Origin of the sequence: Methylophaga sp. UBA2513 (assembly GCF_002341285.1) — a bacterium.
In the GTDB taxonomy this organism is placed as follows: domain Bacteria; phylum Pseudomonadota; class Gammaproteobacteria; order Nitrosococcales; family Methylophagaceae; genus Methylophaga; species Methylophaga marina.
Genome location: NZ_DDNT01000014.1, coordinates 158,988 through 216,658 on the forward strand (window position 1 = coordinate 158,988; position 57,671 = coordinate 216,658).

Genomic DNA, 57,671 nt, shown 5'->3' on the forward strand with positions numbered 1-57,671 from the left:
GTGTCTACCAATTCCACCACGTCGGCAAGGGTAATCAAGGTTGCGTATTCTACGGTAATTCAGGCAAATCTGCAGGTGTTTTATCGACTTTTTGTTCTGTTGTTGGCACAGACTCTGTCACACTTTTCGCTTTTCCTGGTGTATCGACTGAAAAATAGGCTAATGTCAGGCTGGTGATAAAGAAGATTGTTGCCAGCACAGCACTCGCACGACTTAAAAATGAAGCCGAACCTTGGCTGCCAAACAAGCTGCCTGAGGCACCACCGCCACCACCACCGAATGCAGCGCCTGCATCAGCACCTTTACCGTGCTGAATCAGAACAAATCCAATCAGCATAAGACAGGCAATAATATGAACTGTGAGAATAATCGCGTGCATGTGTTGTTAACCTAATTTTAAAACTGCGGCCTGACATATTTTAACAAACTCATCGGCATCAAGCGATCCACCGCCGACGAGCCCACCGTCAATGTCAGGTTGTAGAAACAATGGCGCAGCATTATTACCTTTTATGCTGCCTCCGTAAAGTATTCTTATATTTTCTGCTATTTCTTTATCGTGTTTTGCTACACGTTGACGCATAAAGCTATGTACGTCTTGCGCCCATTCTGGCGTGGCTGAGCGTCCTGTACCAATAGCCCATACAGGTTCATAGGCTAAGACGGTATGCGCTAAACCTTCAACGCCTTGATGCGCAATCACGGTGTCGAGTAATCGCAATACAACCTCTTCTGTGCGACCGACCGCATGCTCGTCTGGACTTTCACCAATACATATGATGGGGGTGATACCAGCCCTGACTGCCATTTCATATTTCTCAGCGATAATACGATCTAACAGACATTGGTCTAAATCTAACTCAGCATATAAACAACGTCTCTCTGAGTGCCCTATCAGCACATACTGGCAACCAAAATCAGCCAGCATACTTGCCGAAATTTCTCCGGTGTAAGCCCCTTTTTCAAATTGAGATAGATTTTGTGTACCCCACGCCAGGTCAGTTCCTGAAAGAGCTGACTGCACCTGGCCCAGATAAACGGCTGGAGGAAATAATGCGACTTCTATATCGGAGAATGTATCGGCTTTTGAAAGTATTCCCTCAAGTAGTGCTTTGTTACTCTCACTAGAGCCGTTCATTTTCCAGTTGCCAGCGACTAGTGGTTTTCGCACCTAAGACTCTCTCTGAATATAAAATGAAACATCAGACTACATACCCACCATGAATAATGCAATGTATGAAATATGACAAGGATTGTACTCGTTGATCCATCAGAGCCAACAGACATGGAAATTAATTTTTCAGTACCTGTTCAATTACCGATGCCAGTTCTTCTGCTAGTTGTTTAGTCAATGTCGCATCAATGCCTTCCACCATCACTCTGATCACAGGCTCCGTTCCCGATGCTCTGAGTAACACGCGTCCCTCATCACCCAACCTTTTCTCTACAGAAGTAATGGCATTGTTGATATCCGCATTACTGCTGATATCGATCATTTTATCTATCCTGACATTGATTAAATGCTGTGGATATTTTGTGACGACTGAGCGTAGATCATGCAGGCTATTATTGGTTTGCTGAATTTCGGCGACAACTTGAAGCGCTGCCACAATACCATCACCTGTCGAGGTTTTATCTAAACAAATAATATGGCCTGATGCTTCACCACCAAGCAGGCCGCCTACCTGTTGTAGTTTTTCCATCACATAGCGATCACCCACTTTGGCTCGGTGAAGTGACATATCAAATTTTGCCAAAGCATGTTCTAAGCCCAGGTTAGACATCTGCGTACCGACCACATCAGGCATACTCGCACCCATGCGTTGTCTTGCTCTGGCAATGATAAATAGGAGCTCATCACCATCAACAATTTCACCACGATGATCAACCATGATAATGCGATCACCATCGCCATCTAGTGCCAGCCCCAAATCTGCTTTGTTTTCCAGTACCGCTTGTTGTAATAGCCGAGGTTCAGTTGAGCCACAATTTAAATTGATATTAAAGCCATCAGGTTCAGCGCCCATAACAATGACATCAGCACCTAACTCTTTAAAGACATCTGGTGCAACGTGATAAGTAGCTCCATGAGCACAATCAACTACGATTTTGAGTCCATGCAGATCCACGCCACTTGGTATGGTGCTCTTACAAAACTCAATATATCGACCCGCTGCGTCACCAATCCGATGCGCTTTACCTAAGCGAGTCGAGTCAACTGTTTTTAACGGTTGCTCCAGCATGGCTTCAATTTCCAGCTCTATTGCATCAGGGAGTTTTGTACCTTGGGCAGAGAAAAACTTAATGCCGTTATCATGATAAGGATTATGGGAGGCGCTGATGACGATACCTGCTTGCGCATGGAAAGTACGCGTCAGGTAAGCGACGGCTGGTGTCGGCATAGGTCCTAATAAATATATATCAACACCAGCAGCCGATAAACCGGCTTGCAGGGCTGACTCAAACATATAACCTGAAATGCGGGTATCTTTACCAATAATGACGCGGCTATTACGATCTTTGGCCAGAACACGGCCAACCGCCCAACCTAGCTTTAATACAAAGTCTGGCGTAACAGCTCCAACACCGACACGACCACGGATTCCATCCGTACCAAAATAACGTCTTTGTTTAGTCAAAATCATCTACCTGCATTACAGCCTGACTTAGCTTTACGGCTTGATAGGTTTCTTTTACATCATGAGTTCTAATGAGCTTTGCCCCTAGCCATGTGGCAATCGAGGCCAGCGACAAACTTCCTGCCAATCGCTCATCAACCGATACTTTCAACATGTCCCCGATAATAGATTTACGGGAAACCCCGACGAGCACTGGATATGGTAAATCCGTCAGTACAGACAAGTGCTTCATTAATCGAAGATTGTGACGGGCACGTTTACCAAAACCAAACCCAGGATCAAGCATGATATGTTGTGCTTTGATACCTGCTTTTAGACAAGTATCTACACGTTCCAGTAAGAATGTTTTTACTTCTGTCACCACATCATCATAGTGTGGTTCTTGCTGCATAGTTTGAGGAGTACCCTGCATATGCATCAGGCAGACGGGGACTTTTAACTCAACTGCAGCTTCAAGTGCACCTTCCATGCGTAAGGCATTAACATCATTGATAAGACCTGCACCCGCTTTGACTGCTGCTGTCATCACGCCAGGCTTCATAGTATCAATGGAAATTGGGATATCGAATTCAGCACTTATCATTTCGATGACAGGCGCAACGCGTTCGATTTCTTCCTGCTCAGCCACGATATCTGAACCAGGTCGCGTGGACTCACCACCAATGTCCAAGATATCAGCACCGTCTGAAATTAACTTTTCAGCTTGTTTTAAAGCAGCATCACGATCAAAAAATTTGCCACCGTCAGAAAATGAATCTGGGGTGACATTAATGATGCCCATAATACGAGGAACGGACAAGTCCAAGGACTTGCCCGCACAGTCAAAAATCACGTGATAACTTCCTGATATTTAGTGTAACTGATCAGCTGGTTTGCCAGATGGTGTTTCAGACGAATCAGATTCAGTATCACCTGATGCTGGTGGCGGTGAAGAACGGTCAGTCCAGTCTTTAGGTTCACCCGGTTCACGGCCTTCCATGATGGCATCAATCTGATCACTATCGATGGTTTCATACTTCATCAATAGTTTTGACATGGTATGTAATTTATCCATGTTATCAATCAACAATTGTTTTGCACGCTCATAGTTACGATTGATGACACGTCTGACGTCTTCATCAATCTGTTTAGCTGTCAGATCAGACACGGCTTTATGTTGAGTAACACTTCGGCCCAAGAAGACTTCGCCTTCATCTTCACCATAAGACAAAGGCCCCATATTGTCAGACAAGCCCCATTTGGTAACCATGTTGTGAGCCAACTCTGTAGCCCGTTGAATATCGTTCGATGCACCAGTAGTTACTGCTTCTTCACCAAAAATAAGTTCTTCGGCTAAACGACCACCATACAGACTTGAGATTTGGCTTTCCAAAGTCTGCTTACTGTAACTGTACTTATCTTCCGTCGGTAAGAACATAGTCACACCAAGAGCCCTACCTCTCGGAATGATGCTGACTTTATAAACAGGATCATGTCCAGGCACTAAACGACCAATAATGGCATGGCCGGCTTCATGATAAGCCGTCAATTCTTTCTCTTTCTCGTTCATGACCATGGAGCGACGTTCTGCACCCATCATGATTTTATCTTTGGCGAGTTCGAGCTGTTCCATGCCAACCAGACGTTTGTTACCACGAGCAGCGAACAATGCCGCTTCGTTTACAAGGTTAGCTAAGTCAGCACCTGAAAAGCCGGGTGTACCACGAGCAATCACTCTTGCATCCACATCATCTGATGCTGGGACTTTTCGCAGGTGGACGTTAAGAATTTGCTCACGACCACGGATATCAGGGAGTGGTACGACAACTTGACGATCAAAACGACCTGGGCGTAATAGTGCAGGGTCAAGTACGTCAGGACGGTTCGTTGCAGCAATAACAATGACGCCTTCATTACCTTCAAAACCATCCATCTCGACCAATAACTGATTAAGCGTTTGTTCACGCTCATCATTACCACCGCCCATGCCCGCACCACGGTGACGACCAACAGCATCAATCTCATCAATAAAGATGATGCATGGGGCATGTTTTTTAGCTTGTTCGAACATATCACGAACACGCGAAGCACCAACACCAACAAACATTTCAACGAAGTCAGAGCCAGAGATAGAAAAGAATGGCACTTTGGCTTCACCAGCAATTGCTTTAGCCAGTAATGTTTTACCCGTACCAGGTGAACCCGCCATCAAAATACCGCGTGGGATCCGACCACCTAATTTTTGGAATTTGCTTGGGTCACGAAGAAAGTCGACAAGCTCGGCGACTTCTTCTTTGGCTTCTTCTACACCAGCCACATCTTTGAAGGTCACTTTGACTTGGTCTTCATTAAGCATGCGTGCTTTGCTTTTACCAAATGACATGGGGTTTTTACCACCACCACCTTGCATTTGTCGCATAAAGAATATCCAGACACCAATCAGCAACAGCATTGGGAACCAAGAAATAAAAATCTGCATAAGAAGACTGGTTTTTTCAGCAGGCTCTGCTTTTATCGTCACACCATTGTCTAGCAGATCACCAATCAAGCCTGGATCGTAGTCAGGACTGTAAGTTGTAAACTTACTGCCGTCAGTCAGTTCACCTGAAATGGTTCTGCCCTGTATATCGACTCTGGAGACTGCACCGTTTTTAACATTGCTGATAAAGCTGGAGTAGTCCATGCTGCCTGAATCGTTATTTTGCGGACCAAAATTATTAAAGACAGACATCAGCACTACGGCGATGACGACCCACAAAATAATATTTTTCATCATGTCATTCAATGTAAGGTACCTCTGGTTACCATTAAATGTTACTTGAGACCACGTCCCAATAAATAAACTTCACGACTTCTTGCTCTGGAAGCCCCCGGTTTACGGGTCACTACTTTCGTGAAATTGTCTCTCATTTCTTTCAAAAAAGCGTCAAATCCTTCGCCCTGAAATACTTTGACAAGAAAGCAACCGCTTTTACTTAAGTTGTTCAATGCAAAATCTAAAGCCAACTCAACCAAGTGCATACTTGAAGGCTGATCAATCGACCCTACTCCTGTCATATTGGGGGCCATATCTGATAATACAAGGTCTATTTGTCGGCCATCCAATACTTTATTCAGTTCATCCAGTACATCGTCCTCACGAAAGTCACCTTGAATAAAATGTACACCCGTCAGTGGCGTCATTTCTAAAATATCCAATGCGATGACTTTACCATTGTCGCCGACTTTACCTAAAGCATAATCAGACCAGCCACCTGGGGCTGAGCCCAAATCAACAACACTCATGCCAGGACGGATGAGCTTATCTTTATCATCAATTTCTTTTAGCTTAAACGTGGCGCGCGAACGATGACCTTCTTTCTGTGCCTGTTTGACATATTGATCATCAAAATGTTCTTTTAACCAGCTTTGACTTGATTTACTTCTTGCCATATCAGGACACTTGCTCTGCTTCTGCACGTTTATCGGTGGTTAACACTAACATTAAACCAAGCAAGCTCATCAGCATATACAGGCTTTCACTGAATTGATGTAATGTGTTAAATCGTTCACTAAGAACAGCATCTGCACGCCAGTCTAATAACTTTATTGATGTCATCTCTGGCTGAATAAATGCCAAAAAGATAAAACTCATAATAAGCATGGCTAAAATAAGCCAGCTGCGCCAATAACGATGAAATGTCTTCAGACCGAAAATAAACAGTCTACTCACTAATAATATACAAGCACTAATGAGGCTGATTATATTAACGGCATAAAACAATTTGCCGGCATAGTCACCGGCAATTGTTACATCTAAGTTGGCAAAGGCCATTGGAACAGCTAAATAACCTATTGACCATAACGCCCCTATCCATAGAGTCAGAAGTAGCCGTTCACCTGTATAGCCAGACAGCATGCTTATGCCTCGTAGCCTATCTCAACGATTTCATATTCAATGTTACCGCCGGGCGCTTGCACTGTCGCTACATCATCAATTTCTTTACCGATGAGAGCTCGAGCAATGGGTGACGAGACTGAAATACGATTTAACTTAATATCAGACTCATAATCACCCACGATTTGGTATTTCACTTCTTGGTCTGTATCGATATTCAATAACGTAACGGTAACGCCAAACACCACCCGACCTTCTTGGGGCAATGTTGCCGGGTCAATAATCTGTGCATTCGATAATACAGACTCAAGCTCTTGAATACGGCCTTCGATAAAACTTTGCTGTTCTTTTGCTGCATGGTATTCGGCATTTTCTTTTAAATCACCATGTGCACGGGCTTCTGATATGGCAGCAACGACTTCAGGTCTTGCTACCGTTTTCAGATGTTTCAATTCTTCTTTAAGTGCTTCAGCACCACGTGAAGTAATAGGTACAGCCATTAATTTAACTCTCCATGCAAAGATTGCAGTCTGTTAACAGAACCAACATCTTCACTATTTAATGCTTGAACAGTGGCCCTTGCCGCTGCCAATGTGGTTGTATAATTGACTTGATGCTGTAAGGCCGCGCGACGGATTTCTCTTGAATCCGCGACAGACTGACGACCTTCTGTGGTATTCACAATCAAGTCGATTTCATCATTTTTAATCATATCAACGATATGCGGTTGACCTTCTGCGACCTTGTTTACGGGTTCACATGACACACCAGCTTCTTCCAGCACACGCTGTGTACCTCTGGTGGCTAGTAAAGCAAAACCAAGTGACGACAGGTCTTTTGCAATTTGAATAACTGCTACCTTATCAGCCTCACGAACGCTGATAAAGGCTTTACCACCTGTCGGTAACACGACAGAGGCAGCTAACTGTGATTTTGCAAAGGCTTCACCAAACGTTCTGCCAACCCCCATGACTTCGCCTGTTGATTTCATCTCAGGCCCAAGGATCGGATCAACACCTTGGAATTTGATAAATGGGAATACCGCTTCTTTAACTGAATAGTAAGATGGAATCACTTCTTTAGTGACACCTTGATCAACTAGTGATCGGCCAGCCATTGCCCTAGCAGCAATTTTAGCGAGCGGTTCACCAATTGATTTCGATACATAAGGAACCGTTCTGGACGCACGTGGGTTGACCTCAAGAATGTATATTTGCTCACCCTTGATAGCAAACTGCGTGTTCATTAAGCCTTTTACACCCAGCTCTAAAGCCATTTGGCGTACTTGTTCACGAAGTTGATCTTGTGTTGCCTGACTTAAACTGTATGGAGGTAATGCACAAGCAGAGTCACCAGAGTGAACACCGGCCTGCTCAATATGTTCCATAATGCCACCAATCAGCACATCTTTACCGTCACAGATGGCATCCACATCAACTTCAATAGCGTCGTCAAGGAAACGGTCTAATAATACTGGTGATTCGTTCGATACTTTGACAGCATTTAACATGTAACGCTGTAACTCATCTTCGTTGTAAACAATTTCCATCGCACGTCCACCCAGAACATAAGACGGACGAACAACTAATGGATAACCAATTTCAGAAGCGAGTGACACTGCAGTATCAACAGAGTGTGCCAGTCTATTAGGTGGTTGCAGCAAGTTCAGTTTTTCAACCATTTGCTGAAAACGCTCGCGGTCTTCAGCATGATCAATAGCATCTGGCGAAGTACCAATAATAGGCACACCTGCCGCTTCAAGTGCACGCGCTAATTTTAGAGGTGTTTGACCACCGAACTGAACGATGACGCCTTTTGGCTTTTCTAACTCGACGATTTCTAAAACGTCTTCTAAGGTCAATGACTCAAAATATAAACGATCGGATGTGTCGTAATCAGTGGAAACCGTTTCGGGGTTACAGTTGACCATAATGGTTTCATAACCGTCTTCACGTAAGGCTAATGCAGCATGAACACAGCAATAGTCAAACTCAATCCCTTGACCGATACGGTTTGGACCACCACCCAAAATCATGATCTTGTCACGGTCACTTGGGTTGGCTTCACATTCCATATCATAGGTTGAATACATATACGCTGTGCCAGTGGCAAACTCAGCACCACAGGTATCAACACGTTTGTAGACAGGACGGACCTGCATCGCCTGACGGTATTCACGTACTTGTTTTTCAGTCTTCAGTAACAGTTTAGCCAGACGTGAATCAGAGAAACCTTTACGTTTCAGAACATACATTTCTTGCTGATCAATATCATTCAGCGAACGCTCTTTGAGTTGGTTTTCTAATGTCACCAATTCTTCGATCTGGATCAAGAACCATGGATCGATATGCGTTAGCTTTTGAATTTCGTCAAAACTAAAGCCATAACGGAAAGCATCTGCCACAAACCATAAACGGTCAGAACCTGGCAGACTCAACTCACGGCGTAATGTTTCCGCTGTGTTTTCTTCTGTCAGTTCAATGATTTCTGTCAAACCATCACGATCAATTTCCAGTCCACGTAGCGCTTTTTGTAATGATTCCTGGAAGTTACGGCCAATCGCCATCACCTCACCGACAGACTTCATCTGTGTGCTCAGACGGTTGTCGGCTTGAGGGAATTTTTCAAAGGTAAAACGCGGTACTTTTGTTACCACATAGTCAATTGTTGGCTCAAACGAGGCCGGCGTTGCATTACCTGTAATTTCGTTTTGCAATTCATCCAGCGTGTAACCCACTGCCAGTTTTGCAGCAACTTTTGCAATAGGGAAACCTGTTGCTTTAGAGGCCAGCGCAGAAGAACGTGATACACGAGGGTTCATCTCAATAATAATGAGGCGTCCTGTCTCGGGATTAACGGCAAACTGCACATTTGAACCACCGGTATCGACACCGATCTCACGCAGTACTGCCAGAGAGGCATTACGCATGATTTGATATTCTTTATCTGTCAGAGTTTGTGCTGGCGCAACCGTGATTGAGTCACCCGTATGCACGCCCATTGGATCCAGGTTTTCAATGGAGCAGATAATGATGGCGTTATCTTTACGATCACGCACCACTTCCATTTCATACTCTTTCCAACCAATGATGGATTCTTCAATCAGTAGCTCAGATGTAGGGCTGAGGTATAAACCGCGCTGACAGATTTCAATGAAATCTTGTTTATTGTATGCGATACCACCGCCACTGCCACCCATTGTAAAAGATGGACGAATAATCACTGGGAAGCCAAATTTTTCTTGAACTTTTATTGCTTCATCTAATGTGTGAGCAATATCAGACTGCGGCATATCCAGACCGATTTTACGCATCGCTTCACGGAATAAATCACGGTCTTCAGCTTTGTTAATCGCTTCACTGTCAGCGCCGATCATTTCAACACCAAATTGTTCTAAGATGCCGTGTTTTTCCAGATCTAATGCACAGTTCAATGCCGTCTGACCACCCATAGTAGGCAAGATAGCATCGGGGCGTTCCGCTTCAATGACTTTACTTACTGCTTGCCAGGTAACAGGCTCAATATAGGTTGCATCGGCCATATTGGGATCGGTCATTATCGTGGCTGGATTCGAGTTCACCAGAATCACACGGTAACCTTCTTCTCTCAGCGCTTTACACGCTTGTGCACCAGAATAATCGAACTCACAGGCTTGACCGATAACAATCGGTCCTGCACCCAGAATCAGAATACTTTGAATATCAGTACGTTTAGCCATCGTGTGTTATTTACCCGTTGCTTGTTCAAGTAGATCGATGAAGTGATCAAAAAGAGGAGCTGCGTCTTGCGGACCAGGACTTGCTTCTGGATGTCCCTGAAAGCTAAATGCAGGCTTGCTGACATGATGGATGCCTTGCAAGGTGCCGTCAAATAGGGACCTGTGCGTTGCTCTTAAGGTCTCTGGCAGCGTTTCTTCATCAACAGCAAAACCATGGTTCTGACTGGTAATCATCACCAATCCAGCCAGTGATTCTTGTACTGGATGGTTAGCACCATGATGACCAAATTTCATTTTGACTGTTTTGGCACCACAGGCCAGCCCAAGTAGTTGGTGACCAAGACAGATACCAAAGGTAGGGATATTTTTTTCCAGTAAGGTTTGAATAGCGCTGATGGCATAATCACAAGGTTCTGGATCGCCAGGTCCATTAGACAAAAACACGCCATCTGGATTCATCGCCAGAACGTCTTCTACAGGTGTCTGTGCAGGAACAACTGTCAGTTTGCAGCCACGTTCCACCAGCATTCTAAGAATATTCTTTTTCGCGCCATAGTCATAAGCGACCACATGGTATTTCGCTTCAACTGCTTTTGCTTGCCCATCAATATGCCAGCATCCCTCATCCCAAACATAGCTTTGTTTGGTGCTGACTTCTTTAGCCAGGTCTAGTCCTTTTAAGCCTTGAAAGTCTTTAGCCGCAGCAATAGCTGCTTCGACATCAATATCATCACCAGCAACGATGCAGCCTTTCATGGCACCTTTTTCACGAATCAAACGTGTGAGCGAGCGAGTATCAATACCTGCCAGGCCGACGATATTGTGTTTGACCAAGTACTCATCTAGTGCTTGTTCACTTCTCCAGCTACTAACAACCGGGGACAGCTCTCGAATAATGAGTCCACTTGCGTAAACATTGTCAGACTCTTCATCCTCCACATTCACACCCGTGTTGCCAATATGAGGATAAGTTAATGTGACTATTTGTCGACAATAAGAAGGATCAGTCAGGATTTCCTGATAGCCAGTCATTGACGTGTTAAACACCACTTCACCGACTGACTGGCCAATGGCTCCAATCGACTCGCCGTGATAAACCGTGCCGTCTTCAAGAGCAAGTAACGCACTCGTTCGCAAGGGAAACCTCCACCAGATAAAAATAATGGGGCTAACATGACGTTCTCCCCAGACAAAATCTTTGCAATTTTATCGCAAAACAGCAGGTCGAGTCCACGCTAAAAACGATTATCCCTCAGTGCTTGTGATAACTGTTTCAATTTGCTGAAAAGTAGTCTGCCTGTCAGACGTAGAGTTCTGGTCTGCGATGCGTATGCAGCGGCATATTCGAACGAACTTGTCGAAGGTACTCAATATCAATTCGACTCAATGTTAATCCCACTCTTTCAGGTGCACAGCAGAGGATGCTTCCCCATGGATCAATAATGACACTGCTGCCGTATGAAGTTCGATCACCATAATGATGTCCCCATTGATTCGGCGCAACGATATACACCTGATTTTCAATAGCCCGTGCAATTAATAGCGGTAACCAATGGTGTTTACCGGTATGAAGAAAAAAGGCGGCAGGCACGAAAATGATTTCAGCCCCTTTGTCAGAAAGTGAACGAAAGAGATCGGGGAAACGAAGATCATAACAAACGCTGAATCCGAGCCGACCTAGTTCGTGATCAATCACTACGGTTTTGTCCCCAGGTTTAATACCCGCAGATTCCATGTACCCCAAAGGCACTGCATCACACATATGGATTTTTCGATAACGAGCCTTTTCTTTGCCATCACGATCAATGAAAATGGAGGTATTGAATAACCGCCCACTATCTTCATCTGTCAGCTCGTAGACACTGCCCAGTAACAAGGCACAATGACTCTGTTTTGCAAGTTGGCTAAAGTGCGGCAATATCTCTGTTTCCAGTTTTTCTGCCACTTTATGCTTAGCTGAGTGATCCTTGCCGACATAGAGAAAGGTTTCAGGAAAGGCTAAAAGATTAAGCTTGCGTTCCGATGCCTCTGCGATCATGTTCTCAGAAAAAGCCAGGTTATATTCATAGCTTTCCGATGAATTCATTTGCACGATACCGACGTCTATTACCATCACATCACCTTACATTTTTTGTGCCTATTCCTATTTGACGAAAAATATAACAAAAAATCGTTCAATACAAACTCATACGCAACACATCAGAAAATCACTGGTGACATTAGCTTTGCTTAGGTATATTGGGGTGTTTACTCTGTAATCAATGAGGTCAGGCATGACGCAATCAATTATCACTAGTGGTTTCCCTAATCAGCGCCCAAGAAGAATGCGTAAAGATGATTTTTCCCGACGCTTGATGCAAGAAAATGTCCTGACAGTCAACGATTTAATTTACCCCTGTTTTGTGCTTGAAGGAAGCAATCAACGTCAACAGGTTAGCTCTATGCCTGGCGTAGAGAGATTGAGTATCGACCTGCTTCTTAAAGAAGCTGAAATTATTCATCGTTTAGGTGTACCCGTGATGGCTTTATTTCCAGTGACGCCTGTCGAGAAAAAAACAGAAGATGCCAGTGAGGCTTATAATCCAGAGGGTCTTGTTCAACAAGCTGTTCGAGCGCTACGACAGGAGTTTCCTGAGCTAGGCATTATGACCGATGTGGCGTTAGACCCTTTCACGACGCATGGGCAGGACGGTCTTCTCGATGACAATGGATACATCGTCAATGATCACACCGTTGATGTATTAATTAAACAAGCCTTATCGCATGCCGAAGCTGGGGCCCAAATTGTGGCACCATCCGATATGATGGATGGCCGAATCGGTGCTATTCGTGATGCACTGGAGTTCAACAGCCATATACACACCCGCATCATGGCGTATTCAGCCAAATATGCTTCCAGTTTTTATGGCCCATTCCGGGATGCTGTTGGTAGCTCAGGAAATCTAGGCAGCGGTAACAAATTTACTTACCAGATGGACCCCGCTAACAGTGATGAAGCTCTTCATGAAGTCGCATTAGATATTCAGGAAGGCGCGGATATGGTGATGGTGAAGCCAGGCATGCCTTATCTTGATGTTTTATATCGTGTGAAAGACACTTTCAAAAAACCCACTTATGTCTACCAAGTCAGCGGTGAATATGCCATGTTAAAAGCGGCTATCGACAATGGCTGGTTGACTGAATCGGTTATTTTGGAAAGTCTTCTGGCTTTCAAACGTGCTGGGGCTGATGGCATTTTGACTTACTTTGCTAAGGAAGTCGCTCAGCAATTAAAAGCTGGCATCTAATTTTAAAAATACGTTTGCAATGACTCTATGACTGATAAATACGCCGTAATAGGCCACCCAATTAAACACAGTAAATCCCCCTTCATTCATGCCGAATTTGCCAAGCAGAGCCAGCAAGATATTGAATACACAGCTATTGAAGTGCCATTGGAATCACTGGCTTCAAGTCTTCAACAGCTGCGAGATATTCTCAAGCTTAAAGGGATTAACATCACTGTTCCTTTTAAAGAACAAGCCTGGGCCTTGGCAGATAGTCTGTCAGATCGTGCTCAACGTGCTGGTGCCATCAACACAGTCATTTTTGAGAGTGACGGTACTATTTATGGTGACAATACTGATGGTATTGGCTTATGCCGAGATTTGGAAAACCACCATATCAGCCTTAAAGATAAGCGGATTTTGTTAATAGGTGCAGGTGGTGCGGCGCGAGGCGTCATCGCCCCGTTGATGACTTATCAACCAGCCGAATTATTTATTGCCAACAGAACAGCTAGTAAAGCCACTCAACTGGCTGATTTGTTTTCCGACTTAGGTGCTATTAAAGGCGGTGGATTTACTGACGTATCCGGTCATTTCGACATCATCATCAATGCGACGGCAGCAAGCCTACAAGACGAAGTACCTGACCTACCAGAAAGTATATTTACTGAAAAATCATGTTGCTATGACATGATGTATGCCGATAGGGATACCGCATTTATCAAGTGGGCAAAACAACACAAAGTCAGTCAAACCATTGATGGCCTGGGAATGTTAGTCGAGCAAGCTGCTGAAGCCTTTTATCTTTGGCGACAGATCAGGCCCGATACCCAAGCTGTTTTGCAGCAACTTCGTGAGAACATGAAATCAGACTAGCTTAGCCTAATAAAAAAGCCTGCTAAAAAGCAGGCTTTTTTGTGAACATACAGACCTTATTTATGTTCCTGAGCTAATTCAGGATGTGTGTTTTGCACATGATGTTTTTCTCTAACTGGACGAATAGACAAATTCGCCAGGAATGCCACAAGAAGTAATCCAGCCATGGCATACATAGTTGAATTATAAAGGCTTGGAGTAGGATCTAAAGTCCCTGCCGGTGCAATCTCCATCAGCTGTGAAATGGACACTGTTTTCGCGGCAATCAACTCATCGAGATTATCAATACTCGCCCCAAACTTTTGCAGGAATGCAGCTGGATCAACTTTAGCTGCTAATTCATGTAAAACCTTATTCATCGAGTGCTCACGCAGATGCGTAATCACATATGGTCCTAAAATGCCAGCGGTACTCCAGGCTGTTAACAGTCGCCCATGAATACCACCCACATGCATCGTACCGAAAATATCAGCCAGATAAGCTGGAATAGTGGCAAAACCACCGCCATACATAGTGAATATAATCATGGTAACGGCATAGAACATGACTAATGCTGTCACACTCGGACTCACACTAGCTTGTGTTGCTATAAAGGGAATAGATAAATACAGTAATGCTCCCAACAAGAAGAAGCAATGATAGGTATTTTTACGCCCGATGTAATCAGATGCTGTAGACCATAAAAAACGCCCTGACATATTAAACACGCTAATCATCAATACATAGGTAGCAGCAAAGCTGGCATCAACAATTCCTGGCAGGCTCGGACTAAAAATATCAGTAATCATGGTTTTTGCCACCCCGATCACCCCAATACCTGCCGTCACGTTAAAACACAATACAATCCATAGTTGATAGAACTGCGGTGTTTTTATCGCTTGATCAATATGAACATGGTTGTCAGAAATCAGACGGTTTTTTGTAGATTGATCTTTGGCTGGAGGCGTCCAGTTGTCTGGTTTCCAGTCTTTAGCTGGGACTCGAAAACTAAACGCTGCGATGGTCATCACAATAAAATACACAATACCAAGCGTGATGAAGACACTGGTCGCTCCGGTATCACCTGTGCCCACGACATAGACGCCTTCTGGCCCAGGCACGGGTGTTTTTAGCATATCGGCTGCGGAAGCAATGACAACTTCAACTTGTTGACCTGCCACTTCAGCATAGCGTCTACCCGATTCAGTAATCAGATTAACGTCGGTGACTTTGCCTAAATATTCAGGCATTCGATAATACAAACTCAGTAGGTAAGTGATTAATGGCGCCCCTATCATCGCACCACCACCAAACCCCATGATGGCGATACCTGTCGCCATACCACGTCTATCAGGGAACCAGCGAATCAAGGTACTGACTGGTGTGACGTAGGCAAGCCCTAAACCACAACCACCAATAGCACCATACCCCAAATAAATGAGCCAAAGCTCGTGTGTGGCAATGCCGATACTGCCAACGAGAAAGCCACCACCCCATAAACAAGCAGCGAGAAATCCGGTCGCTCTTGGCCCTACTTCTTCAAGCCATTTACCTCCAATGGCTGCTGCTAATCCCAGAAACACAATCGCGGTAGAAAAAATCCAGACAACAGATGAAAAACTCCAGTCATCAGCAGCACTGGCCACCACACCAAACTGTTTCGTCAGGGCTGGATTAAAAATACTCCAGGCATAGACCGAACCGATACACAAATGAATAGCGACAGAAGCAGGGGCAATTAGCCAGCGATTAAACCCAGGTTTGGCGATGATATGTTTCTTGGATAGCCGACTGGCCAAGTTATCAAACCATGACATCAGTAATATTCCTCTCTTTATATAGTTTTTATGTTTTTCAGCAACATATCACAACTATTGATCAAGACGGAACCGCCACAGAAAAAAAGCCTAAAAAAGCAAACCATGGGAAATGGTGGTGAAGGTGAAAACCAACAAAGAAAAACATCCCCACCGAAGAGATCGGCTTCTTTTTATGATTAAGATCGAGGTGAGGATGAAGGGGGAAATTGAGCCCCACAGTGTCGGTGCGACGGGGGTTCTTGAACCATGAGATTCAAGAGGGAAACTTCATGAAGATGGCAAACTTCCCGTCAAGCGGGCCTGTTTTTCAACTTCGGATTGTCAGTTTCCTTAAGCATTTGCTTATCGGCTCAAGACACACATGTCGCTATCGAGCACCGCAGGGACATGATCTATGATACGCAAATTCCCTATGCTTAGCTCAAGTTTTTTCAGAGCTCCAATTGTCTATCTTCTTCCAGAAAAGCGCTAACACGCTCTTTCAACTGCATAATTTTGTTGTTTACTTTTTCCATGTCATGACCTTCGTCATGTTTGAAAATAAGCAACTCGTGCGCTAAGTTGAGTGCTGCCATTACCGCGATACGATCGACACCTACCACTTTGCCACTTTGACGAATCTTTTCCATATTGTCATGGACCATCTTGGCAGACGCAATCAGCGCCTCTTTTTCTTCTTCCGGACAAGCAATTTGATATTCCTTGCCCAAAATTGTCACAGTTACCGGTGAACTCATAATTCGCTATCCAATTCTCTTAAACGACTCACCATCTTCTCAATCCGGCTTCGAGCCACATCGGTTTTTTCGATCAGTTGAGAACGTTCTGAGAGCCACGCTGTTTGTTGTGAGCGCAACAGCATGTTCTCTTCCCGCAATCGACGACTGGTACGAAGTAGCTCATCCACTTGTTGCTCCAATTGTTGTATCGCGTTCTTATCCATTAATATGAGTTCTTTCGCTGTGCGAGAATAAAGCCTAACTATAGACGTGCGCTGCCGACTCGGTCAACAACTGTCATAATAGGAACAATTTATGTTCCAATGCATAACATTGAACAAGATATCTTTTTTGCCATTATTCAGGTTTTAAGTTTATGTCACAACTCTACTTTCCATCTCTATCGCCCGATAATCAAAACGGTGATGGGCCTGCCAGTCTCGCTGAACTCCAGGGCGCTTTATGTGGTTTGCTTTGTATGGACGCTCTCGCCGATCGTAAAAGCTGGTACACACGATTATTTGAAGATTTCTCGCCTGCCGAAGAAGAGAAACAAGATTTAACACACCTGTTTGATGACACGATTCAGTCTCTAAATAGCCTGGATTTTGACTTTCAGATGGAACTCCCGGATGACAATGCACCGATTGTCTCACGTTTATCGGCGATGGCAGACTGGTGTCAAGGGCTTGTATTCGGCCTCGGTACATCAGGCATGACCAATGAAACAGAACTCTCTGATGATTGTCAGGAATACGTGACTGATGTCATCAAAATCAGTCAGGTTAATTTTGACAATGTAGAAGACACAGAAGAAGAACGTGCCAATTTTGAAGAACTCGTAGAATACATTCGTATGGGTCTTTTTTTACTTTACGGAGAATTGCAACCTACCGACCCAACTGAGGAAGCGACTGAACACTAATGCAAAAGAAAGAATTCACCAAACGCCGTCAACATCTGATGGATATTATGGGACCAGATACGATCGCTGTATTACCCAACGCGCCAGTGGCTAACCGTAACCGTGATGTCGACTATCCCTACCGAAGTGATAGTAGTTTCCACTACCTGACAGGGTTTGATGAGCCTGAATCCGTACTGGTGCTGATTCCAGGAAGAGAACATGGCGAGTATATTTTATTCTGCCGTGAACGGGACCTGGATAAAGAAATCTGGGATGGCTATCGTGCCGGTCAGGAAGGTGCTATCGCTGAATTTGGCGCCGATGACTCTTATCCAATAAGTGATCTTGACGATATCCTGCCTGGTCTGCTGGAAGGTAAAGAAAAAGTCTATTACACCATGGGAAATCAGCCGAGCTTTGATCAGCACATGGTGTCTTGGTTGAATCACCTACGCCAAGCAGCACGCTCTGGTAAACATTCGCCAACAGAGATTATTGAACTCGAGCATTGCCTGAATGAGCTTAGATTATTTAAAAGCAGTCAGGAAATCAAAGCCATGAAACAGGCAGCAAGCATATCGGCCCAAGCTCATATTCGTGCTATGCAATTTACCAAACCAGGTAAATGGGAGTATGAGGTCGAAGCGGAAATTATTCATGAGTTTATGAAAAATGGTTGTCGCTCCCCTGCTTACCCGTCTATTGTGGGTGGCGGTGAGAATGGCTGTATCCTGCATTACATTGAAAACAGTGCCAAGTTGAAAAGTAATGAGTTATTGCTGATTGATGCCGGTGCAGAATTCGAATGTTACGCGGGCGATATTACTCGCACTTTTCCTGTTAATGGTAAGTTCACTACCGCGCAGGCAGCTGTGTATCAAATCGTTTTAAATGCACAAAAAGCCGCCATTGCTGCAGTAAAGCCAGGCAATCATTGGAATCAACCACACGAAGCAGCGGTTGAGGTCTTAACGCAAGGCTTAGTTGAATTAGGCATTCTTAACGGCAATGTCGATCAACTCATCGAAGAAGGCGCTTACCGTGAGTTTTATATGCACCGAACTGGACATTGGCTGGGAATGGATGTACATGATGTCGGTGACTATAAAGTCGGCGGTGAGTGGCGCTTATTAGAACCCGGCATGGTATTAACGGTTGAGCCTGGTCTCTATATCCGCGATCAGGAACATGTCGATAAAAAGTGGCACTTTATCGGTATTCGGATTGAAGACGACGTACTGGTGACAAAAGATGGTTACGAAGTACTCACTGAAGCGGCCCCCAAGGAAATCGACGAGATTGAAGCATTAATGGCAGAGGCAATCTAAAACGTGAATCACAGCCTGTTTGATGTGTTGATTGTGGGAGGCGGTATGGCTGGTGCCAGCCTGGCTATCGCTTTGAAAGAGAGTCGGCTGAAGATTGGTCTTATAGAAGCGAAATCATTAGAAACAAATTCCCAGCCCAGTTACGATGATCGTGGCATTGCACTTAGCTATGGTTCGCAACGTATCTTCGAAACAATGGATGTCTGGACTGCTATCGAAAAGCACGCCAGTCCCATCCAACACATTCACGTGTCTGAGCGGGGCCGCTTTGGTGTGACACGCTTATCGGCCGAACAGGAAAAAGTGCCGGCACTCGGCCAAGTCATTACAGCCAAATATTTAGGCCACGCACTCAACCAGCAATTGCAGCAACTCGATAATTTGACATTATTCTGTCCAAGCATGGTGAGTGCAGTAGTCACCGAAGCTGAACATGTGAAAGTCACGTTAGATAACCATGACACTCTGACTGCCAAACTGCTTGTTGCCGCTGATGGACGCGAATCGACTATCCGTCACTGTTTGAACTTAAGTGCCTGGGAGCAAGATTACAGTCAGGTCGCTATCACCGCCAATATTTCTACAGATAAACCACATCATGGTTGGGCATACGAGCGTTTCACTACATCTGGTCCCTTGGCTTTATTGCCGATGACGGATAAACGAAGCAGCTTAGTATGGACAGTCAAAGCGGGTGAAGAAAGTGCATTGCTCTCCCTTCCAGAGGAAGCATTTCTAAAGCAATTACAACATCACTTCGGCTATCGTGCTGGACGGTTTATTCGTGTTGGCGAGCGTAACAGTTACCCTTTAATATTGATGCAAGCTGACATGCCAGTTCAAGCTCGAATCGTATTTATTGGAAATGCCGCTCACAGCCTGCACCCCATTGCTGGTCAGGGATTCAATCTTGGCTTACGTGATGTCGCGGTATTGGCTGAACATATTTTTGATGCCAAAGATTGCGGTCACGCTGAGTTGTTGCAACGTTATCAGCAGCAGCGTCAACAAGATCAGGATCAGGTTGTTAAATCCACAGACCAACTGGTGCGATTATTCAGTAATGATATTCCGCTATTAGGTCATCTGCGTGGGGCAGGACTTACGCTGATGGATACGATGCCTGTTATGAAACACTGGCTGGCACAGAAAAGTATGGGATTGGCACAAGCACAGCCTAAATTAGCTCGAGGTGTTCCCTTATCATGAAACAGCAATATGATATTACGATTGTCGGTGGTGGCATGGTGGGAGCCTGTCTGGCGCTGGCATTATCACGTTATGACCAATTCACCATTGCCTTAATAGAGGCTCGTCATGTTGAACCATTAACTGCTGACGATCCCTTTGACATCAGAGTCAGTGCATTGACCAAAGGTAGTGAAGCCATTCTGAAAAATCTGGGAATATGGTCAATGCTGCCACCAGCACGGCTATCTGCATTTTCTGACATGAAAGTCTGGGAAACCAGTGAGAGTCAGATACATTTCAATAGTGCTGATATGGGTACCAGCAACTTAGGTCACATCATTGAGAATCGGCAACTGCAAAAAACCAGTTTCAGCCTCTGTCAGCAACAAGCTAATATTGATGTAATTTGCCCAGCCAAACCAGTAGCTATTGATAACCAACAACTTCGTCTTGAGGATGGACGCATAGTAAAAACACAACTGATTATCGCGGCAGATGGTGCTCATTCGGCTATTAAAGAGCTGGCTAACATCCAGACAAAAGGCTGGTCATACCATCAAAAAGGCCTGGTGTGTAATGTTACCACTGAACATCCTCATCAAAACACCGCATGGCAGCGCTTCTTAGCTGATGGTCCGCTTGCGTTTTTACCTCTAAAAGATAATCATCAATGCTCAATTGTCTGGACACTTAAAAATGACGATGCTGATCGTCTGTTATCGCTCAGCGATGATGAATTTATCGATGAACTAAATGTGGCATTTGAAGAACGTTTGGGAAAAGTCACCCACATCAGCCACCGTGATGCTTTTCCGCTTCAACTACGTCATGCCGAGACATATATCAAACCAGGCATTGTTCTGGTTGGTGATGCCGCACACACCATTCATCCACTAGCAGGACAAGGCGTCAATATCGGTTTGTTGGATGCAGCAACGCTAGCCGAAGTTATTATCGATGCTGCCATGCATAATCGTGATATTAGTCAGCTACATACGTTACAAAAATACCAACGACAACGACATGCTGATAATCTGCTGATGCAAATGAGCATGGACATGTTCAAGCGTGTCTTCACTAACCGCATCGCTCCGGTGAGATGGCTACGTCAATTTGGCTTACGTCATGTCAACCAAAGTCGCTTACTGAAAAACCTGTTTATGCAGCAAGCAGCAAGCCGTTCTTTTGCCACGCCTAAACTGGCTCAGCGCCACTATGGCCGTGATTAAATTATCTCCCCTTCGTCTTTCTCAGATCAGATGACCATACTTTCATTTCACGGAGCCTAGTGTATGTTTCGATTCCTAACCCGTCAGTTTTTGACCGGCTTAATCACTATTCTGCCTATCACCATTACGCTCTATCTGATTTATTGGGTCATTTCTTCTGCAGAAAAAGCATTAAGCCAAGTCATCATGTTTCTGTTACCGGATTACATGTATTGGCCAGGGATGGGTTTTTTAGCTGCTATTGCCTTGATCTTTACTCTCGGTATTTTAATGCGCCTCTATGTTTTCAAGCGCTTGTTCAAGGGTGCAGAAAGCTTGCTTTATCACCTACCAGTCATCAAATCAATTTATGGCAGCATGCATGACTTTTTTCATTACTTCACACCGGGACGAGAAACTGAGTTTGAACAGGTTGTTTCCGTCAAACTGGATAATGGTATGGAGATGATTGGCTTTATCACATTGGACAGTGCAGAGCATCTACCAACCAAAGATGATGAAGATCGTGTGCTGGTGTATTTACCAATGAGTTATAACATCGGCGGCTATCCTGTGATCATGCCAAGACGCATGTTAAAACCGATTGATATGAGCATGGAACAAGCCATGCGTTTTGTATTAACTGCTGGAGTGGCTGGTCACACAAAACCTAAATAGGTAAGAAAACAAGCGTGGCCGCTCGAACGACAAATGTCTTAATAATACGGCCATTTTTCTGCGCGATGATTTGGGCAAGATTATCTTGGGTAGCAATCATTTTTCCAAACAGTCGTTGATAACTCAAATTACGTATCTCGCCTGATAAGCTATCGCTCAACATCAGTAGATTACCGTCACGATCACGTTTCTTTGCCAACAACCATGCCGCAATTTCTATATTACGAGCACTGTTATAGAGTTTTTGCTGATCGATTGAGGTCAGGTAAAAAAATTCGCTGTGGTTATCATAAGATGTCATCAGCATTTTTCTTAAGCCGACAATATAGGCAAGTACACGATCCCCCTGAAAACGTTCATCAAGAGAGAGTCGTATTATATCGGTTGGTCTCTTGATAATAGCCCATTCGGGGTAGATGAAATCCACCTCTCTGGAGAATGTCCGCTCCACACTCTCTTTGATGGTTCTGATATCCCTGTCATGACGAAGATTGGGATTACGTTTGTAAAGCTTCAACATTAATCTTTTTAACTGCGCCATCACCGCTTGTTGGTGAAGCTCTATCACTTCATCGATGTCACTCTTGGCTAGTCTGGAGACACCGTTATTTGACTGACTATTATTTCCGCTTGCCGCACAGCCCGTAATGAAAAAAACAAGCCATAAAACGCTAAACCATCTCATCCACTAACTGCCCTCCTGACGGCTTTGAATCATTATTCATGTCCTTGATATATAAATATTGCTGTACAGACTTTGGTAGTAGATTGTTTTGTCGTTCAGACGAAGATGAGTCACGTTCAGTGCCGATAAACTGCCTGACAAATTGCGCTTGCTGACTATCTTGTGTGGAGGCCAGTGGCACAACGACATTCGTTGTATCAGCTTGTTCTTTATCAACAATGGTAGCGGTGTATTCAGCGGCAGCATCAAAAGTAACAGGCAAACGCGCATTATTGCGTGGTTCAGTAGGAACCAGCGGGTAAAAATTCGCTTGTCTGTTATTGTTGATCTGCATCTATCATTACTTTTTTTCTTGCCTTGGACGCCTGCGTCGTGGCTTTGATGATTTATTCGCGTCGTGTCTTTTTCGTTGTGGTGCGGCTTCTTTTTCCTTTTTTACTCGTGGCTTGGGTGTGTCCAGTTGCTCATCAGAGGTTGATGCTAATGGTAATTTATGTTTGATATAAGCTTCAATATCTGGCAGTGAAAATACATATTCTTCACACGCTAAACTGATGGCAACACCGCTAGCCCCTGCTCGAGCAGTCCGTCCCGTGCGATGAACGTAGTCCTCTACATCTTGGGGTAAATCATAATTAAATACATGACTCACCTCAGGAATATGTAATCCTCGCGCAGCAACATCAGTGGCGACGAGGAAGGGAAATTCGCCATCCTGGAAGTGTTGCAATAAGCGTTCACGTTTTTTCTGGGGCACATCACCAGACAATAATGAAGCCTTGTAGCCATTCCCCTCCAAATACCCCCAGACAACATCTGCAGCTTGTTTTGTATTGACGAAAATAATGCCCCGTTCAGGATTCAAACGTTTAATCAACGCCAGCAGCAGAGGAATTTTTTCATCATTCGCCGGGTAATACACCCATTCTTCAATACGATCCCCCATCATTTTTTCAGGTTCGACCTGAACCTTTTCTGGGTTATTCATATGTTCGTAAGCTAATTCGCTAACTTTGTAGCTCAATGTCGCTGAAAACAACATCCCTAAACGTTGCTCGGGTTTAGGGATACGACGCAGGAAATAACGGACATCTTTAATAAAGCCCAGATCAAACATCCGATCGGCTTCATCAAGTACAACGACATCAATGAATTTTAAACTGAAGACACGTTGTTTCTGATAATCCAATAAGCGCCCAGGCGTACCGATTAAAATATCCAGTCCCCCCTTAATCATATCGCGCTGACGTTGGTAATCTTTGCCTCCATGTGCGATACCAATACGCAGTCCTGATTCAGCATTAAGTTTTTCTGCATCTTTCGCTATTTGAATGGCTAATTCGCGAGTCGGAGCTAAAATCAGTGCGCGTGGTTGTTTTCCGTCCCAGTTTTCAGCAGGCTTTTTTTCGAGCAGGCATTGAAAGGTGGCAAGTAAAAAAGCAATGGTTTTGCCTGTTCCTGTTTGTGCCTGACCAGCAACATCCCGGCCTGATAGTAATATTGGCAGCGCAGAAGCTTGAATCGGGGTACAGAATTCGAATCCGGCCTTCGCCAGCCCGGCTTTTAGTGAAGCGTGGAGTGGCAAGGATGAGAAGGCCTGCTCGGTTAGATGTGCACTCATAGAATACTTGCATTACCTTTTGTGATAGGAAAAAATGTTAGGCTATATCGTATGGGAGTATAGACCCACGATACTTTATATACCACTGGAGATAAAACATGAGCGAAAACGTCACCCACGTGACCGATGGCGACTTTGATAGCCAAGTACTACAGTCTGACCTGCCTGTGTTGGTCGATTACTGGGCTGAATGGTGTGGTCCATGCAAAATGATCGCCCCTGTATTGGATGAAATCGCGACCGAATACGCTGGTAAATTGAAAGTTTGCAAGCTGAATATTGACGAAAATCAGGACACTCCACCACGCTACGGTATCCGTGGTATCCCAACATTAATGTTGTTTAAAGATGGTGAAGTTGAAGCCACAAAAGTAGGTGCTTTAACAAAATCACAACTTGCTGCATTTTTAGATAGCAACATCTAAAAAATACATACTCCCCGCAAGCATTCTCGTTGCGGGGAGTTTGATTTTTACAATGAGCGTTATGCAGATACGCTATCAGTCCCCCGCCCGACTGATATGGCATAACACCAATTGACCAGTTCATATCCATCATGACCGGATAATGTGCTGGTTTATTTATTTCTGAACGATATGATCACAAAATGGATGTCTCAGAGCTTTTAAACGATCTAAACAAACCACAACGTGAAGCAGTTGCTGCACCTCTAGGCCACGCCAGGATTCTGGCGGGAGCCGGTAGTGGAAAAACACGGGTATTAGTCCACAGAATAGCCTGGCTGATACAAGCAGAAGGTTTTTCAGCGGGTAATATTTTAGCTGTGACCTTCACCAATAAAGCGGCTGCAGAAATGCGTGGTCGTATTGAAGAGATTCTGGGTTATCCACCAGGCGGCATGTGGGTAGGCACCTTTCATGGCTTAGCTCACCGCCTATTGCGCTCACATTGGAAAGAAGCCGACCTGCCTCAAAATTTCCAGATTCTGGATAGCGATGATCAACTTCGGATGCTGAAACGCATCATCCGCGCGATGGAACTGGATGAAGCACAATGGCCACCTAAACAGGCCCAGTGGTACATCAATGCACAAAAAGATGAAGGCCTGCGTGCCAAAGATATTCAGGCAGGTCATGATCCTTATTCAAAAAATATGCTGGCCATTTACCTTGCCTATGAACAGGCTTGTCAACGAGCTGGGGTTATCGATTTCGGTGAAATTTTATTAAGAAGCCATGAACTCTGGTTAAAACGCCCCGATATTCTGGCGCACTATCAGCAGCGGTTTAAACAAATTTTAGTCGACGAGTTTCAGGATACTAATACCTTGCAATACGCTTGGCTAAGATTACTCGCAGGAACTAGCGGACACCTGTTTATCGTAGGGGATGATGATCAGTCTATCTATGGCTGGCGTGGTGCACGTATAGAAAATATTCAACAGTTCGACACCGACTACCAGGGTGCCAGCACCATCCGTCTAGAACAAAACTATCGTTCTACTGGCAATATTCTCAAAGCAGCTAATGCGGTTATTGCCAATAATAGTGAACGCTTAGGCAAAGAATTATGGACAGAGGATGATGACGGCGATCCCATCCAGATTTATAACGCTTACAACGAACGTGACGAAGCCTCATACCTTGTCGAGCAAATCCGTAAATGGGTAGAAAACGGTGGGAAAAGAAGTGATGCTGCCGTGCTCTATCGTTCGAATGCGCAATCACGGGTCATTGAGGAAGCCTTACTACAAGCCGCTATGCCCTATCGGGTTTATGGTGGCTTACGCTTTTTTGAGCGGGCTGAAATCAAAGACGTTCTGTCTTATTTGCGTCTGGTGTCAAACCGTCTCGATGACGCCGCTTTTGAACGTATCGTCAACACACCCACGCGCGGTATTGGCGCTGCCACTCTCACACAAGTACGCCAATATGCTCGTGAACGCGATATTTCGATGTGGCATAGTGCCATCGAGATGCTGGATGCTAAAGCCTTTGCGGCACGAGCTGGTAATGCGCTAGCGGGTTTTATCACACTGATTGATTCGTTGACTCCTGAACAAGACACCATGATGGGCTTAAATGAACTGACACAGTTAGTCATTGATGAAAGTGGCCTAAAAGCCCACTTTGCCAAAGATAAGACCGAAAAAGGGCAAGGTCGGATTGATAACCTAGACGAATTAATCTCAGCGACCAAACAGTTTCACAAACCTGAAGAAGCAGAAGACATGTCGGATCTGGATGCATTTCTTGCCCATGCTGCACTCGAAGCCGGTGAGAATCAGGCTGACCGCTGGGAAGATTGCGTGCAATTAATGACATTACATTCCGCCAAGGGTCTCGAATTTCCAATCGTCTTTATGGTGGGCATGGAAGAAGGTCTGTTCCCCGGACAAAAGTCCAGTGATGATCCTGTCCGCCTTGCCGAAGAGAGACGGCTTTGTTATGTCGGCATGACACGCGCGAGAAAAACGCTCTATCTGATGTACACAGAATCGCGCTTTCTCTATGGGCAAGAAATGATTCAACGCCCGTCACGTTTTCTGAGTGAACTTCCGACCGAGTGTATAGAAGAAGTTCGTGCTCGCAAAAACCATATCACTCCCAGCCTGAATGGTGTTCGTGGTCGAGACACGCAGACAATGAACGAAACAGGGATTAAAACCGGACAACAGGTGCATCACCAAAAGTTTGGCCCGGGAATTGTGGTGGATACCGAAGGTTCAGGCAAAAATGCGCGAGTGCAAGTCAACTTCAAACATGCTGGTAGTAAGTGGTTAGTGCTGGCTTATGCTAAATTAGACATACTTTAATTAGGGACAAACATCTATGTTGGCATCTTGTTTTTCACGTTCTGTCATTGTGGGTCTAATGACATTCATGCTGGCCTCATGTGGACAAAGTGAGCAATCACAATCTGTCACTGATAATACAGACTATAAAAAGAGTTACCGATGGAAGATGGTCACAACTTGGCCGCCGGGTTTCCCTGTATTACAGGAAGGTGCTGAACGTTTTGCTGCCAATATCAAGGCCATGTCTAATGGTCGACTGGAAATTAAAGTCTATGCCGGCGGTGAACTTATCCCTGCTTTACAGGTGTTTGAAGCCGTATCACAGGGCACGGTAGAAATGGGGCACGGTAGTGCCTATTACTGGGCAGGCAAAGTCCCTGAAGCGCAATTCTTTTCCACCGTCCCCTTTGGCATGACAGCATTAGGTATGAACTCATGGTTATACGATGGTGGCGGCCTCGAATTATGGCGTGAAGTCTATAAGCCGTTCCATGTTATCCCCTTCCCGCTGGGTAACACTGGTGTCCAAATGGGCGGCTGGTTTAATAAAGAAATCAATTCTGTTGATGATCTCCAGGGGTTAAAAATGCGTATTCCAGGCTTAGGTGGCAAGGTATTAGCCAAAGCCGGTGGTAACCCTGTTTTATTGGCCGGCAGTGAAGTCTATAGTGCGCTTGAACGCAATACGATTGATGCGACTGAATGGATTGGGCCATATCATGACGAGCGCTTAGGTTTGTATCGCGCTGCAGAGCATTATTACTATCCAGGTTGGCATGAACCTGGCACCGTCCTGGAGTTAACGGTGAATGAGCGTGCGTGGAACAGTCTACCACCTGATCTGCAAGCTATCGTCGCGAATGCAGCTCAAGCAGAAAATCTGGCCATGCTGGCAGAGATGGAGCATAAAAACGCTGAGGCATTACAAATTCTGAAAGCACGTGATGACATTACTATAGCGCCCTTCCCAGATGATGTGTTGCAACGTTTAAAAGCCCTGTCAGATGAAACTTTAGTTGAAGAAGCCGAGAAGAATCCGAAATTTAAACGTGTCTTCGATGCATATCAGGCATTCCGTCAAAAGGATGCTGATTGGTCTCAAATTTCTGAAAGAACTTACTTAAACCTTGAACCGGCCCAATGATTTTCTTGATTTTTACAGCCGAGGGTTTAGCTGAAGCGGCTTCAGAAATACAGGCAGAGCAAGCGACTGTCTGGTTGAATCCGGATCTAAAAAACACCAATGATTATGCCAAGTTAGTCGAATCTGGCTGCGACTGTTTTTTTCTCAGCGAACAGGCTGACCCAACTAATGAAAGATCAGTCATCAATGCTTTGAGTCAGGTTGAAAAAAACAGTCACGATACTGAAATCTATGTTGAATATTTATAAATGAAAACGCTTCTTTTTTTACTCGTCTGTTTGTTGAATACAACTGCTTATGCAGACTCAGAGTGGTCTGAGTCGACTATCAATTTAGATAAACCACTTGATATCAAGGTTTACCGTAACCCGAATTGTCAGTGTTGTCATAAGTGGATCAGTCACCTTGAGCATCACGGATTCAATGTCACCGATCAATTAACACACAATCTTGATGCCGTTAAAGAAAAGTTAGGCGTCCCTCATGCTATGCACTCTTGTCACACGGCCGTGATCGAAGGTTATGTTATCGAAGGGCACGTACCAGCTGCTGATATCATGCGTTTACTGACACAAAAACCCACTATCACCGGGCTCGCTGTTCCTCAAATGCCAGTGGGTACGCCCGGCATGGAAATGGGCCCCCGCAAAGATAATTTTGCCGTTATTGAGTTTACCCCAAACCAACAATACAGCATTTTTACTACCTATCAGCTTGATGAAAATCAGCATTACCAGGCCAGCACAACTGAGGAATAACCATGGAAATCCTCGTTGTGCTGAGCAGGTTACTGTTCTCGGCATTCTCTAATGTTTTTCAAAAGCAACTGACTCACCGTGGCTTTGACTCACTGTTTATTGTTTTTAGTTCTTATCTTGTTCTAGCCGTTATCTGTCTACCACTACTTTCTTTACTTGACCTGTTTTCACTGACAAGCAATTTTTGGATAAATATTTTCTTTGCCGCCCTACTGGATATGGCGGGTACAGCCTATCTGGTCATGTCTTTATCAAAAACAGACTTATCAGTGTTTGGGCCTTTGAATGCCTACAAAGTCGTTATCTCCATGATACTGGCGATGATATTTATTGGAGAAATCCCCAGCTTTCAAGGCTTTTTTGGTGTCGCGGTCATTGTGGTGGGGAGCTATTTTTTATTTCCGCCCAAAACGACTTCGCAAAGCCGCATGTTGACCTTGTTCAAAGACAAAGGCGTTCAATACCGGTTTTTATCGATTTTGCTTTTTTCTATTGGCACTCTACCGCTGAAAACAGCAGTGATAGAAGGTGGAGCCTTAGCCACAACCGTGTTCTGGTGTTTATTGGGTTTGCCGTTGGCAGCCTTAACTCAATGGCTTTTTATCAAAAAAGATATCACCACCAATATCGCAAAAGCGCGACATAACATCCGCCCTTTTGTTTATCTGGGCTGTCTGATCTTTCTGATGCAATACATGACTATGCTGGTATTTTCACAGCTTTTGGTCGCTTATTCTCTGGCATTATTTCAACTAAGTATGGTGCTACAGGTATTCCTTGGCTACCGCATTTTTAATGAAGAACATCTCTGGCGACGCTTATCAGCTTGTCTGGTAATGGTGGCAGGCAGCTTACTGGTTCTAAACGCTTGAGCGGGATAGGGCTTGGCCTGTTATTATGCACTCAGATTGTTATTGGAGAAGATGATGAAACGGTTAACGCTATTGCTGACCGGCTTATTAATGTCAGTACAGGTCTGTGCTAACACAGTGCTGTCACCTGTATGGAGCAGCCCGGCAGAACTTAAAACACCTGAATCTGTTATCTATGATCCCATCACAAAACATTTATATGTCTCGAATGTTAATGGCAATCCCCTAGATGCAGATGGTAATGGCTTTATTAGCCAATTATCAGTCAAAGGTGAGATTGAAAAACTGCATTGGCTGGATGGCCTCAATGCCCCAAAAGGATTGGCACTCAGTGGTAACCATCTCTATGTTTCTGATATTGATGAACTGGTGGTCATTGATATTGCTGAACAACGCATCATCAAGCGTTACCCCGCGGAGAATGCCCAATTTCTGAATGATGTGGCCATTGATAAACAGGGACATGTTTACGTCAGCGACATGATGACAAACCGCATCTATCGCTTGTCTGGTGATGACTTTAATGTCTGGATGGATGACCCTGCTCTAGAATCCCCCAACGGTCTTTTGGTTGAGCATAATAATCTGATTGTCGCCAGCTGGGGCAATATGACCAAAGGGTTTGAAACCGAGACGCCGGGACATTTAAAAATCATTGATCTGATTACACAACAGATGAAAAGCCTGGGTGACCAATCGCCCGTGGGTAATCTGGATGGCATCGAAGCAGATGGTCAGGGGAATTACCTGGTCACCGATTGGATGAAAGGCCGATTATTAAAAATCACACCTGAAGGAAGAAGTGAAACTTTGATTGAATTTAATCCAGGTAGTGCTGACCATACAGTTATGCCTGAGAAAGACCTTGTTATTGTTCCAATGATGATGGATAACGTCATCACTGCATTCCGGATACACCGCTAAATGTCATTTGAAGATCTCATGTTAGAAGACAGCCTGTTGAGCGCTATCGCTGCTCACGGCTACACCACCCCTACGCCAATTCAAGAAGAAACGATCCCGCTTATTTTAGCCGGTCAGGACGTATTGGCCTGTGCGGCCACAGGGACAGGCAAGACCGCAGCATTTGTTGTGCCTTTATTACAAAAGCTCTGGGACAGAAAGCATCGTTCACATGAACCTGTCGCTCTCATTCTGGCTCCAACACGTGAGCTGGCCTTCCAGATTCAACATGTGCTTAAAACCTTCAGTAAAGAAGATCCAATCGATATTGCCATGATTACCGGTGGTCAGGCACCCACTGCCCAACAAAAGGTTTTAGATGAAGGCTGTGATGTCATCATTGCCACACCCGGCCGTTTATTGAACTTAGTTGAACAAGAGCAGGCCGATTTATCACTGATTGAGTTTGTGGTGATAGATGAAGCGGATCGTATGCTGGATATGGGACAAGGTCCTGATGTCGCGACATTATTAGCTTCAATTACAACAGCATTCCAAACCTGCTTGTTCTCCGCCACACTGGCTGGTGCCGGTGTGGAAATTTTTGCTAACACCTTACTGCCTGATGCTACCCGAGTAGATGTGAATGCTTCAAATCACTATGCCGAACAGGTCGAGCAGCGTGTCTATTTAGCTGATAATCGTGAACATAAACAAGCACTGCTCAAAGCCGTGATTCAATCGGACGAGTGCACAAGTGCTTTAGTTTTTTGCAATAAAAAAGAACGCGCAGATGAAGTAGCCGACTATTTGCAGTCACAAAATATCTCTGCGCAGGTGGTGCATGGTGAATTCTCTCAGGCAGATCGCCGAGAACGAACACGTAAATTCCGTCAAGGAAAAATCAAAGTCTTAGTTGCAACGGATGTAGCTTCACGTGGACTGGATTTACCACAAGTGAGCCACGTCATTAATTATGATGTGCCATTTCGTGGTGATATTTATATTCATCGTGTTGGCAGAACCGGGCGGGCTGGACAATCAGGTATTGCTGTCAATCTGGTGGAAAGCCATGACCAAAAAAACCTTGAGCGCATCGAACATCATATTGGCCAGTCATTACCTGTAGTAAAAATGAAGGGCTTGGCACCGAAAGGCAAAGTCAATAAACAAAAGAGTAAAAAAGCCCCCAAAGCCAGATACATTTCTAAAAAAGACCGTGCCCAAGAATAAATCCACTTATTTTCTACGCGGCTTATTGTTAATCAGCAGCGTGTTATTGATTGCCGGACTTTTCATGCCGATGTTGACCATCACGCAATTTCTGGTCATTCGTGATGATTTCTCTGTTATTTCCGGTATTACAGAACTGTGGAAAGCAGAAAAATACGTGTTATTTTTTGTTATCGGTTGTTTCAGTATCCTCATGCCTTTCGCTAAGTTAGCCTTACTGTTCCGATTGTTATTCGCTGATAACCACCCTACGCCACTCAAGATGACCTTGTTGAATCTTATGCATGATTATGGCCGCTGGGCAATGCTTGATGTCATGGTAGTGGCGATGTTGATCGTCACTGTCAAACTTGGTGCCATCGCCAGTATTCAGATTCATCCGGGCTTATATGTGTTTGGTGCTGCAGTGTTACTGATTATGCTCATTACACAGCTCACTGTCAGCACCTTGCGAACTCAGACGAGTTAACCTGTATTCCGCATACCGGCAGAAATCGCACTGATCGTTCTCAGCAACGGATCCAGCCACTTATCTCGTTCATCTTCAGATAAGGCGTTCTCTCGATATCGTTGCAATAAAAGAATCTGAATATAGTTAATGGGATCCAGATACGGTTCACGTCGGCGTAAAGAAGATCGTAATGCCGGTGTTTCTGACATTAACTTGTCCTCACCCACCACCAGCAGAACTTGTTCTACCGTGCGATGATATTCTGCTGAAATGACTTCGAATACTTGCTGTCCTTGAAACGCATTTTCACACAAAGCGGCATAGCGCCGTGCGATATTCATATCGGCTTTTGACAGGGACATTTGCGTATTACTTAAAAGCGCACTGAAAAAACGCCATTCTTTGACCATTCGACGTAACGTTTCAACTTTCTCAGGATCATTTTGATGCCACTGTTCTAACGCCGTACCAATGCCATACCATGCAGGTAAGGTGTGTCGTGACTGTGCCCAGGAAAAGACCCAGCCAATAGCACGAACCGATGCCTTGGAACGATCACCCTGTTTACGATGTGAGGGTCTGGAACCGATGTTCATCATACCGATTTCAGTCACTGGACAGACCTCATAAAAATAATCGAGGAAGCCTGCGGTGTTTTCGGTCAATTTACGGTAGCTCTGCTCGCCGTAGGCCGTGAGCTGATGCATTACATCCATAAAGGCCGGCTCATCATGATGCGTTTTAGCCACCAGACTTCGTGAAGCCTTCATTAAACCAGATACCCCCATCCCCAATTCATAGGCAGCTGTCTCGATATTGCCATATTTGAATGACAATACTTCGCCCTGCTCTGTGAATTTGATTTGTCCCTGCACCGTGCCAACCGGCTGAGACAGAATAGCATCATGAGTTGGGCCACCTCCGCGACCAATCGTACCGCCACGACCGTGGAACATTCGACATTGCACACCATGCTGTTCGGCCAGGTGACTGATTCTCTGTTGGGCTTGATACAAATTCCATACAGACGCCAGAATCCCCCCATCTTTACAAGAATCGGAGTAACCCAGCATGACTTCCTGTAAATTGCCTGAGGCACTTAATAAACGACGATAATGTTCATTCTCAAGTAATGCCGACATCACTGGTTCGATATGAGATAAATCTTCAATGGTCTCGAATAAAGGTGATACTCGGAGGTGACAGTAGGTATTACCATCTTCTGTATAACCACATAAACCAGCAAAACGCCCCAAGGTTAATACTTCCAGAATATGACTGGCCTGGTGGGTCATTGAAATCACATAACTGCCGAATGCATTGGTGCTGACTTCCTGTTGCAGTCGTGTCATTAACTGAAATACCGACAGAATTTCTTTGTTTTGCCCTTCTAATTCAGGCAAAGAGGGTAAATCATGACGTGCTAACAAATCCGTCAACACTGACTGACGTTGCGTTTCATCTAATTGCTGATAATCTTCACACAGGCCTGTTTGTCTTAGCACCTCGCTCACCGCTTCCGTGTGTAATGTCGATTCCTGGCGCACATCCAAGTGATATAAATAAAAGCCAAAGGTCTCCACCAGTCGGATCAAATCGGTCAGTTCACTGCCCGCCAACTCGGCATCCCCGTGTACGATCAGGGACTGTTGAATTAAGCGTAAGTCTTGCAGTAATTCATCTTCGTTGTCATAAGCCAGTCCCAATGCAGTGGGCTCAAGATCAGGCCGAAAATATTGCTGCAATAGTCGTAGATTATCTTCCAAACGATGCCGCATCATGTAAAGTTTTCGGCGGTAAGGTTCATTCAGAAAACGGTCTGGTTTTGCACGAAATGCCCCAGCGTAACGTTGTTCCGATTCATCAATATTGGCAGCTAATTCATCACTTATTTCACACAAAGGTTGTGAGTGTGTGAGTTGGTAGCTAAGTTTAGTCACGTCTTCCAGATAACGGCGAATCACTGTGCGCTTTTGTAACTGAATCGCCATGTCGGTGGTTTCAGCTGTTACATAAGGATTTCCATCTCGGTCACCGCCAATCCAGGAACCGAATTGAATATAGCCTGGCACTTTGAATGACGCACCTGCATCAATCTCGTCTTTATAGACGCGACGAATGGCATTTTCCATATTGCGATAACTTCTGGGCACCGCATCAAACAGGCTTACGTTAAAGTAATACAAACCATTTTTGATTTCATCGCGAACGGTGGGTTTAACAGCCCTCACTTCATCGGTGGACCACAACAACTGCACTTGTTTTTTAATTTCAGACCGTGTGCGTTCTTCTTCAAATGCCGTCAAAGGGTCATTGGTCAGCTTTTCGTCTAATAAGAAAATACGACGCAGAATTTCCATCAAAGTCCGACGCTTTGACTCAGTCGGATGAGCGGTGAATACAGGCATGTATACCATCGTATCCATCATATGCTGAAGTTGTTCGAGGGTAACGCCCTCTTGTTTAAACTGATTTAATGTATCCAGGTACGATCCATGCCATAAATCACGACCATTTCTTAACTGGATTAGACGGTTATGATAATTAAAGGCTTCTTCTGCCGTATTCAGCAGACTGAAATACAAATTAAACGCACGAATGACTTCACGTAATGTGGTGGCATCCAGCGTATTCAGGAAACTCAGTAACTCCGTGCGTAATAGAGCGTTATCGTCTTTGCGAAGATTAATAAACCCCTTACGCAAACGCTCTACCGTCTCATAGACCTCACGACCAGCACGCTCATCAATTACTTCACCAAGAATATGGCCAAGAAACCGAACATGTTGACGTAGCTCTTTATCGCCCAGCATAGATAGCTGCTCGACAGTACTCAATACAGGTTCATAATCTGTCATAGTATTAACGTTCATTTACATGGTGATAGAGATCGATATAGATATTGGCGCTGTTTTCCCAACTGAAATCCCCCTCCATTGCGGTGATCATCAGTTTTCGCCATATCCGCGGATGCTGAAACAGCGCGGTCGCCCGTTCCAGTGTTTCGTATAATGCTTCTGCTGAAGCCTCATGAAAACAAAATCCATTAGCAATACCGATTTTACGGTTTTCGTCGTTAGCATCAACAACTGTGTCAGCTAAACCGCCAGTATTACGTACAATCGGTAGCGTACCATATCGCAGGCTATACATCTGATTCAGGCCACATGGCTCAAATCGTGAGGGCATCAGAAACACATCCACCCCCGCTTCAATCTGATGCGAGAGTTTTTCATCATAGCCAATGGTCAATGCCACTTTATCAGGAAACCGCGCACGAAGTACACGCAAAGCTTGCTCAAAATCTGCTTCACCACTGCCCAGACAAATCAGCTGAATATCCTGCCCCTCTTCCAGTAAGCGTGTTATCGCTTCGATGGATAAATCGATACCTTTCTGTGATACCAGACGACTGATTAAGCCGATAAAGAGCGTCTGTTCAGACTGGGGTAAATAAAATTGTTGCTGAAGTGCCTGCTTGTTTTTCTTTTTACGGTTTGGTGTTTTGACTGAGTAATGGTGCCTTAGATAAGGATCCGTAGCCGGGTTCCATTCTTGATAATCAATGCCATTCAATATGCCACTTAAGCGCCCTTGTTCGGCTCGATAAGATAATAATCCCTCCAGGCCATAACCAAACTCAGCGTCACATATTTCTTTAGCATAGGTAGGACTAACTGTAGTGATGTGATCGCTAAATATGAGCCCGGCTTTCATAAAAGACATCAAGCCATAAAACTCTAGCCCATCAATTGACCAAAGAGACTCAGGTAAGTCCAGCGCGTCAAAAACCGGGCGCTCAAACAGTCCCTGATAGGCCATATTGTGAATAGTAAAAATGGTATGGGGAGTATTCTCTCTCAACGTCAGCAATGCTGGTGCAAGCCCGGTCTGCCAATCGTTGCAATGCAAAATATCTGGCTTCCAGTTCAGTTCAGCTTCATCCATGGCTAAAGCCACAATAGCGCGACAAAACAATGCAAACCTTGCGGCATTATCTTCCCAGTCATGTCCGCCAGGGTGGCTGTAGGGTCCACCACTGCGATCAAAGTGATAGGGGGAATTCAATAGCCAGACGATGACCTCAGTACCAGGAAGTGTGGTTTCAATAATTTCCACAGGCAGGTGGTAACCATCCAGTTTAATCGTAGCAACGGTGTGCGAGCTTTCTATTCTTTGCAGGCACTGACGATAGGCAGGCATAAAAATTCTGACATCTTGTCCATGTTCAGCCAGCGCCGCTGGTAAGCTGGCAGACACATCTGCCAGGCCCCCGGTTTTCATTAACGGATGGACTTCACTACTGGCAAAAAGAATTTTTCGCACGCTTATCTCCCAAAAATTGTACAATTCTCCAAATTATATACGGTCAACGGCTGAGTAATAGCCTGCAACGGGAGAAATCATGCAATCTTGTACCATTGTTATTTTTGGCGCCACAGGCGACTTATCTAAGAAAAAGTTATTGCCTGCTTTATACCATCTTGATGCGGAAAAACGCTTAACAGCGGATACGCGCATTATCTGCATGGGTCGTCGTGAGTCCAGTCAGGAAGACTGGAAAGCACAAGTAACAGAGTTTGTCACACCTAAAGCACGCGGTGGTGTAAATAACGAACTTCTTAATACATTTCTGGATCGTATTCACTACTTCAAATGTGATATCAACGATGCTTTCAGCTATCACGAACTCAACAAACTGATCACTTCAGAAGAGAATAATTTCTCTCAGAATATCGTTTTCTATCTCTCAATTGCGCCAGCATTATTCGGCGTCGTAGGTGATCAATTAGCCGCTGTTGGTTTAAATAAGGAAGACAACGGCTGGCGCCACTTGGTCGTTGAAAAACCATTTGGTTATGACCAGAAGAGTGCTGAAGAATTAGAAGGCATCTTGCGCAAAAACTTCACCGAACAACAAACTTACCGTATCGATCACTACCTGGGTAAAGGTACCGTTCAAAATATTTTTGTATTCCGTTTTGCTAACTTGTTACTCGAGCCATTATGGAACCGTAACTACATTGATCATGTTCAAATTACGCATGCTGAACAACAAGGTGTAGGCGGTCGTGCTGGTTACTATGATACCTCTGGTGCGCTTCGCGATATGATTCAGAGTCACTTGATGCAGGTAATGGCATTAGTCGCGATGGAACCACCAGCAGATTTAGGTGATGAATCTCTACGTGATGAAAAAGTAAAAGTCTTAAAAGCCATCCGCCCTATCACTGAAGATATCGTTGATGATCATGCGTTTCGTGCGCAATATGCGGCCGGTGAAGTCAACGGTAAAAAAGAACCGGGTTACCTGGAAGATGATGAAGTACCGAATGATAGCGTGACGGAAACCTACGCAGCTATGAAATTGTACATTGATAACTGGCGCTGGCGTGGCGTGCCGTTCTACTTAAGAACGGGTAAATGTATGCCTGAATCTAAAGCGATGATTGCTATCCGCTTTAAGAAACCACCCCAAGAGTTATTTAAAGACACTGTAATTGGTGACAGTCATGCCAACTGGATTGTGATGGGTCTGCAACCAGACAACACCTTACGTATCGAATTGCAAGCCAAGCAGCCTGGTCTGGAATTAAACAACCATACTGTGGCGCTTGAAACTGTTGAAAATGAAGATACTAAGCATCGCTTGGATGCCTATGAAGCATTAATTCTGGATGCAATTTTAGGTGACCGTTCGCTGTTCTTGCGTTCAGATGAAGTTAATCTGGCTTGGAAAGTGGTCGATCCTGTCATCGAGAAATGGGCAAAAGATAAAGGCTTCGTTCATACCTACCCTGCAGGCACTTGGGGACCTGAAGAAGTCAGTCGTATTCAGGATAATTCATGTCACGCATGGCGTAACAATATCTAAGCAGATACGCTCACAAAAAAGCCGGCTAGTAGCCGGCTTTTTTATTTCATCTGCAAACAAACTTAGTTCATCGCCTGTCCCAGTTGAATTTTTTCCTCTGGCTGCCATGCTTGATTAAATGGTTTCATGCCGACGGGTAGTAACATCACTACAGTTGACCCCATATTAAACCGACCCATTTCCTGACCTTTTTCGAATGACAACGCTTCATCACCTTCATAAGTCCAGTTTTGTATGCTTTTACCGTAAGGAGGCGTTATCTGACCTGCCCATACCGTTTCCATACTGCCAACAAAAATAGCCCCAACAAGCACGAGAGTCACATCGCCAAAGTCGGTATCAAACACACAGATAACGCGTTCATTTCGGGCGAAGAGTCTAGGCACGGCTCTCGCCGTCCGCGGATTCACTGAGAATAGTTTACCCGGCACATAACGCATGGACTTCAGTTTTCCCGCTATTGGCATGTGAATACGATGGTAATCACGCGGCGAGAGATAAATAGTGGCAAATTGTCCTTGCTGATACTGCTCAGCCAATGCCTTATCTCCTCCCAACAATTCTTCTACTGTATAGCTTCGTCCTTTTGCTTGCACAATACTTTGTCCAATAATTGGACCCAGCTGACTAATGGCACCATCAACAGGAGAAACAATAACCTCTTCACCTGTAGCGATGGGACGAATACCTGCTCGCAACTCACGCGTAAAAAAGGCATTAAAACTGGCGTAATAAGCGCGATCTGAAACGGCGGCCTCGCTGAGATTAACGTTGAACTTCCAGGTAATAAACCGAATGAATGCATTTTTAAACCACTTTACCTGGCTACGAGTTAAGGCATGCATAACAACAGATAAGGCATGCTGTGGAATCACATATTGTGGCAGCGTCAAAATCACATCAGAGACTTTGCTAAACCAAGAAGCTTGTGGGTGTTTTTGCGTTTTACTCATGCCTGCCTCTTTAACCAATTGCCTAAGCTTGTCATAATTCTGTGTAAACCTTTTTCATAAGAAATCATGGAGTATATCAAGCAATGAAGAAATCGCTGTCGCTAATCATTTTATTATTCTTTTATGCCTTAGTGACGCCAACATTTGCTGATGACGATGAGAGTGAAAAAACACCCTCTGTGTATTACAAAATTGAAGAGCCATTTACTATCAACTTTGTGAATCAAAGTCAGAAACGGGCCCGTTATCTTCAAATCAAAGTTGCTCTGATGGCCAAAGATCAAAAAGCACTCGACAATGCAGTGTTAAACCTGCCAATGATTCAGGATGAACTCAGAACATTGTTTTCACAGCAGACCTATGAATCACTCAACACGCTGCAGGGACGAGAAGAGTTAGATAAAAAAGCCACAGAACAAGTGAGAAACATTTTAGAGCAAGAAACAGGTAACCCTGAAATCGAAAAAGTTTACTTCACAAGCTTTATCATCCAATAGTCGGCACAGTACTTGCTATCTTGAAATTAACAAATTGGAAACAGCACTATGGCAGAAGAACGCGAAGATATTGAAATTACAGAAGGCAAAGGTGGTAAGAAAAAACTCATCATCATTATCGTTGTCGCTTTACTATTGATAGGTGGTGGAGTCGCCGCCTTTTTCATGATGAGTGGCGGTGATGAACCCGAGGAAGAAAAAGCTGAAGTCAAACAGCCACCTATCTACTACGCGATTGAAGAACCGTTTATCGTCAACTTCTCTGAACAAAGCAAAGGGGAAGTGAAATATATGCAGATCAAACTCAAGGTAAAAGCGCGTTCTCAGGATGTTATTGATGCTGTGACATTGAACTTACCAGCCATTCAACATGAATTAAATATGCTGTTCTTTAGTCAAAATTATGACGAATTACAAACTATCGAGGGAACAAAAGCACTTCAACAGTCCAGCTTGAATACCATCAATGAGATTCTTAAAAACGAGTCTTCTGTTGATGAACAGTTGGAAGCCGTCTACTTCACCAGCTTCATAATGCAATAACTATGGCCGTTCATGACATCCTCTCACAAGATGAAGTAGATGCACTGCTCAATGGCTTGGGCGATGGCGATATTGAAACAGATGGGTCAGAGAATAGTGACAATGCTGGTACCCGTCCCTACGACTTCGGTAATGAAGAGCGTATTATCCGCGGCCGAATGCCGACCCTGGAAATGATTAATGAGCGATTCGGTCGTTATTTAAGAATTAGTCTGTTCAACATGCTGCGGCGGTCTGCCGAGATCTCTGTCGGAGGTGTTCAGGTGATGAAGTTTTCTGAATACATTCATACTCTTTTTGTGCCCACCAGTCTCAACCTGATTCACCTGCATCCACTGAGAGGCACAGGGTTAATTGTTTTTGAGCCTAAACTGGTATTCACCTTTCTGGATAACTTCTTTGGTGGAGATGGACGCTTTCAGGCTCGTATTGAAGGCAGAGAGTTCACCTCAACCGAGCTTCGAGTCATCAATATGGTACTCAACCTGTGCTTCAAAGATCTGACAGAAGCCTGGTCACCCGTCATGCCGGTTGAATTTGAGTTTGTTAACCATGAAGTGAACCCACAATTTGCCAATATTGTCAGCCCGAGTGAGGTCGTGGTCATCTCTACTTTCCATGTGGATTTAGATGGTGGCAGTGGCGATATACACATTACTTTTCCCTACTCCATGTTGGAACCTATTCGGGAATTACTGGATACCGGTTTACAAAGTGATCGCAGCATGGATGATGGGCGCTGGGAAAAATCCATGCGGGAAGAGATTATGCTCGCCGATGTAGATCTCTGGGCAAACTTATCTCAAGCGACATTATCGCTTGGACAAATATTGAAGTTAAAACCGGGGGATATCATCCCGATTGAGATGCCCAAACATGTGACGACCATGGTAGAAGATATCCCCATGTTTCGTGCCACATTCGGTGAGCATCATGAAAAAACAGCGTTAAAAATCATGGAGATTATTGAACATCCTCATGATACAAATTCTACAATCCACCTGAAAAAAGGTAAAAAGCTATGAGTGAAGACACCCAAACACAAGATCAGGCGCTGGCTGACGAATGGGCGGCTGCACTGGAACAACAAGGTGATGCAGCTGAAACAGAAGAAGATCCCTGGGCAGCCGCTTTAGAAGAACAAGCATCATCAGAATCCACTCAACAAGCTAACCCTGCTCCGGTTGCCAAGCTGGATGATGAAGGCAAACCAAAATCGGATGTTGATCTGGATATGGTGATGGATATTCCGGTCACTATATCAATGGAAATCGGCCGTACCAGAATCAGTATTCGCAACCTGCTTCAACTGAGTCAGGGGTCTGTAGTTGAACTCGACAGATTAGCTGGTGAACCTATGGACGTGCTTGTTAACGATACCCTTATCGCCCACGGTGAGGTCGTGGTGGTCAATGATAAATTTGGTATTCGACTCACCGACATCATCAGTACTTCAGAACGCATCAAGAAACTACGCTAATGAAAAACGCATGGTGCCTGTTAACAAGTATTTTTGTCTCTGCCCCCATTTTTGCTGCAGCTGAATCGGGCGCACATGCGCTCAACCAGTCGCCCCTGTCAGCAGTCAACTTATTGCAAACGATATTGGGCTTAGCTCTTGTTTTAGCTTGTATCGTGGCAGTGGCTTGGTTATTGAAACGCACCAACCGGTTTCATACTGCTGCCAATGGAAAACTTAAAGTCATTGCTGGCATTGCATTAGGCACCAGAGAACGATTAGTTCTGGTTCAGGTAGGTGAAGAGCAATTGCTTTTAGGCGTTACCGCACAACAAATCAATACCTTACACAAACTAGAAACGCCATTAAGCGAGGCGGAATCCTCAACACCGAATGAATTCGCCAATAAACTCCGTCAGTTTATGCAGCGAGGTGACGTATGAATCGCCTGCTTCTCAGTTTATTCTTACTGACATTTCCATTAGTCAGTCTCGCTGAGCCGGGAATTCCAGCCGTAACAGTGACGGATGGTGAAGGTGGACAAAGTTATAGTGTCACCCTGCAAATTCTGGCGTTAATGACTTTACTCACATTATTGCCTGCGGCATTAATGATGATGACCTCCTTCACTCGCATAATTATCGTATTGTCGATTTTACGTCAGGCGATTGGTGTGCAATCCACCCCCTCGAATCAAGTATTAATTGGTCTGGCATTATTTCTGACTATTTTTATTATGCATCCGGTATTCAATAATGCCTACAATGCGGGTGTTGTGCCGTATATGAATGGTGATATTGAGTTCACCCAAGCTATTGAACAAACTGGACAGCCGTTTAAAGAATTTATGCTTGCTCAAACACGGGAAAGTGATATTGCTTTGTTTGCCTCTATTGGTGGCTATGAAGAGATGCAAACACCACAAGACATTCCGTATAGCTTATTACTACCTTCATTTGTCACCAGTGAATTAAAAACGGCTTTCCAAATCGGCTTTTTGATTTTTATCCCTTTTTTAATCATCGACCTTGTCGTAGCCAGTGTCTTGATGGCCATGGGTATGATGATGCTTTCGCCTATGCTGATTTCCCTGCCCTTCAAATTAATGTTGTTTGTTTTGATTGATGGTTGGGCCTTACTCATGGGTACCCTCGCTTCGAGTTTTTACGTGTAATTATGACGCCAGAAACTGTCCTCACCGTTATGCAGCAAACCTTACAGATCATTTCGATTTTGATTGCTGCCATCTTGCTACCCGCTCTGCTGATTGGTTTATTGGTGAGCATGTTTCAGGCGGCGACATCAATCAATGAACAAACCTTAAGTTTTATTCCAAAACTGTTTATTACGCTATTGGTTTTGGTGATGGCAGGGCCTTGGATGTTAGAAATGGTGCTGGGTTTTACTCGTCGCTTGTATGAAGAAATACCGTTTCTCATCGGTTAACTATGGAAATCAGCACCGCTGAGATTACCGGAGTATTAGGGCAATACATGTGGCCCTTTATCCGTATTGCGGCCATGATTATGGTCGCTCCCATTTTTAGTAGTAATTTTCTCAGCGCGCGCACCCGCATCATCATCGCTTTAGCCATCAGTATCGTACTGGTTCCCAATATTCCTGCGAATGTGCCTACCGTCGAACCGTTGAGTATGGAAGGTTTTTTGATCATTGCTCAACAGATCCTGATTGGGGCCTGTATGGGTTTTATGCTGCAACTTCTTTTTAACGCCTTCATTGTGGCTGGGCAAATCATTGCCATGCAGATGGGGTTGGGGTTTGCTTCAATGGTGGATCCACAAAATGGCGTATTAGTCCCTGTTATCAGTCAGTTTTATCTTATTTTCATCACTTTGTTATTCATCACGGTCGATGGTCATTTGATTCTGATAAAGGTGTTATCAGAAAGTTTTGTCACTATGCCAATATCCAGTAGCGGTCTAACACCTACCGATCTTCGTGATGTTGTGGCACAAGCAAGTTGGATGTTTGCTGCTGGCGTAATTATTGCTCTACCTGCCATAGGTTCTATCATGATGGTTAATCTGGCGTTTGGCATCTTATCGCGAGCGGCTCCACAGATCAGTCCATTTTCTATCGGTTTTCCGATGACCATTGTGATGGGTTTTATCATTATGTTTGTCACGCTCCCTTTAGTGGCCGATCACTTAATGGACATGACGGATCATATACTGCAATTGACAAGGCTTATGGTGGTTCAGGATGGCTGAGCAAACCGGACAAGAAAAAACAGAACAGCCTACGGGTAAGCGTTTAGAAGACGCCCGGCAAAAAGGCCAAGTACCTCGCTCGAGAGAGTTAACAACTGTCTTGGTCCTGATTGCCAGTGCCATCGCCTTATTCATCATGGGCAGTAGCCTGATTGAGGATATGGCTGCTGTGATGAATGAGTCGCTGGTATTGAGTCGTAAAGAACTGTTTGATCCTGTGGCAATGGTGCATCATTTCATTCATATGATCGAAATCATCTCATTTGATTTAGGTCTATTTCTCTCCGTGACTGTCATTGCTGCTTTAGCTGCACCAGCCTTAATTGGTGGCTGGAATTTCTCTACGCAAGCAATGGCATTTAAGCCAGAAAAAATGGACCCCATCAAAGGGCTCAAACGTGTCTTTGGGCCACAAGGTCTGGTTGAGCTGGGTAAAGCATTAGGGAAATTTATTCTTATCGGTGCGATATCGACGGCTATTTTATGGGGAATACGTGACCAATTATTGACGCTTGGCACTCAGGAAGTGAACGTTGCTATGACAGATTTAGCGTATTTAACCTTATGGATATTTCTGGCAATTACCGCGAGTCTGATCTTAATTGCATTAATTGATGTGCCTTTCCAGCTATGGAATCACAGCCGACAATTGCGGATGACAAAGCAAGAAGTCAAAGATGAAATGAAACAGACGGATGGTAACCCCGAGGTCAAGGGCCGAATCAGACGTATGCAAATTCAAATGTCTCAGCAGCGGATGATGCAGGATATTCCTTCCGCTGATGTGGTTATCACCAACCCAACTCACTATGCTGTGGCAATGCGTTATGACCAATCTCGCTCTGGCGCTCCGATTGTTGTCGCTAAAGGTGCTGATTTAATTTCACAACAAATCCGTTTGGTCGCAGAGAATAACGATGTCCCTATTCTTGCCGCCCCTCCTCTGACTCGTGCTGTTTATTACTCAACAGAAATCGGCGAAGAAATCCCATCTGGTCTATATATTGCAGTAGCCCAAGTACTGGCTTTTGTATTCCAGTTGCGGCGCTACCGTAAACAAGGTGGTAATAAACCGCATCTGAATCCAGAAGATCTACCCATACCGGATGAATACAGACGAGATTAATGTTAGATGGAAAATAATGTACTGGCGGCCCGTTTTAAATCAGTCGTAAACGGTCAATTAGCCACACCAATGCTTCTGGTGGCATTGCTGGCCATGGTGATTCTGCCTTTACCAGCGTTTATGCTGGACATGCTCTTCACTTTTAATATTGCCTTATCACTGGTAATCGTATTAGCCAGTATTTACATGCTAAAACCGCTGCATTTTGCAGCCTTCCCAAGTATTTTGTTGATAGCGACCTTACTCAGGCTTGCCTTAAATGTGGCTTCAACGCGAATTATTTTGATGGAAGGCCATACTGGTGCTGCCGCAGCAGGAAACGTTATTGAAGCCTTCGGTGAGTTTGTTATTGGTGGTAACTATGCTGTGGGTTTTGTGGTCTTTGCCATCCTGGTTATTATCAACTTTGTCGTTGTCACCAAAGGTGCCACCCGTATTGCTGAAGTCAGTGCTCGGTTTACCTTAGACTCCATGCCCGGTAAACAGATGGCTATAGATGCCGATCTCAATGCCGGCCTTATCGATCAAGATGAAGCGCGTCGTCGTCGTGAAGAAATCATGCAGGAATCAGACTTTTACGGTTCTATGGATGGTGCCAGTAAATTTGTTCGGGGTGATGCGGTAGCCGGGATATTGATTCTGTTTATCAACATTATCGGTGGTTTTATTATTGGCGTTGCCCAACATGATTTAAGTTTTTCTCAAGCAGCACAAAACTACACGCTGTTAACCATTGGTGATGGCTTGGTCGCTCAGTTACCTTCACTTTTATTAGCCTCAGCAGCAGGCCTGCTGATTACACGCTCAACAAAAGAGCAGGATATGGGACAGCAGATTGTTAGTCAGTTGCTGAGCGATCCCAAAACACTGGCTGTCACCTCAACCATTATCGGTGGATTAGGCTTGATTCCAGGCATGCCTAATATCCCTTTCCTGATTCTAGCTGCTATTGGTGGCACCTGTGCATTCCTGATTCATAAGCGTCAAAAAGTTGCCACGGAAAATGAATTAGCGGCAGCACAACAGCCCACTTCAGAAGCTGCAAGAGAACAGCGTGAATTAAGTTGGGACGATCTCAGCCCTGTGGATCCAATCGGCCTGGAAGTCGGTTACCGACTGATTCCACTGGTAGATAAATCTCAGGGTGGGCAGTTAATGAATAGAATCAAAGGTATTCGTAAGAAAATATCACAGGAAATGGGCTTTTTAATCCCTCCCGTGCATATTCGAGACAACCTCGATCTGGCACCAACAGCCTATCAAATCACTCTGTTTGGTGTGACCTTTGGCGAAGCTGAAGTTTATCCCGACAGAATGTTAGCCATTAATCCTGGACAGGTTTTTGGCGATCTCGAAGGTATCAAAACGCAAGATCCGGCTTTTGGGCTAGACGCTATCTGGATTGAGACTGGGCAGCGTGAATATGCACAAGCACAAGGTTATACCGTGGTAGATGTAGATACGGTCATTGCGACTCATCTGAGTAAGATTCTCAACAATCATGCTCATGATCTGCTTGGCCGTGAAGAGGTTCAACATTTACTTGATAACCTGGCCAAGTCTGCGCCTAAACTGGTTGAGGGGCTGGTGCCAGATACAGTACCACTTGGCACGGTACAGAAGGTTCTGCAGAATTTGCTGGAAGAGAATATTCCTGTGCGTGATATACGTACCATTACTGAATCCATATCAGAGCAGGCCGCCCGTAATCCCGATCCGGAAGCGATCACGGCAGCAACCCGTATGTCGCTCAGTCATTCCATCATTCAGCATATTAATGGTACACGTACAGATCTCCCTATCATTACACTGGATCCAGAACTGGAACAGATATTGCTAAAAACTTTACAGGCATCCGGTGAAGGTGGAGCCAGTCTGGAACCAGGTCTGGCAGAAAATATGCACAAGAACTTGCAAGAAGCGACACAAAGACAGGAAATGACAGGTGATGCAGCGATTCTTGTTGTTCAAGCAGGTTTGAGAAGTTGGATTTCTCGCTTTATTCGCCACTCTATTCCCGGATTGAATGTATTGTCCTACAACGAAATACCGGACGATAAACAAATAAGAATAGTGGCCAATATTGGTCGATAAATTTAGAGTTTGAGGTTGATGTATGAAAATCAAACGATTCCAAGCAGCTGATGTGCGTCAAGCTATTCGTGAGGTTCGGGATGTACTGGGCCCGGATGCGGTCATACTGTCCAATACTCGTGTCGATGGTGGTATTGAAATTGTGGCTGCTACTGACTATGACGAATCACAGTTTCGTCGTCAGGCGCAAGTCGAAACAGCTTCTACACAAGCACAGCAACCTCCTCGAGTTGAAATAAATCCCACTCCAGACACATATGCGCACGAACAACCACAAGCAGCGCCAAAACAAAATATCTGGTCTCAGGAACCAACTCTGGTGCAGATGCGTAAAGAAATTGCTGGCTTACGTAATATGCTACAAAATCAGCTATCGGATCTGACCTGGAAAGATATGGAGCGTCAGAATCCAACCCAGGTACAGCTACTAAAACGTTTTATGCAGATGGGCATTGACGTGGAACTCGCCAAATCTATCACCGCAAAAATGCATGGTATTGATGATTTGGAAACAGCATGGCGGCATTGTCTGGGCTCATTAGCTTCACAAATTCAGCTCACAGAAGAAGACATTCTGACTCAAGGTGGCATCTATGCTTTGGTCGGTCCAACAGGCGTTGGAAAAACGACCACGATAGCTAAACTCGCCGCCCGGTGTGCTCTAAAGCACGGTGCACGGCAAGTTGCCTTGATCACCACCGACTGCTATCGCATAGGAGGTCAGGAGCAGTTACGTACCTATGCCCGAATTTTGGGTGTACCTGTGAGAGTGGCCAGAACCCATGCTGAACTCACTGAAACTCTTAATGACCTGCTTGATCGCCGCTTTATCCTGATAGATACTGCGGGAATGAATCAACGTGATATAAAACTGACAGAGAAGTTTGCTGTGATAAAACAGCAGTCCCCTCGTGTCAAAACATACTTAACCATGTCAGCAAACACTCAAGCCAGTGCGATGGATGATATTATTCATGCTTATTCTCACTTGAACTTGAGTGGCTGTGTTTTAACTAAAACAGATGAAGCCAGCAGTCTCGGTGGTGCAGTATCGGCTTTAGTACGTCACCATTTACCCCTAGCCTATGTGGCAAATGGTCAGCAAGTGCCGGAAGATCTGAGTCTCGCTCGACCCAATACACTAGTTAACCAGGCCAGCGAATTGATGAATAATGAGCAACAACTGGATCCCCAAACAGTATCCAGCTACGGAGGTTTTGCCGCTTATGGCTGAAAATACCCAACCCCATGATCAAGCTGCAGGCCTTCGCATAATGACGCAAGCCATCAGGCCCGTTAAAGTGATTGCTATTGCCAGCGGCAAAGGTGGTGTAGGTAAAACAAATGTGACAGTTAATCTCGGCGTCGCGTTAGCTGCTTTAGGAAAAGAAGTTGTCCTGCTTGATGCGGATTTGGGCTTGGCAAATATAGACGTGATGTTAGGGCTCCATCCCCAATACAACTTATTGCATGTATTAGATGGAACCAAATCACTGAGAGACATTATTGTTGAAGGCCCTTCTGGCCTGAAGATTATTCCAGCCGCTTCTGGTGTGAAAAAAATGGCTGAACTCAGCACGGCTGAACATGCCGGCATGATCCAAGCCTTTAGTGAGATGGATCAACACATCGACGTGCTATTGATTGACAGTGCGGCAGGTATCGCTGACAGTGTTATCACTTTTAGTAAAGCGGCTCAGGAAGTGATTGTTGTGGTTTGTGACGAACCAGCCTCAATCACAGACGCCTATGCTTTGATTAAGCTTCTCAGCCGTGAGCATCAGGTTGAACGCTTCCATATCGTGACTAATATGTGCCGAAGCGTGCAGGAAGGTCGTGAACTTTTTGATAAGATTTCTTTAGTCTGTGATCGCTTTCTCGACGTGACCCTGGACTTTATGGGTATAGTACCGTTTGATGAAGATTTAAGACGGTCAGTGAAAAAACAACGTAGTGTAGTAGAAGCATTTCCACGTAGTAAAGCGGCTACGGCATTTGCACATTTAGCCAAAAAAATTGAATATTGGCCTGTACAGAAACAACCTCGTGGCCATATGGAATTTTTTGTTGAGCGACTCATTCAGGCAAGTATGGAAATGGCATGAGTAACAGAGCAGTCATGTATACATCGGGTCAAAGTAAATCAGAGTTGATTGAGCAACACGCGCCTCTGGTCAAACGAATCGCTTATCACATGATTGCGAGATTACCAGCGTCAGTTGATGTTGAAGATTTAATTCAGGCAGGCATGATTGGCCTACTCGATGCCTCTCACCAGTACAACTCCGCTCAAGGCGCAAGCTTTGAAACCTATGCAGGCATCCGTATACGTGGTTCCATGCTGGATGAAATCCGCCGCAATGACTGGGCGCCCAGATCGGTGCACAGAAAAGCCCGTGAAATCGCGGAACAAATGCATAAAATCGAACAGGAAAAAGGACGGAATGCTTCAGACAGTGAGGTAGCCGCGGCGCTTGGTATCGATATCAACGAGTATTACCAACAACTGCACGATTCAAGTGGTTATCAGGTTTTTAGCCTGGATGAGTTTACTGATAATGATGAAACCCAGGCTCACCCTATATCTGTCGGCCCCAGTGGGCCAGATGATGAAGTTCAGGATGATGATTTCCAACAGGCATTGGCACAAGCCATAGACACACTCCCAGAGCGTGAGCGCTTATTAATGAGCCTGTATTATAATGACGAATTAAATTTAAAGGAGATCGGCGAGGTTCTGGGCGTAAGTGAGTCCAGAGTCAGTCAAATTCATAGTCAGACTGTGATTCGACTTCGCGCCAAACTTCGTGACTGGATTATGTAATTTTGGAGGTGTGCTTTGGATAAAAATATGAAAATCCTGATCGTGGATGACTTTTCCACTATGCGTCGGATCATAAAAAATCTGTTACGGGATTTGGGATTCAACAACACGCAAGAAGCCGATGATGGCTTAACAGCTTTGCCCATACTTCAAGCAGGTGGAATTGATTTTCTGGTCACTGATTGGAACATGCCTGGCATGCAAGGGATTGATCTACTAAAAACAGTCCGTGCCGATGAAAAACTCGCCTCATTGCCAGTACTTATGGTAACGGCAGAGACCAAACGCGAACAAATCATTGAAGCTGCACAAGCGGGTGTCAACGGTTATATCGTCAAACCATTCACTGCAGCGACGCTCAAGGAAAAAATCGAAAAGATTTTTGAACGCATTAACGCACAATAAGGAGCACTCGGCTCATGGCTTTAGTAAATCAGGCAACCCAATTGGATGCAGCAAAAGCCCTCGTTGAGGCGCTTGAAAAAAATGATGAAAAAGCGGCTGAGGAGCAACTGACTATTCTTGCAAAAGCACAGGAAAGTCAGTTATTCAAAGAAGTTGGCAAACTGACTCGCGAATTACACGACTCCTTAAATAATTTTAATCTCGACGCCAGACTCATTGATTTAACTCAAAATGATATGCCTAACACACGTGACCGACTTAACTATGTCATCACCACGACTGAAGAAGCAGCACATAAAACGTTAGGTTATATAGATAACACCCTACCTTTGGCTCAAGAACTCCGAAATACTGCCGAAAAGATAGATGAGAGCTGGCACCGTTTTCGGAAAAAGGAAATGAATGCAGATGAGTTCCGCATATTGGTAAAAGAAATTGAAAACTATTTACCGACAGTGAAACAACATGCAGATCAAGTTCATCATAATTTATCTGAAATGATGTTAGCTCAGGGCTTCCAAGATTTGACCGGACAAGTGATTCGTCAGGTGATTAGCTTGGTAGAAGAAGTGGAAGATAGTTTGGTGCAGTTAGTCAAAGTGGCTGGCAAACCTCAACCGTCTTCTAATAAAAAAGAAATTGACCCAATTAAAGCTGAAGGTCCACAGATAAACGCACAAGATAATCCGAATGTGGTGAATAACCAGGATGATGTGGATGACTTGTTATCTAGCCTTGGCTTCTGAGGAAATGATTCATGGCGCTGGATACAGATGATGAAATCCTGCAAGACTTTCTTGTTGAAGCAGAAGAAATATTAGAAGGTCTGAACGAACAGCTTGTAGAGCTCGAAAATAGCCCACAAGATGCTGATCTCCTTAACTCTATTTTTCGTGGTTTTCATACCATTAAAGGTGGGGCAGGTTTTCTCAGCCTGGAAGCAATGGTCAATCTTTGCCACAAAAGTGAAGATTTATTCAATCTGCTAAGACAAGGTGAACGCTTTGTTGATGCCGATATGATGGACACCTTTCTTAAGGTGCTCGACATATTGAACACCATGTTTGCGGAAATCAAATCCGGTCAATACCCCAGCCCGGCTGACGCTGAAGTTATTGAGTCATTATCAGCTTATTTAAATAACGATTCAGCCCCCGCTGCTGCACCTGAGCCCGAACCAGAACCTGAAGTGGTCGAAGAAGTCACTCCTCCCCCTGCTTCAACTGAGTCAAGTTCAGCTGATGCGCCTGCAGATGACGAAATCACAGATGATGAATTCGAAGCCTTGTTAGACCAGTTACATGGTAATTCAGCACCTGGCATAAAAGACTCAGAAAAAGCACCAAAAGAACCGCCTGCTCCTGCGGCTTCCGCGTCAAGCTCATCCAACAGTGACGATATCACTGAAGAAGAATTTGAAGCATTGCTTGACGAATTACAAGGTGCGAAAAAAGCAGAAGCGGAAAAACCAGTGCCGCCACCAGCAGCACCTAAATCAGCGCCCTCTCCTAGCACTGATAAAGCGGTAGAACCTAAGGCTCCTACACCTACACCTAAGCCAGCAGAAAAAGCAGCATCTGAAAAGGTCGAAGCAAAGGCAGCACCAGCTAAACAAGCTGCTGATACCAGTGTACGTGTTGATACAAGTCGTCTCGATGAAATCATGAACATGGTCGGTGAATTGGTGCTGGTACGAAACCGGATCAGTACACTCGAGTCTTCATTTGAAAATGAAGAGATGGCAAAAGCGGTCAATAACCTTCGTGTTGTCACGGGTGACCTGCAAACGGCTGTAATGAAAACGCGCATGCAACCGATCAAAAAAGTATTTGGTCGTTTCCCGCGAGTGGTTCGTGATATCGCCAGAAGCCTGAAAAAAGATATTGATCTTGAACTGCGTGGTGAAGAAACTGATCTCGACAAAAACTTAGTCGAAGCTCTCGCAGATCCGCTTGTGCATTTAGTCAGAAATGCAGTTGACCATGGTGTAGAAATGCCTGACGTCCGCGAAGCTGCTGGTAAACCCCGTCAAGGTAAAGTCGTACTGTCTGCAGCTCAAGAAGGTGATCATATTCTTCTCACTATCGCAGATGATGGTGCGGGTATGAACCCGGAAACGCTGCGTCGCAAGGCGGTTGAAAAAGGCATGATGGATGAAGACACCGCCGCCAGACTTACCGAATCAGAGTGTTTTTCACTAATCTTCTCTCCCGGTTTTTCCATGAAGCAGGAGATTTCAGATATTTCTGGCCGTGGTGTGGGTATGGATGTGGTGAAAACCAGCATATCTAAACTCAATGGTGTCATAGATATTCAATCTGAAGTGGGTGTGGGCACAACTTTGTCCATCAAAGTCCCTCTGACGTTAGCCATTATGCCGACATTAATGGTCATGCTCGGTGAGCAGATTTTTGCTTTCCCACTGGTGAACGTGAATGAAATTTTCCATCTCGATCTTTCTAAAACCAATGTCGTTGATGGACAACAAACCATTATGGTGAGAAATAAAGCCTTACCCTTATTCTACCTCAGCAAGTGGCTGACCAAAGGTCGAACTGATGGTAAAAAACCAGAGATCGAGCATGTTGTTATTGTGAATGTGGGTACTCAGCGTGTTGGTTTCGTTGTTGATGTATTGCTAGGTCAAGAAGAAGTTGTAATTAAACCACTTGGAGCTTTGTTACAAGGAACTCATGGGTTTGCTGGCGCGACTATTACTGGTGACGGCCGCATTGCATTAATTTTGGATTTTCCAGAATTAATGAAAGTCCATGCTAACCGTGGATACTAGGAGTAAAAGTGACGGTTAAGGTTCTGATAGTCGATGACTCAAGTTTTTTCCGTAAACGTCTTGCTGAAATCATAGCAACTGATCCGCGACTCCAGGTTATTGCTACGGCCAGTAATGGTGAAGAAGCCATTCGCGAAGTACAGCGTCATCACCCAGATGTAGTGACTATGGACTTAGAAATGCCGGTGATGGATGGCATCACAGCTGTTCGAAAGATTAAAACCATTCGTCATACACCCGTTTTGATGTTGTCCACCTGGACAACTGAAGGCGCCAAATCGACTTTAGATGCATTGGAAGCCGGAGCCACTGATTTTTTACCAAAACGCTTTGAAGATCTATCAAGCGATAAAATTGAAGCTCAGCGTAAGCTCTGTCAACGTATTTACCAACTAGCCAGTGGTTTTCAGGCCAGTCAATCAGACATGCCTGCCAATAGAGCTACTAACAGTCAAACACAAGTGGCGGCCGCTAAACCCGAAAAGTCATTCAATACCACACCTGAACTGGTTGCTATTGGCACTTCAACAGGTGGGCCCGTTGCTTTACAAAAAGTGTTAACGCAGTTACCAGCGAGTTTTCCCTGCCCTATTTTACTTATTCAGCATATGCCGGCCACCTTTACGCCATCATTTGCAGAACGTCTGAATACACAGTGTGCGATTCGAGTAAAACAGGCTGAAAATGGTGAACATTTAGTGCCAGGAACAGCTTATCTCGCCCCTGGTGGTGAACAAATGTTGCTTAAAGGCCGACCGAATAATCTCTATCTCAGTATTGAGCCGGGGGATGTGAAGGAGACCTATAAACCCTGTGTCGATTTAACATTTGACTCTATTGCACACATCTGTGGTTCAAAAACGTTAGCGGTGATTTTAACGGGTATGGGTAGTGATGGTCGTAATGGCTGTGAAAGTATCAAGAAAAAAGCCGGCAAGATCTGGGCTCAAGACCAGCAAAGTAGCACGATTTATGGCATGCCTATGGCAGTGGCCAAAGCCGGATTAGCTGACAAAATATTGGATATTAATGAAATTGGCCGTCAACTGGCGGAATTGAGTTGATATGGATATTTTAAGTATCCTCGGTCTGATAGTCGGTTTTGGTGCCATATTAGTGGGCCAGTACCTTGAAGGCGGTCATATCGACACCATACTGAATGCCGTTGCATTATTAATCGTTATGGGAGGGACGCTCGGTGCTGTGATGCTGCAAACCCCAATGAGCACTTTTCTTCGTGCGATGCGTATGTCTTTATGGATTATTAAGCCCCCCAAATTATCGGCTCATCAGCAACTAGAAAAAATACTGGAATGGAATCAGGTCGCTCGTCGGGAAGGCTTAATCCGATTAGAGTCTATGGCGATTGATGAATCTGACCTTTTCACTCAAAAAGGTTTGCAATTGATTGCTGATGGCATTGAACCAGAAGTGCTGCGAGAAGTATTAGAAAACGACCTGGATATTCAAGAGTCGGATGATTTTCAGGCAGCAAAAGTGTTTGAAGCTATGGGTGGCTACTCGCCGACTATCGGTATTATTGGCGCAGTAATGGGATTAATACATGTCATGGGTAATCTCGCCGATCCGGCCTCACTTGGCTCAGGAATTGCAGTTGCTTTTGTGGCTACCATTTATGGCGTTGGTCTCGCTAATTTATTGTTTTTACCCATAGGTAATAAGTTAAAAGCCCTGATTAATAAACGTAGTCGCCTTCAAATGATGTTAATCGAAGGTTTGATTGGTGTTGCAGACGGAGACAACCCAAGAAATATTGAAAGTCGTCTTCAGGCCTATTTAAATTAAGTGATGCTCTATGGCACGTCGAAAAAGACATGAAGAACATGAAAATCACGAACGTTGGCTGGTCTCTTATGCTGACTTTATCACCCTTCTATTTGCGTTTTTTGTTGTCATGTATTCGATTTCATCAGTGAATGAAGGTAAATATCGTGTACTTTCCGACACACTTGAAGCCGTATTTTCAGAGTCTGTTCGAAGTAAAGATCCAATACAAATTGGTGAAATCAGTCGAGGTGAAGGTGAAATTAAGCTTGAGCCTATAGCCCCTGTGCCGGTTATACCTGAAGAAGCACCTCTTCCTGAACTGAGCAATGAGATGCCTCTTACTGCGTCGGATAATGATATCCGAACGATCAACGATTTATCTCAGCAATTCACCTCCGCTTTATCGGACTGGATAGGCACAGAAGATGTAACCATTAAACAAGGTGAGGACTGGTTAGAGCTCGAAATCAAATCACGGGTGCTCTTCGAAAGTGGTGAAGCCAGATTGGCCCGACCCGCCATACCGGTACTTGGCGAGATTGCCAGTATTCTGCAAACATCGGCTAACCCTATCCAGGTCGAGGGCTTTACTGATAACAACCCGATCAATACTCCCCGCTTCCCTTCCAATTGGGAATTATCTGCTGCACGGGCTGCCAGCGTTGTTCACCTACTAGATAGATACGGTATCCAACCTGATCGCATGTCTGCTATTGGTTATGGTGAATACAAACCCATTGCCAGTAATGATACTGAAGCAGGTCGTCAAAAAAACCGTCGTGTTGTGCTCGTGGTATTAGGTAATGATATGAGTCGCCGTGACATCACTGTTTTTGAACACACTGATGCCTTGACTACTCCACAGGCCCCCACAGCCATCAGTAATGATGGCAGCCAATTAGGCATTGATAATAGAGGGGGACAATAATCATGGCCGTTTGGGCAGTGTGTAATCAAAAAGGTGGGGTAGCAAAAACCACGACAGTGGTATCGCTTGCCAGCTTACTTGCTCAACAAAGCGAACCAGTGCTTATGCTGGATCTTGATCCACATGGCTCCTTAACGACTTATCTTGGTTATGATCCAGACGCTATTGAAACCAGTATTTACACCTTATTTCAGCAGTTAGATAACACCCCTAAAGAAGCGATTTTAAAAAGTCTGAAGAAAACACGTCATGACAATATTTTCTTGTTACCTGCCTCTACAGCTATGGCCACACTTGACAGACAACTTGGCGCGCAACAAGGTAAAGGCTTAGTCATACGAAAAACTCTCAGCTTTTTCAAAGATCGCTTTAAACACGTACTGATTGACTGTCCCCCAATGCTTGGGGTGTTAATGATCAATGCTCTGGCCGCCTGTGATAAGTTGGTTATTCCTGTACAAACAGAATTTTTATCGCTCAAAGGTCTGGAGCACATGCTACATACCGTATCGATGATTAATCATTCTCGACGTAGTGCTTTGCCTTATTTTATTGTGCCTACCATGCATGATGGCCGAACAAAAGCTGCAATAGATTGCCTTGCAGAACTGCATAAACGTTATGAAGAGAATGTCTGGAAAGGCTTTGTTCCAGTTGATATAGGCTTTCGTGAAGCCAGCAAACTTGGTCTCCCCTTACCTGAGATGGCCCCTGATAGTCCTGGCGCAAGCGCCTATCGGCAGCTATTGACCGTCTTGAGCGAGCCAGAAGTGAGTGTATCCAATGGCTAAGAAGCCTATTTACGATCAAAAAGACGCCCTGTCAGCCTATTTTAATGACATGTTGGCTGACTCACATACACGCCAGCCAATTGTTGAAAACAAAACTGAATCGCCTCCAGTATCGCCGTCATTGAAACAAAATATTGTGTTCCCAGTTGAAGAGTTGGCCGTCCCTGTTGATGCAGAGATATCAGCGCCAACACCTTTACCTCAACCTTCAGTCACGCAAAGTGAAGTAGAAACATCGTTAAATGTCACTGATGACAAAGTCGCGACTGAACAGGTACAAGACACGGATATTGACACGACTGATGCGATATCCTCGGACCAGATACAAACAGAGAATGCTGTACTCAAACTATTACTCTGCGATATTGGTGGAATAAAAGTGGCGATCAAAGTGGATGCTTTGGACAATATTATCCGTTGGCCAGAGAAGGATTTGAGTTATATTCCAGGACGTAAATCCTGGGAAGTCGCCTTATATAATGACAATGGACAAAATACCAATGTCATCGACATAAGAAAGCTCTTGCACTCACCTGAACAGACATCACCACTCAATGCCCATTACATATTACTGGTCAATGATCGTCGAACCGGTATTGCATGTGACACGATTGAGCAAATTATCAATAAAAACAATAATGAGATTAACTGGCGCAATGATACTCATCAGCGACCATGGTTTACAGGGGTACTGAGCGAGACAATGCACAGTGTTTTGGATATATCAGCCATTATCAAGGCGTTAGAGTGATAAAA

General features: G+C 44.6%; 58 protein-coding genes, 1 tRNA gene and 1 other RNA gene (1 of these 60 only partly in view). 38 read left to right on the top strand and 22 right to left on the bottom strand.

Annotated features, from left to right (window positions below; translation table 11 throughout):
* The 12 genes from B3V56_RS08520 to B3V56_RS08575 form a co-directional block, all read right to left on the bottom strand.
* Window positions 1-26 (bottom strand) — tRNA-Leu (locus B3V56_RS08520) (it extends 156 nt beyond the left edge of the window).
* Between the two features lie 23 nt (window positions 27-49).
* Window positions 50-379 (bottom strand): preprotein translocase subunit SecG, encoded by a 330-nt coding sequence (secG, locus tag B3V56_RS08525; protein ID WP_286304006.1) that lies wholly within the window; start codon window positions 377-379, stop codon window positions 50-52.
* A 6-nt stretch (window positions 380-385) separates the two neighbouring features.
* A complete protein-coding gene (gene tpiA / locus B3V56_RS08530; protein WP_289283455.1) occupies window positions 386-1,171 on the bottom strand; it encodes a triose-phosphate isomerase in 786 nt (261 codons plus the stop codon).
* 121 nt (window positions 1,172-1,292) lie between these two features.
* Window positions 1,293-2,639: a phosphoglucosamine mutase gene (glmM, locus tag B3V56_RS08535; RefSeq protein ID WP_289283456.1), complete on the bottom strand. Its 1,347-nt coding sequence runs from the start codon at window positions 2,637-2,639 to the stop codon at window positions 1,293-1,295.
* Window positions 2,632-3,420: a dihydropteroate synthase gene (gene folP / locus B3V56_RS08540; protein ID WP_289283463.1), complete on the bottom strand. Its 789-nt coding sequence runs from the start codon at window positions 3,418-3,420 to the stop codon at window positions 2,632-2,634. The genes glmM and folP overlap by 8 nt, the downstream gene beginning before the upstream one ends.
* A gap of 69 nt (window positions 3,421-3,489) precedes the next feature.
* Window positions 3,490-5,394 (bottom strand): ATP-dependent zinc metalloprotease FtsH, encoded by a 1,905-nt coding sequence (ftsH, locus tag B3V56_RS08545; protein ID WP_286304003.1) that lies wholly within the window; start codon window positions 5,392-5,394, stop codon window positions 3,490-3,492.
* A 38-nt stretch (window positions 5,395-5,432) separates the two neighbouring features.
* A complete protein-coding gene (gene rlmE, locus B3V56_RS08550) occupies window positions 5,433-6,050 on the bottom strand; it encodes a 23S rRNA (uridine(2552)-2'-O)-methyltransferase RlmE (protein ID WP_289283457.1) in 618 nt (205 codons plus the stop codon).
* A gap of 1 nt (window position 6,051) precedes the next feature.
* Window positions 6,052-6,516, bottom strand: coding sequence for a DUF4149 domain-containing protein (locus B3V56_RS08555; protein ID WP_286304001.1), 465 nt, complete (start codon window positions 6,514-6,516; stop codon window positions 6,052-6,054).
* Window positions 6,517-6,518: 2 nt separating this feature from the next.
* Window positions 6,519-6,995, bottom strand: coding sequence for a transcription elongation factor GreA (gene greA, locus B3V56_RS08560; protein WP_289243245.1), 477 nt, complete (start codon window positions 6,993-6,995; stop codon window positions 6,519-6,521).
* Window positions 6,995-10,213 (bottom strand): carbamoyl-phosphate synthase large subunit, encoded by a 3,219-nt coding sequence (gene carB / locus B3V56_RS08565; protein ID WP_289283458.1) that lies wholly within the window; start codon window positions 10,211-10,213, stop codon window positions 6,995-6,997. Before carB ends, greA begins: the two co-directional genes overlap by 1 nt.
* A 6-nt stretch (window positions 10,214-10,219) precedes the next feature.
* Window positions 10,220-11,350, bottom strand: coding sequence for a glutamine-hydrolyzing carbamoyl-phosphate synthase small subunit (gene carA, locus B3V56_RS08570; RefSeq protein ID WP_289283459.1), 1,131 nt, complete (start codon window positions 11,348-11,350; stop codon window positions 10,220-10,222).
* A 163-nt stretch (window positions 11,351-11,513) separates the two neighbouring features.
* The gene (locus B3V56_RS08575; protein ID WP_289283460.1) at window positions 11,514-12,326 is read right to left on the bottom strand and encodes a carbon-nitrogen hydrolase family protein; all 813 of its coding nucleotides are present in this window, start codon (window positions 12,324-12,326) and stop codon (window positions 11,514-11,516) included.
* A gap of 160 nt (window positions 12,327-12,486) precedes the next feature.
* On the opposite strand from B3V56_RS08575, the gene hemB reads away from it, so the two are divergent.
* A complete protein-coding gene (gene hemB, locus B3V56_RS08580) occupies window positions 12,487-13,500 on the top strand; it encodes a porphobilinogen synthase (protein ID WP_289281792.1) in 1,014 nt (337 codons plus the stop codon).
* Between the two features lie 27 nt (window positions 13,501-13,527).
* Window positions 13,528-14,355 (top strand): shikimate dehydrogenase, encoded by an 828-nt coding sequence (gene aroE, locus B3V56_RS08585; protein ID WP_289281791.1) that lies wholly within the window; start codon window positions 13,528-13,530, stop codon window positions 14,353-14,355.
* A 56-nt stretch (window positions 14,356-14,411) separates the two neighbouring features.
* On the opposite strand, the gene B3V56_RS08590 is transcribed toward aroE, so the two are convergent.
* From B3V56_RS08590 to B3V56_RS08605, 4 genes are all read right to left on the bottom strand, one after another.
* Entirely contained in the window at window positions 14,412-16,151 is a 1,740-nt protein-coding gene (locus B3V56_RS08590; protein ID WP_289284172.1) for an OFA family MFS transporter, read from the bottom strand.
* A 209-nt stretch (window positions 16,152-16,360) separates the two neighbouring features.
* Window positions 16,361-16,543: non-coding RNA, 6S RNA (gene ssrS / locus B3V56_RS08595), on the bottom strand.
* A 42-nt stretch (window positions 16,544-16,585) separates the two neighbouring features.
* Complete coding sequence (locus tag B3V56_RS08600) at window positions 16,586-16,891, bottom strand: cell division protein ZapA (RefSeq protein WP_286303993.1); 306 nt, start codon at window positions 16,889-16,891, stop codon at window positions 16,586-16,588.
* Window positions 16,888-17,097, bottom strand: coding sequence for a TIGR02449 family protein (locus B3V56_RS08605; RefSeq protein WP_286303992.1), 210 nt, complete (start codon window positions 17,095-17,097; stop codon window positions 16,888-16,890). The genes B3V56_RS08600 and B3V56_RS08605 overlap by 4 nt, the downstream gene beginning before the upstream one ends.
* 152 nt (window positions 17,098-17,249) lie before the next feature.
* Here B3V56_RS08605 and B3V56_RS08610 point away from each other — a divergent pair, with 152 nt between their 5' ends.
* From B3V56_RS08610 to B3V56_RS08630, 5 genes are all read left to right on the top strand, one after another.
* Window positions 17,250-17,798 (top strand): UPF0149 family protein, encoded by a 549-nt coding sequence (locus B3V56_RS08610; protein ID WP_289243239.1) that lies wholly within the window; start codon window positions 17,250-17,252, stop codon window positions 17,796-17,798.
* Window positions 17,798-19,108 carry a Xaa-Pro aminopeptidase gene (gene pepP / locus B3V56_RS08615; protein ID WP_289281788.1) on the top strand — a complete coding sequence of 437 codons (1,311 nt, stop codon included), beginning with the start codon at window positions 17,798-17,800 and terminating at the stop codon, window positions 19,106-19,108. The genes B3V56_RS08610 and pepP overlap by 1 nt, the downstream gene beginning before the upstream one ends.
* A gap of 3 nt (window positions 19,109-19,111) precedes the next feature.
* Window positions 19,112-20,317 carry a 2-octaprenyl-6-methoxyphenyl hydroxylase gene (ubiH, locus tag B3V56_RS08620; RefSeq protein WP_289284173.1) on the top strand — a complete coding sequence of 402 codons (1,206 nt, stop codon included), beginning with the start codon at window positions 19,112-19,114 and terminating at the stop codon, window positions 20,315-20,317.
* Window positions 20,314-21,528, top strand: coding sequence for a UbiH/UbiF/VisC/COQ6 family ubiquinone biosynthesis hydroxylase (locus B3V56_RS08625; protein WP_289281785.1), 1,215 nt, complete (start codon window positions 20,314-20,316; stop codon window positions 21,526-21,528). The genes ubiH and B3V56_RS08625 overlap by 4 nt, the downstream gene beginning before the upstream one ends.
* Before the next feature lie 63 nt (window positions 21,529-21,591).
* Window positions 21,592-22,185, top strand: a complete 594-nt coding sequence (locus tag B3V56_RS08630) for a DUF502 domain-containing protein (protein WP_289243235.1) — start codon at window positions 21,592-21,594, stop codon at window positions 22,183-22,185.
* Here B3V56_RS08630 and B3V56_RS08635 read toward each other — a convergent pair.
* The 3 genes from B3V56_RS08635 to rhlB are packed head-to-tail and all read right to left on the bottom strand — an operon-like array spanning window position 22,178 to window position 24,491.
* Window positions 22,178-22,870 (bottom strand): hypothetical protein, encoded by a 693-nt coding sequence (locus B3V56_RS08635; RefSeq protein WP_289281784.1) that lies wholly within the window; start codon window positions 22,868-22,870, stop codon window positions 22,178-22,180. The genes B3V56_RS08630 and B3V56_RS08635 overlap by 8 nt on opposite strands.
* Window positions 22,857-23,204, bottom strand: coding sequence for a hypothetical protein (locus B3V56_RS08640; protein WP_289281783.1), 348 nt, complete (start codon window positions 23,202-23,204; stop codon window positions 22,857-22,859). Before B3V56_RS08640 ends, B3V56_RS08635 begins: the two co-directional genes overlap by 14 nt.
* A gap of 6 nt (window positions 23,205-23,210) precedes the next feature.
* The gene (gene rhlB, locus B3V56_RS08645) at window positions 23,211-24,491 is read right to left on the bottom strand and encodes an ATP-dependent RNA helicase RhlB (RefSeq protein WP_289281782.1); all 1,281 of its coding nucleotides are present in this window, start codon (window positions 24,489-24,491) and stop codon (window positions 23,211-23,213) included.
* Window positions 24,492-24,589: 98 nt separating this feature from the next.
* Here rhlB and trxA point away from each other — a divergent pair, with 98 nt between their 5' ends.
* The 9 genes from trxA (at window position 24,590) to B3V56_RS08690 (ending at window position 32,628) form a co-directional block, all read left to right on the top strand.
* Entirely contained in the window at window positions 24,590-24,916 is a 327-nt protein-coding gene (gene trxA / locus B3V56_RS08650; protein ID WP_007146622.1) for a thioredoxin TrxA, read from the top strand.
* A 182-nt stretch (window positions 24,917-25,098) separates the two neighbouring features.
* A complete protein-coding gene (uvrD, locus tag B3V56_RS08655; protein WP_289284174.1) occupies window positions 25,099-27,267 on the top strand; it encodes a DNA helicase II in 2,169 nt (722 codons plus the stop codon).
* 16 nt (window positions 27,268-27,283) lie between these two features.
* The gene (locus tag B3V56_RS08660) at window positions 27,284-28,393 is read left to right on the top strand and encodes a TRAP transporter substrate-binding protein (protein ID WP_289281779.1); all 1,110 of its coding nucleotides are present in this window, start codon (window positions 27,284-27,286) and stop codon (window positions 28,391-28,393) included.
* Entirely contained in the window at window positions 28,390-28,641 is a 252-nt protein-coding gene (locus B3V56_RS08665) for a hypothetical protein (protein WP_289281778.1), read from the top strand. Before B3V56_RS08660 ends, B3V56_RS08665 begins: the two co-directional genes overlap by 4 nt.
* Window positions 28,642-29,151: a DUF411 domain-containing protein gene (locus B3V56_RS08670; protein WP_286303982.1), complete on the top strand. Its 510-nt coding sequence runs from the start codon at window positions 28,642-28,644 to the stop codon at window positions 29,149-29,151.
* A 2-nt stretch (window positions 29,152-29,153) separates the two neighbouring features.
* Window positions 29,154-30,023, top strand: coding sequence for an EamA family transporter (locus tag B3V56_RS08675; protein WP_289281777.1), 870 nt, complete (start codon window positions 29,154-29,156; stop codon window positions 30,021-30,023).
* A 54-nt stretch (window positions 30,024-30,077) separates the two neighbouring features.
* Window positions 30,078-30,947 carry an SMP-30/gluconolactonase/LRE family protein gene (locus B3V56_RS08680; RefSeq protein WP_289284175.1) on the top strand — a complete coding sequence of 290 codons (870 nt, stop codon included), beginning with the start codon at window positions 30,078-30,080 and terminating at the stop codon, window positions 30,945-30,947.
* On the top strand, window positions 30,948-32,159 hold the full coding sequence (locus B3V56_RS08685) for a DEAD/DEAH box helicase (RefSeq protein WP_289284176.1): 1,212 nt from the start codon (window positions 30,948-30,950) through the stop codon (window positions 32,157-32,159). It abuts the gene before it with no gap.
* A complete protein-coding gene (locus B3V56_RS08690; RefSeq protein WP_286303978.1) occupies window positions 32,146-32,628 on the top strand; it encodes a paraquat-inducible protein A in 483 nt (160 codons plus the stop codon). Before B3V56_RS08685 ends, B3V56_RS08690 begins: the two co-directional genes overlap by 14 nt.
* Here B3V56_RS08690 and ppc read toward each other — a convergent pair.
* A complete protein-coding gene (ppc, locus tag B3V56_RS08695; protein ID WP_289284177.1) occupies window positions 32,625-35,468 on the bottom strand; it encodes a phosphoenolpyruvate carboxylase in 2,844 nt (947 codons plus the stop codon). The genes B3V56_RS08690 and ppc overlap by 4 nt on opposite strands.
* 4 nt (window positions 35,469-35,472) lie before the next feature.
* A complete protein-coding gene (glgA, locus tag B3V56_RS08700) occupies window positions 35,473-36,936 on the bottom strand; it encodes a glycogen synthase GlgA (protein ID WP_289281932.1) in 1,464 nt (487 codons plus the stop codon).
* Between the two features lie 79 nt (window positions 36,937-37,015).
* On the opposite strand from glgA, the gene zwf reads away from it, so the two are divergent.
* The gene (zwf, locus tag B3V56_RS08705) at window positions 37,016-38,485 is read left to right on the top strand and encodes a glucose-6-phosphate dehydrogenase (protein WP_286303976.1); all 1,470 of its coding nucleotides are present in this window, start codon (window positions 37,016-37,018) and stop codon (window positions 38,483-38,485) included.
* Window positions 38,486-38,547: 62 nt separating this feature from the next.
* Here zwf and asd read toward each other — a convergent pair whose 3' ends face one another.
* On the bottom strand, window positions 38,548-39,438 hold the full coding sequence (gene asd, locus B3V56_RS08710) for an archaetidylserine decarboxylase (RefSeq protein ID WP_289281934.1): 891 nt from the start codon (window positions 39,436-39,438) through the stop codon (window positions 38,548-38,550).
* 83 nt (window positions 39,439-39,521) lie between these two features.
* Here asd and B3V56_RS08715 point away from each other — a divergent pair, with 83 nt between their 5' ends.
* The 21 genes from B3V56_RS08715 to B3V56_RS08815 are packed head-to-tail and all read left to right on the top strand — an operon-like array spanning window position 39,522 to window position 57,666.
* On the top strand, window positions 39,522-39,935 hold the full coding sequence (locus B3V56_RS08715; RefSeq protein WP_289281935.1) for a flagellar basal body-associated FliL family protein: 414 nt from the start codon (window positions 39,522-39,524) through the stop codon (window positions 39,933-39,935).
* A 48-nt stretch (window positions 39,936-39,983) separates the two neighbouring features.
* Window positions 39,984-40,478 carry a flagellar basal body-associated FliL family protein gene (locus B3V56_RS08720; protein WP_286303973.1) on the top strand — a complete coding sequence of 165 codons (495 nt, stop codon included), beginning with the start codon at window positions 39,984-39,986 and terminating at the stop codon, window positions 40,476-40,478.
* 2 nt (window positions 40,479-40,480) lie between these two features.
* Window positions 40,481-41,503 carry a flagellar motor switch protein FliM gene (gene fliM, locus B3V56_RS08725; protein ID WP_286303972.1) on the top strand — a complete coding sequence of 341 codons (1,023 nt, stop codon included), beginning with the start codon at window positions 40,481-40,483 and terminating at the stop codon, window positions 41,501-41,503.
* Entirely contained in the window at window positions 41,500-41,958 is a 459-nt protein-coding gene (gene fliN, locus B3V56_RS08730) for a flagellar motor switch protein FliN (protein WP_286303971.1), read from the top strand. The genes fliM and fliN overlap by 4 nt, the downstream gene beginning before the upstream one ends.
* Entirely contained in the window at window positions 41,958-42,380 is a 423-nt protein-coding gene (gene fliO / locus B3V56_RS08735) for a flagellar biosynthetic protein FliO (protein WP_289281937.1), read from the top strand. The genes fliN and fliO overlap by 1 nt, the downstream gene beginning before the upstream one ends.
* Entirely contained in the window at window positions 42,377-43,111 is a 735-nt protein-coding gene (fliP, locus tag B3V56_RS08740) for a flagellar type III secretion system pore protein FliP (RefSeq protein ID WP_289284178.1), read from the top strand. The genes fliO and fliP overlap by 4 nt, the downstream gene beginning before the upstream one ends.
* Window positions 43,112-43,113: 2 nt before the next feature.
* Window positions 43,114-43,383 (top strand): flagellar biosynthesis protein FliQ, encoded by a 270-nt coding sequence (gene fliQ / locus B3V56_RS08745; protein ID WP_007146641.1) that lies wholly within the window; start codon window positions 43,114-43,116, stop codon window positions 43,381-43,383.
* Window positions 43,384-43,385: 2 nt separating this feature from the next.
* Window positions 43,386-44,168, top strand: a complete 783-nt coding sequence (gene fliR, locus B3V56_RS08750) for a flagellar biosynthetic protein FliR (RefSeq protein WP_289243213.1) — start codon at window positions 43,386-43,388, stop codon at window positions 44,166-44,168.
* A complete protein-coding gene (gene flhB, locus B3V56_RS08755; RefSeq protein ID WP_289281938.1) occupies window positions 44,161-45,294 on the top strand; it encodes a flagellar biosynthesis protein FlhB in 1,134 nt (377 codons plus the stop codon). Before fliR ends, flhB begins: the two co-directional genes overlap by 8 nt.
* Before the next feature lie 6 nt (window positions 45,295-45,300).
* Window positions 45,301-47,388 (top strand): flagellar biosynthesis protein FlhA, encoded by a 2,088-nt coding sequence (gene flhA / locus B3V56_RS08760; protein ID WP_289243211.1) that lies wholly within the window; start codon window positions 45,301-45,303, stop codon window positions 47,386-47,388.
* A gap of 22 nt (window positions 47,389-47,410) precedes the next feature.
* Window positions 47,411-48,622 (top strand): flagellar biosynthesis protein FlhF, encoded by a 1,212-nt coding sequence (gene flhF, locus B3V56_RS08765; RefSeq protein ID WP_289284179.1) that lies wholly within the window; start codon window positions 47,411-47,413, stop codon window positions 48,620-48,622.
* Window positions 48,615-49,493 carry a MinD/ParA family protein gene (locus B3V56_RS08770; protein WP_289281942.1) on the top strand — a complete coding sequence of 293 codons (879 nt, stop codon included), beginning with the start codon at window positions 48,615-48,617 and terminating at the stop codon, window positions 49,491-49,493. The genes flhF and B3V56_RS08770 overlap by 8 nt, the downstream gene beginning before the upstream one ends.
* Window positions 49,490-50,212, top strand: a complete 723-nt coding sequence (locus B3V56_RS08775; protein ID WP_286303963.1) for an RNA polymerase sigma factor FliA — start codon at window positions 49,490-49,492, stop codon at window positions 50,210-50,212. Before B3V56_RS08770 ends, B3V56_RS08775 begins: the two co-directional genes overlap by 4 nt.
* A gap of 15 nt (window positions 50,213-50,227) precedes the next feature.
* Complete coding sequence (gene cheY, locus B3V56_RS08780) at window positions 50,228-50,617, top strand: chemotaxis response regulator CheY (RefSeq protein WP_286303962.1); 390 nt, start codon at window positions 50,228-50,230, stop codon at window positions 50,615-50,617.
* A 14-nt stretch (window positions 50,618-50,631) separates the two neighbouring features.
* Window positions 50,632-51,363 carry a protein phosphatase CheZ gene (locus B3V56_RS08785; protein ID WP_289243209.1) on the top strand — a complete coding sequence of 244 codons (732 nt, stop codon included), beginning with the start codon at window positions 50,632-50,634 and terminating at the stop codon, window positions 51,361-51,363.
* An 11-nt stretch (window positions 51,364-51,374) separates the two neighbouring features.
* Window positions 51,375-53,408 carry a chemotaxis protein CheA gene (locus B3V56_RS08790; RefSeq protein ID WP_289281943.1) on the top strand — a complete coding sequence of 678 codons (2,034 nt, stop codon included), beginning with the start codon at window positions 51,375-51,377 and terminating at the stop codon, window positions 53,406-53,408.
* Between the two features lie 8 nt (window positions 53,409-53,416).
* Complete coding sequence (locus tag B3V56_RS08795) at window positions 53,417-54,472, top strand: protein-glutamate methylesterase/protein-glutamine glutaminase (RefSeq protein ID WP_289284180.1); 1,056 nt, start codon at window positions 53,417-53,419, stop codon at window positions 54,470-54,472.
* A gap of 1 nt (window position 54,473) precedes the next feature.
* Complete coding sequence (locus B3V56_RS08800; RefSeq protein ID WP_289243207.1) at window positions 54,474-55,214, top strand: flagellar motor protein; 741 nt, start codon at window positions 54,474-54,476, stop codon at window positions 55,212-55,214.
* A 10-nt stretch (window positions 55,215-55,224) separates the two neighbouring features.
* Window positions 55,225-56,124, top strand: coding sequence for a flagellar motor protein MotD (gene motD, locus B3V56_RS08805; protein ID WP_289281946.1), 900 nt, complete (start codon window positions 55,225-55,227; stop codon window positions 56,122-56,124).
* A gap of 2 nt (window positions 56,125-56,126) precedes the next feature.
* The gene (locus B3V56_RS08810) at window positions 56,127-56,915 is read left to right on the top strand and encodes a ParA family protein (RefSeq protein WP_289281947.1); all 789 of its coding nucleotides are present in this window, start codon (window positions 56,127-56,129) and stop codon (window positions 56,913-56,915) included.
* Window positions 56,908-57,666, top strand: coding sequence for a chemotaxis protein CheW (locus B3V56_RS08815; RefSeq protein ID WP_289281948.1), 759 nt, complete (start codon window positions 56,908-56,910; stop codon window positions 57,664-57,666). The genes B3V56_RS08810 and B3V56_RS08815 overlap by 8 nt, the downstream gene beginning before the upstream one ends.
* The last annotated feature ends 5 nt before the right edge of the window (window positions 57,667-57,671 follow it).

Excerpts from the sequence above, each read along its gene's own strand:
- hemB (WP_289281792.1), top strand. The coding sequence starts at position 12,487 with ATGACGCAATCAATTATCACTAGTGGTTTCCCTAATCAGCGCCCAAGA.
- B3V56_RS08600 (WP_286303993.1), bottom strand. The coding sequence starts at position 16,891 with ATGAGTTCACCGGTAACTGTGACAATTTTGGGCAAGGAATATCAAATT.
- ftsH (WP_286304003.1), bottom strand. The coding sequence starts at position 5,394 with ATGATGAAAAATATTATTTTGTGGGTCGTCATCGCCGTAGTGCTGATG.
- B3V56_RS08665 (WP_289281778.1), top strand. The coding sequence starts at position 28,390 with ATGATTTTCTTGATTTTTACAGCCGAGGGTTTAGCTGAAGCGGCTTCA.
- pepP (WP_289281788.1), top strand. The coding sequence starts at position 17,798 with ATGCAAAAGAAAGAATTCACCAAACGCCGTCAACATCTGATGGATATT.
- fliP (WP_289284178.1), top strand. The coding sequence starts at position 42,377 with ATGAATCGCCTGCTTCTCAGTTTATTCTTACTGACATTTCCATTAGTC.
- uvrD (WP_289284174.1), top strand. The coding sequence starts at position 25,099 with ATGGATGTCTCAGAGCTTTTAAACGATCTAAACAAACCACAACGTGAA.
- B3V56_RS08635 (WP_289281784.1), bottom strand. The coding sequence starts at position 22,870 with ATGAGATGGTTTAGCGTTTTATGGCTTGTTTTTTTCATTACGGGCTGT.
- aroE (WP_289281791.1), top strand. The coding sequence starts at position 13,528 with ATGACTGATAAATACGCCGTAATAGGCCACCCAATTAAACACAGTAAA.
- asd (WP_289281934.1), bottom strand. The coding sequence starts at position 39,438 with ATGAGTAAAACGCAAAAACACCCACAAGCTTCTTGGTTTAGCAAAGTC.
- zwf (WP_286303976.1), top strand. The coding sequence starts at position 37,016 with ATGCAATCTTGTACCATTGTTATTTTTGGCGCCACAGGCGACTTATCT.
- fliM (WP_286303972.1), top strand. The coding sequence starts at position 40,481 with ATGGCCGTTCATGACATCCTCTCACAAGATGAAGTAGATGCACTGCTC.
- carB (WP_289283458.1), bottom strand. The coding sequence starts at position 10,213 with ATGGCTAAACGTACTGATATTCAAAGTATTCTGATTCTGGGTGCAGGA.
- B3V56_RS08605 (WP_286303992.1), bottom strand. The coding sequence starts at position 17,097 with ATGGATAAGAACGCGATACAACAATTGGAGCAACAAGTGGATGAGCTA.
- B3V56_RS08790 (WP_289281943.1), top strand. The coding sequence starts at position 51,375 with ATGGCGCTGGATACAGATGATGAAATCCTGCAAGACTTTCTTGTTGAA.
- B3V56_RS08555 (WP_286304001.1), bottom strand. The coding sequence starts at position 6,516 with ATGCTGTCTGGCTATACAGGTGAACGGCTACTTCTGACTCTATGGATA.
- B3V56_RS08715 (WP_289281935.1), top strand. The coding sequence starts at position 39,522 with ATGAAGAAATCGCTGTCGCTAATCATTTTATTATTCTTTTATGCCTTA.
- flhB (WP_289281938.1), top strand. The coding sequence starts at position 44,161 with ATGGCTGAGCAAACCGGACAAGAAAAAACAGAACAGCCTACGGGTAAG.
- B3V56_RS08775 (WP_286303963.1), top strand. The coding sequence starts at position 49,490 with ATGAGTAACAGAGCAGTCATGTATACATCGGGTCAAAGTAAATCAGAG.
- fliR (WP_289243213.1), top strand. The coding sequence starts at position 43,386 with ATGGAAATCAGCACCGCTGAGATTACCGGAGTATTAGGGCAATACATG.
- B3V56_RS08675 (WP_289281777.1), top strand. The coding sequence starts at position 29,154 with ATGGAAATCCTCGTTGTGCTGAGCAGGTTACTGTTCTCGGCATTCTCT.
- B3V56_RS08660 (WP_289281779.1), top strand. The coding sequence starts at position 27,284 with ATGTTGGCATCTTGTTTTTCACGTTCTGTCATTGTGGGTCTAATGACA.
- B3V56_RS08810 (WP_289281947.1), top strand. The coding sequence starts at position 56,127 with ATGGCCGTTTGGGCAGTGTGTAATCAAAAAGGTGGGGTAGCAAAAACC.
- B3V56_RS08625 (WP_289281785.1), top strand. The coding sequence starts at position 20,314 with ATGAAACAGCAATATGATATTACGATTGTCGGTGGTGGCATGGTGGGA.
- rhlB (WP_289281782.1), bottom strand. The coding sequence starts at position 24,491 with ATGAGTGCACATCTAACCGAGCAGGCCTTCTCATCCTTGCCACTCCAC.
- fliQ (WP_007146641.1), top strand. The coding sequence starts at position 43,114 with ATGACGCCAGAAACTGTCCTCACCGTTATGCAGCAAACCTTACAGATC.
- motD (WP_289281946.1), top strand. The coding sequence starts at position 55,225 with ATGGCACGTCGAAAAAGACATGAAGAACATGAAAATCACGAACGTTGG.
- B3V56_RS08670 (WP_286303982.1), top strand. The coding sequence starts at position 28,642 with ATGAAAACGCTTCTTTTTTTACTCGTCTGTTTGTTGAATACAACTGCT.
- secG (WP_286304006.1), bottom strand. The coding sequence starts at position 379 with ATGCACGCGATTATTCTCACAGTTCATATTATTGCCTGTCTTATGCTG.
- fliN (WP_286303971.1), top strand. The coding sequence starts at position 41,500 with ATGAGTGAAGACACCCAAACACAAGATCAGGCGCTGGCTGACGAATGG.
- rlmE (WP_289283457.1), bottom strand. The coding sequence starts at position 6,050 with ATGGCAAGAAGTAAATCAAGTCAAAGCTGGTTAAAAGAACATTTTGAT.
- B3V56_RS08770 (WP_289281942.1), top strand. The coding sequence starts at position 48,615 with ATGGCTGAAAATACCCAACCCCATGATCAAGCTGCAGGCCTTCGCATA.
- folP (WP_289283463.1), bottom strand. The coding sequence starts at position 3,420 with ATGGGCATCATTAATGTCACCCCAGATTCATTTTCTGACGGTGGCAAA.
- trxA (WP_007146622.1), top strand. The coding sequence starts at position 24,590 with ATGAGCGAAAACGTCACCCACGTGACCGATGGCGACTTTGATAGCCAA.
- B3V56_RS08590 (WP_289284172.1), bottom strand. The coding sequence starts at position 16,151 with ATGTCATGGTTTGATAACTTGGCCAGTCGGCTATCCAAGAAACATATC.
- B3V56_RS08785 (WP_289243209.1), top strand. The coding sequence starts at position 50,632 with ATGGCTTTAGTAAATCAGGCAACCCAATTGGATGCAGCAAAAGCCCTC.
- B3V56_RS08640 (WP_289281783.1), bottom strand. The coding sequence starts at position 23,204 with ATGCAGATCAACAATAACAGACAAGCGAATTTTTACCCGCTGGTTCCT.
- B3V56_RS08630 (WP_289243235.1), top strand. The coding sequence starts at position 21,592 with ATGTTTCGATTCCTAACCCGTCAGTTTTTGACCGGCTTAATCACTATT.
- flhA (WP_289243211.1), top strand. The coding sequence starts at position 45,301 with ATGGAAAATAATGTACTGGCGGCCCGTTTTAAATCAGTCGTAAACGGT.
- ppc (WP_289284177.1), bottom strand. The coding sequence starts at position 35,468 with ATGACAGATTATGAACCTGTATTGAGTACTGTCGAGCAGCTATCTATG.
- flhF (WP_289284179.1), top strand. The coding sequence starts at position 47,411 with ATGAAAATCAAACGATTCCAAGCAGCTGATGTGCGTCAAGCTATTCGT.
- greA (WP_289243245.1), bottom strand. The coding sequence starts at position 6,995 with ATGGCTGTACCTATTACTTCACGTGGTGCTGAAGCACTTAAAGAAGAA.
- B3V56_RS08680 (WP_289284175.1), top strand. The coding sequence starts at position 30,078 with ATGAAACGGTTAACGCTATTGCTGACCGGCTTATTAATGTCAGTACAG.
- B3V56_RS08720 (WP_286303973.1), top strand. The coding sequence starts at position 39,984 with ATGGCAGAAGAACGCGAAGATATTGAAATTACAGAAGGCAAAGGTGGT.
- B3V56_RS08800 (WP_289243207.1), top strand. The coding sequence starts at position 54,474 with ATGGATATTTTAAGTATCCTCGGTCTGATAGTCGGTTTTGGTGCCATA.
- B3V56_RS08575 (WP_289283460.1), bottom strand. The coding sequence starts at position 12,326 with ATGGTAATAGACGTCGGTATCGTGCAAATGAATTCATCGGAAAGCTAT.
- fliO (WP_289281937.1), top strand. The coding sequence starts at position 41,958 with ATGAAAAACGCATGGTGCCTGTTAACAAGTATTTTTGTCTCTGCCCCC.
- B3V56_RS08685 (WP_289284176.1), top strand. The coding sequence starts at position 30,948 with ATGTCATTTGAAGATCTCATGTTAGAAGACAGCCTGTTGAGCGCTATC.
- B3V56_RS08610 (WP_289243239.1), top strand. The coding sequence starts at position 17,250 with ATGTCACAACTCTACTTTCCATCTCTATCGCCCGATAATCAAAACGGT.
- B3V56_RS08815 (WP_289281948.1), top strand. The coding sequence starts at position 56,908 with ATGGCTAAGAAGCCTATTTACGATCAAAAAGACGCCCTGTCAGCCTAT.